Raw genomic sequence first — 57,671 nt, forward strand, 5'->3', positions numbered from 1 at the left:
ATTGCAGCGTCAAGGTCGTCGACCGAATCGCGCTGCTGGAAGCAGTCAGCCTGCCTGGGGAGGACCCCTACTTGGTGCGGCCATGACACCGCAGGGCGAGAAGTTGTGTATTGCTCAATACGGTCGGCATGAGCTACAGCGACACCATGCTGGGCAATGGCCACAGTGTGTGCGGTGATGTCCGGGGTTGAAAGGGCGCCGGGCTCGGTAGCTCCTAGTTCGGGCCCGGCTGCGGAGGATTTCCCAGGGTCACATCTCCTCTAATTTGTCCGGCAGCCACCCCGTGGTTGGCTACGATGCTCACGTTCCCGTCGATGGCCAGCCCGTGCTTCCCTGCCGAGACCCCACCGGCTTCGCGCCGAACAGAGGCCACCAGTTCCCCCAGCTGCCCGGCCGCCTTCTCGCGTTCATCCTCGCCAAGGCTTTCTAGCAGGTCCTCGAATCGGTCCTGCCAAGATGCTTTAAGACCAGTTCGTACCTGCTCGGCCTCTTCAGGGCTAGCTCTGTCTAGCTCGGTCGCCGCGCGGTCTAAGCGTTCCAGAACTACCTGGGCGTCTTGGGCGCCCCTGAGGCCAAAGATGCTGACTACCTGCTTCCTGAACCCCGTCCACAGATCTGTACCGGCCGCCTGGGCCACTGCCGCGCCAGCCGCCGAGGCCAGCGCCATAAATGCCTCTGCCAACATGCCGTCCTCCTCGAATCCGCTTCACACGGACCCGGCGTGCCCTCAGCCTGATTGCAGGCTGCTTGCTCGCTGTGACCGAAGTTCCGGCGGCACGAACACGGTCATATCTCCACCATGCGCCAGCGGGCCAATATGTGCACCCTCACCCATCCGGCCGCTGAGGCCCAGCCCACCCAGGGCTGCTCTGCTACTAGCCTCCCGCGCCTGCCTGAGTCCGTCATCCTCGTCCTGCAAGTTTTTGCTTGCGGGACCGAGAGGGCCAGAGCGGACGGGCGTCAGGGTCGCTTCGTTCTCGCGGTTGCAACTGTTTGATTACGTGATGCTCATGGCGGTGGGTGACGGAGCAGCTCCTACTTCTTTCTCTTGATGGTCCGGGGCAAATGGTGGGTAAACCAGCAGCACTGGCACGTGTGGGTGGTGGAGCGGTTTTGGCCGGTGTCCTGTCCGGGCTGGGGTCGAGCATGATCGGGGGGCCGTAAGCTGTTGCGACTCGGTCAGGGCTCTTTGGGCCCGACCGCAATGTGGCCGAGTGGCCCCCCGTTCTTGCTCGACGCGGGTCCCAGTTCGGGCAGGTGGGTAAACCGCGGAGCCGCCCGCCCCAGCCCCGTCGGGCTGGTTCTGACCTCTGCCTTCCGCGCCTTCCTCTGCCCGTGCGGGGGTGGAAGTTTGGACCTGTCCGTCTCTGCCCCGGCCTTAGCTTTCCGCCCCTTGTGGGCGCGGCCGACGGCGGCGAAGCCCCAGCCGGGGCGAAGACAGGAGGCGGGGCGCGCGCCGGAGGACGGCCGGCGCCGCCGCGCCGCAGGCGCGGCACCCCAAACGTTGTGAGGCTACGTCTAGTAGTTCCAGGAGGCCGGGAATCTCGCCGGTGATCTCCGATCCCGCCGTGATGTGCCTTCCCCGTGGGCTCCGCCCGCCCCGCCCGCCGAGCGGAGCGAGGCGCCTTGAACCCGTAGAGAAGGTTTTTACGCATCCCCCTACCCGCCCTACCGACCGATGGCCGAAGGCGGTCTTGGCTCCCGCTCACTGGCGTGTTGAGCTGGAGCGTTGGGTGGTCGTTGCCTCGGGGGTGGGGATGGACGGCGAGTTCACTGTTCGGCGCTGGCGCCGGTACGGGTATGACCGGCTGTATGTGAACCGGCAGGGCGCTGAGCAAGCCGTCGGCTGGTACGACTTCGCCACCGGAAGGATCGAGGTCCCAGACGACCGGGATCGTGCTGAAGTGGTGCGAGTGCTGACTCCGCGTCTGGCCGGTCTGGCGCCGGAGGTCAAGATGCCCCCACCGGCCATACTGGAGCCACCGTTGGCCGCGGAGGGCGACAGTACGGACCTGGCGCTCAACAAGCCCGGGGATGCCTTACGGCGGAAGATCGCCGAAGAAGAGCCGTCCTGGTGGAAGCGCCGCTTTGCTTACTGGCTCAGTCGGGAGACGACGTCGGCGCATTCGTGGGCGGTCGGGTTGCGGGGTGAACGGCTCGTCGGTGGCCGACTCAACCGGCTCCGTCGGGACGGCTGGAAGGTGCTGCACTCGGTTCAGCCACCGAGCGGAGGTGCCGACATCGATCACCTGGTCATCGGCCTGCCCGGCGTGTTCGTCGTCAACACCAAGCATCACCGCGGCGCCGCGGTATGGCAGGGCGACCATGCCGTCACGGTGAACCGGGCCTCCACGCAGTACGTCCCAATCAGCCAGCGTGAGGGTGCTCGGGTCAGCCGACTCTTATCGGGACGGTGCGGCTTCCAGGTGCCCGTTCAACCCGTGATCGCCGTGCTCGGGGCAGCGTCGATCACGGTGACATCCGAGCTGGCTCCCGTGCTCCTCCTGGATGGGAAGGAGGCGGATCGGCGCCTCTCAGGCCGCACACCTCGGATGTCCGCCGAGCAGGTGGAGAGCGTCTTCACTGTCGCCCGGGACAGTCGGACTTGGGTGCGGTGAGGCTCGGCTTGCGGCGGCCACCAGGGTGCGACCGTCGTGGGCGCGGATGTGGGGAGCCTGGTCTTCAAGCGCGTCGGTGATTCGGACCGCGTACACCTCGCCCATGGACGCGCGCACCTCGTCCGGTGTTAGCCAGTCGACCGCGGTCGACTCCTCCGAGAGCTGCTCTTGCCCGCCCTCCGGTCGGCACCGGAAGACTAGGGCGACGATGCCCCGGGTCATGTTCTTGTAGACACCGGTGAGCCGCTCGACCCGAACCCTGATGCCGGTCTCTTCGAAGATCTCGGGCGGCAGCAAGGAGGACACGCCGGAACGCCCGACCGCCTCGGTCGCTGAGGTGTATGCGGTCGCCAACCGGATTCCCGGCCGCTATCGGGCCCTGGTGCTGGTCGCTGCCCTGTGCGGGCTGCGGTGGGGTGAGCTGATCGGACTCACCCGCCGGGACGTGGACTCGGACGCCGGCACGATCCGGGTCCGCCGCTCGATCGCCGAGCTGCCCAACGGGGAGCGGGTCGCCAAGCTGCCCAAGACCGCCGCCGGGGTTCGGACCGTGGCCGTGCCCGAGGTGATCCTCGGCGAGGTGCGTCGACACCTGGAGGTCTACGCCGAGCACGGCCCGGACGGGATGGTCTTCGTCGGCTCGAAGGGCGTCATGCCGCGCCGTAACCACTTCAATCGGCTCTGGCACAGGGCGTGCGCCGGGGCGGGCGTCACCGGTCTGCGCTTCCACGATCTCCGGCACACCGGGAACACCCTCGCCGCCTCGACCGGTGCCAGCACTCGGGAACTCATGGCGAGGATGGGTCACAGCACCGCCCGGGCCGCGCTGATCTACCAGCACGCCACCGCCGAGCGGGAGCGCTCGATCGCCCGGGCCGTGAGCGATCTGGTGCAGAGGGTCCGGCCCCAGGCTGATCAGGAAGGCTGACCGACCGATGGGAGGACCTGGGTGTGGCGAGGACCGCCGCGCCCAGATCCTCCTGTTTGCAGGGATGGCCGAGCTTGGCCGCAGTTGACCGTTCGGTGTTCACGAGGTTCCGCCAATACCGGCAGGTGGCGGTACGACCGCTGGTACGTTCCATCCGTGATCAGTCAGGTCGTTACTCTCGTGGGCGTCCTGGTGGGTGCCCTCACCTCGTATTTCGCCACAACCGCGGCTGAACGGGCGCGGCATCGTCGGTCGATGAGCACGAGATGGGACGAGCGGAAGCTCGACACCTACGTCGAGTACGCGGCTGTGGTGAAGGAAGTCCATCGCGCGGCCAAGGCCGCCTTCGCGGCGCGCGCGAACCTCGATGATCTTCCTGCTCTGCTCGCTGAGATGAACGAGGCGGAGAACCGGCGGTCGGTGCTCTTCGAGAGGCTGGTGCTGCTGGCCGAGCCGGCTGCCATCACTGCCGCGAATGCGGTCAACGCCAAGCTCTGGGCCGGCCTCCACCTCGCGCGTGCACAGCAGGGGAGTGACAGCGACTGGGATCCGGTGGGTCAAGGTCTGATCGAAGCCCTGAGCGAGCTTCACAGGCAAGCACGAGTCGATCTCGGGATAGCGGGCGACTTCCGTCCGGCGGCCTAGCTCGGGGCCTCGGTCGATCCGATCGGGCACGCAACGGGCACGGCGACCTGAAAATCCCTCAGACGACAAAGGCCCCAGCTCCGCGATCATGTCACTGAGCTGGGGCCTTTGCGTTGGAGCGGGCGACGGGAATCGAACCCGCGTGGCCAGTTTGGAAGACTGGGGCTCTACCATTGAGCTACGCCCGCGTACGTGCGTTGACGGCACGTGGCCCCTCGGCCGGTGCGGGCCTCGGGGACGGGGGCCAGCCTACCTGGTCGGGTCGGCCGAATGCACACTGCTTTCGCTCCGGTGCCCGCTGATATTACGGCGAGGGGGCCCGGACCGGCGTGTACTCTCTCTTTCGGCACTACGGGGTGTGGCGCAGTTTGGTAGCGCGTCCGCTTTGGGAGCGGAAGGCCGTCGGTTCGAATCCGGTCACCCCGACGCTTTCGGCAGGGTCTCGTCAGGCGGGCGGGGCCCTGTTGCTTTCGTGGTACCGGTAGGATGGGCCGATGGCGGTAGTACCTGTGGCATGCACACAGGCGGCAGCCGCCCGAGGGCGAGGAGTCACGCTCACCGTCCACCCCCGTACGGGAGATGCAGCCCCAATCGCCCATCGCCCGTCTCGCCCGACCGACCGGCCGTTCCGGCCGTGGACGTCTGGCGGAGACAACCTGACCGCAAGCCCATAGGAGACCAAACCGTGAAGAGCGCCGTCGAGACTCTGAACCCGACCCGGGTTCGACTCACCGTCGAGGTGCCCTTCGAGGAGCTCAAGCCCAGCCTCGACGCGGCGTACAAGAAGATCAACCAGCAGGTCACGGTTCCGGGCTTCCGCAAGGGCAAGATCCCGGCTCGCGTCATCGACCAGCGCTTCGGCCGTGCCGCGGTGCTGGAGGAGGCCGTCAACGACGCCCTGCCGCGCTTCTACACGCAGGCCGTCGACGAGGGCAAGATCGAGGTCCTCGGCCAGCCCGAGATCACCGACATCGAGGGTGTGGAGCGGATCGCCGACGGCGGCGACCTGAAGTTCACCGCCGAGGTGGACGTCCGCCCCGAGATCGCCCTGCCGGACTTCTCGGAGATCTCGGTCACCGTCGACGCCGTCTCGGTCGCCGACGAGGACGTCGAGAAGTCGCTGGAGCAGCTCCGCGAGCGCTTCTCCTCCGTGAAGGACGTCGAGCGCGCCGCTGCCGCCGGCGACGTCGTGGTCGTGGACCTCGAGGCCAAGGTCGACGGCGAGGTGCCGGAGGACGGCACCGCCACCGGCGTGAGCTACGAGATCGGCTCCGGCCGCCTGCTGGACGGCATCGACGACGCCGTGATCGGCCTGTCCGCCGGTGAGTCCAAGACCTTCACCACCGAGCTCAAGGGCGGCACCCAGGCCGGCAAGAGCTCCGAGGTCACCGTCACCGTGACCGCCGTCCAGGAGAAGGAGCTCCCCGAGCTCGACGACGAGTTCGCCCAGCTGGCGAGCGAGTTCGACACCCTGGACGAGCTGAAGGACGACTCCCGCAAGCGCCTGGAGCGCATGAAGGAGTTCGACCAGGCCACCCAGGCCCAGGAGAAGGTCCTGGACGAGCTGCTGACCCGGGTCGAGATGGACTACCCGGAGAAGCTCCTCAAGGACGAGGTCGAGACCCGCAAGCACAACCTCGAGCACCACCAGCTCGAGCCGATGGGCATGAACCTCGAGACCTACCTCGCCACCCAGGACAAGTCCGTCGAGGACTACGAGAAGGAGACCGAGGAGCAGGCGAAGAAGGGCATCAAGACCCAGTTCGTCCTGGACGAGATCGTCGCGAAGGAGGAGCTCAACGTCAGCCAGGAGGAGCTGACCGAGCACCTCATCCGTCGCGCCGCCGGCTCGGGCCTCACCCCGGACCAGTTCGCCCAGCAGATCGTCCAGGGCGGCCAGGTTCCGCTGCTGGTCGGCGAGGTCGCCCGCGGCAAGGCGCTGGCCCTGGTCGTCGAGGCCGCCACCGTCACCGACAGCAACGGTGAGGCCGTCTCCTTCGAGGACGACGAGGACGAGACCGAGGCCACCGACGCCGTCGAGACCGTCGAGGTCGAGGACGAGGCCACCGAGGCCTGATCCTCACACAGCCGTACGACCCCGGCCCGGACACCCCAGGTGTCCGGGCCGGGGTCGTGTCGTCCGGGTTTCCCGCCCGCTGCTCCCGGTCCGCGCCCGCTGCCGCCGGTCTGCCCCCGCTGTTCCCGGTCCGCGCCCGCCGTTCCCGGTCCGCCCGGGCCGGTCTCCCGTATTTCCCCGCACACCCTGCGCTCACAGCGAACAGTTCTGCGTGGGGGATTCTGAGCCGCGGCCTGCGCGTTAGGGTCGGTGGACAGCGACACACACGCAGATCGACTGAGCAGGTGGCTAAGTGACGTTCCCGCAGATGCAGATGGATGGCCTGACGGCGCCGCGCGCCGCCGCCGGTGACGTGCTCGGCGGCCTGGGCGACCAGGTCTACAACCGGCTGCTCAACGAGCGCATCATCTTCCTCGGCCAGCAGGTCGACGACGACATCGCCAACAAGATCACCGCGCAGCTCCTCCTCCTGGCCGCGGACCCGGAGAAGGACATCTTCCTGTACATCAACTCCCCGGGCGGCTCGATCTCGGCGGGCATGGCGATCTACGACACCATGCAGTACATCAAGAACGACGTGGTGACCATCGCGATGGGCATGGCGGCCTCCATGGGCCAGTTCCTGCTCACCGCCGGCGCCAAGGGCAAGCGCTTCTCGCTGCCCAACGCCAACATCCTGATGCACCAGCCCTCCGCCGGTCTGGGCGGTTCCGCCTCCGACATCCGGATCCAGGCCGAGCAGCTGCTGCGCACCAAGAAGCGCATGTCCGAGCTGATCGCCTTCCACAGCGGCCAGAGCTTCGACCAGATCACCGCTGACTCCGACCGCGACCGCTGGTTCACCCCGGAGGAGGCCAAGGCGTACGGCCTCATCGACGAGATCATGCACAGCGCCGCGGACGTCCCCGGCGGCGGCGGCACCGGCGCAGGCTTCACCGCCTGACGGCCGGCCCCAGACTTCCAGACCGCACGCTTCGGAGGACCGAACACCCCATGAACACTCCTTACACGCCGCGCGGCGAGTTCCAGGGCCCCCGTGCCGAGGGCCGCTACATCGTGCCACGCTTCGTCGAGCGCACCTCCCAGGGCATCCGCGAGTACGACCCGTACGCGAAGCTGTTCGAGGAGCGCATCATCTTCCTCGGCTCACAGGTCGACGACGTCTCGGCCAACGACATCATGGCCCAGCTGCTGTGCCTGGAGTCGATGGACCCGGACCGCGAGATCCAGATGTACATCAACTCGCCCGGCGGCTCGTTCACGGCGCTCACGGCCATCTACGACACCATGCAGTACGTGAAGCCGGACATCACCACCGTCTGCATGGGCCAGGCGGCCTCCGCCGCGGCCGTGCTGCTGGCGGCCGGCACCCCCGGCAAGCGCATGGCGCTGCCGAACGCCCGCATCCTGATCCACCAGCCGTACACCGAGACCGGCCGCGGCCAGGTGTCCGACCTGGAGATCCAGGCCAAGGAGATCTTCCGGATGCGCGAGCAGCTGGAGGAGATGCTGGCCAAGCACTCCAACAAGCCGGTCGAGACGGTGCGCGACGACATCGAGCGCGACAAGATCCTGACCGCCGAGGAGGCGCTGGAGTACGGGCTGATCGACCAGATCATCTCGACCCGCAAGTCCTCGCTGACGGGCTGAGCCCTTCGCGGCTTCGGGGGCGGGGCCGTGCGCGGCTGTCGGATCCTCACGAACCACCGGTGCGGGAGCGCCGGACGGGGCGGGGGCGCACGACAGTGACGTACGCCCCGCCCCGATCCGTTCCGGTCGAGGCGGCCGGACGGGCACAATGCAGTATGGGCGCATGCCCGTGAGACGGCTTCTGTTCGGTATCAATTCGCCCAGGGCGTAGGGCAGAGCTGTCGAAGTCGGCGGAATCACCGGCTCGGCAGAGTACCGTCGGATAGCGAGACCGACCGCCGACGGCGCAGCCGGTCCACAGCACCAGGCCCCGGAGAGCTGCGGGGCCCCTGGCGAAGGGGAAGCACCTCGTGGCACGCATCGGAGACGGTGGCGACCTGCTCAAGTGCTCGTTCTGCGGCAAGTCGCAGAAGCAGGTGAAGAAGCTGATCGCCGGGCCTGGCGTCTACATCTGCGACGAGTGCATCGACCTCTGCAACGAGATCATCGAGGAGGAGCTCGCCGAGTCCTCGGAGGTCCGTTTCGAGGAGCTGCCGAAGCCGCGCGAGATCTACGAGTTCCTCGACCAGTACGTGGTGGGCCAGGACCTCGCGAAGAAGGCGCTGTCCGTCGCGGTCTACAACCACTACAAGCGCGTCCAGGCCGGCGAGAACGGCCGGGCCGGCAACGGCCGCGAGGACGCCATCGAGCTGGCGAAGTCGAACATCCTGCTGCTCGGCCCGACGGGTTCCGGCAAGACGCTGCTGGCGCAGACGCTGGCCCGGATGCTGAACGTGCCGTTCGCCATCGCGGACGCCACCGCGCTGACCGAGGCCGGCTACGTCGGCGAGGACGTCGAGAACATCCTGCTCAAGCTGATCCAGGCGGCGGACTACGACGTCAAGAAGGCCGAGACCGGGATCATCTACATCGACGAGATCGACAAGGTCGCCCGCAAGAGCGAGAACCCGTCGATCACCCGTGACGTCTCCGGCGAGGGCGTGCAGCAGGCGCTGCTGAAGATCCTGGAGGGCACCACCGCCTCGGTGCCGCCGCAGGGCGGGCGCAAGCACCCGCACCAGGAGTTCATCCAGATCGACACCACCAACGTGCTGTTCATCGTGGGCGGTGCGTTCGCTGGCCTGGAGCGGATCATCGAGGGCCGGGCCGGCGCCAAGGGCATCGGCTTCGGCGCGACCATCCGCTCCAAGCGGGAGTCGGACGCGAGCGACCACTTCCGCCAGGTCATGCCGGAGGACCTCGTCAAGTTCGGCATGATCCCCGAGTTCATCGGCCGTCTGCCCGTCATCACCAGCGTGCACAACCTGGACCGCGAGGCGCTGCTGCAGATCCTCACCGAGCCGAAGAACGCGCTGGTCAAGCAGTACCGCAAGCTCTTCGAGCTGGACGGCGTGGAGCTGGAGTTCACCCGGGACGCGCTGGAGGCCATCGCCGACCAGGCGATCCTGCGCGGCACCGGCGCCCGCGGTCTGCGCGCGATCATGGAGGAGGTGCTGATGTCCGTGATGTACGAGGTGCCCTCGCGCCAGGACGTCGCCCGCGTGGTGGTGAGCGGGGACGTCGTCTCCAAGCACGCCATCCCGACCCTCGTGCCGCGTGACATGATCAAGCGCGAGCGCCGGGAGAAGAGCGCCTGACGCTCCCCCGACGAGACACGGCGAAGGCCCTGCACCCGGAAGCGGTGCAGGGCCTTCGCCGTACCCGGCCCCGGCGGGACCGGGCGGGTGCTACTTGGGCACCTCGGCGACCTGCCGCAGCGCACGGGCGGCGGCCGCGGCGACGTCCAGGTCCACGGCGGAGTCCTGGTCGACCTCACCGGTGAGCACGGCGACGAAGGTGGAGCCGTCCGCCCAGGCGCACAGGCTGTCGTCCTCGGTCGGGGCGTGCATGACCTCGCAGCTCAGCCGGCCGCCGAGCGGGCCCGGGTCGAAGTCCCGGCGACCGCTGAAGGTGGTGCCCTGGCTGCTCGCGCCCTTCTCGAAGTTGGTGTAGAAGTCGTCGACCTGGCTGTTGGGGGAGAGCACCGTGCCGTAGCCGCCGAAGACCGCGACCACCTTGTGCCGGTCGGTGTACACGGTGCTGACCGGGGTCGGCGACCAGGCGTTGTCGCCCTTGCCGAGCGAGTCGTCGAGCCCGGACTCCAGCTTCCGCGCGAGCGGGTTGGAGTCCTCCCGCGGCAGCCCCTGGAAGGTCCCGGGCAGCGAGATCCGGTAGTTGTTGGTCTTTGAGGTCACGTCATAGACGAAGTAGCCGGCGAGGCCGCCGCCGAGCAGGATGGCGCCGCCGACGCAGCCGAGCACCACCCACAGCGTCTTGCGGGACTTCGGCGGCTGCGCGACGACCCCGCCGCCCCACGGCTGCTGGGCCGGAACCCCGTAGCCCGGCTGCCCGTACGGTGACGCGGGCTGCTGCTGCGGATAGCCGTAGCCGGGCTGCGGCGGCGGGCCGAAACCGGGCTGGGCGGGCGGCGGGGGAGGGGCCCCGTACGGCTGGGGGGACGGCGGCGGGCCGCCGTAAGGATTCTGTTCGGACACCGGAGGTCCTTTCGACGGGGGTCGGCCCTGCTGCTTCCCGGCCGGCCGGTGCCGGCCGACCGGTCGCGGCCGGCTGCTGCCGGCCGGAGCCACCGGCCGGCGGCCTCGCCGGCGGCGACGGCTACTTCTTGACTTCGACCGCGCCGCGGACGGCGGCGGCCTTCACCGCGGCCTCGGCGGGCGTGATCGGCGCCTTCCCGGTGAAGCTCAGGTCGGCGAAGACCACCTCGGCGGCCGTCCAGCGGTCCGCCCAGAAGCAGACGGTGTTGCCGGCGGCGGTCTTGGTGGCGTTGGTGGTGAGCACCCCGCACTTGAGCTTGGCGCCGGGCGCGCCCGCGGCGCCCGCCGGGTACTCGGTGGGCCGGGTCTTCCAGGTGCTGGTGACGGTCGTGCCGGCGAAGGTCTTCGGCTTGACGGCCTCGGTCTCGAGGGCGAGCAGCACCAGCTCGGGGGTGGCCACCGAGCCGTAGCAGCCGATGACCTGCACCATGTCCGTCTGGGTCTTGGTGTAGCTGCCGGCGACGGCGGTGCCGTCCGAGCAGGCCGGCTTCTGGCCGTCCGGGCCGGGCGTGGCCGGCGCGGAGGTGGCCTTCTGCTGGGTGTGGCCGTCCGGCAGGGACATCGGCAGTTCGAGCTTGTACGCGGCCGAGGCGACCGTGCCGCCACCACCCGTGCTGCCGGTGCCGCCGCTGGTGCCGCCGCCGCCGTCACTGCCGGCCAGGCCCCACACCGCGAGACCGCCGCCGATCAGCACCACGGCGCCGATCACCAGGCCGACCACCAGGCCGGTGTTGCTCTTCGGCGGGGTCGGCGGCGGGTAGCCGCCCGGCGTGCCGTACGGCTGCGGCTGGCCCGGCACCGGCGCCTGCGGGTAACCGCCGGGCTGGGCGCCGTACGGCGGGGCCGGCGGCTGCTGCTGCGGGTAGCCGTAGGACGGCGGCTGCGGCGCGCCGTACGCCGGCGGCTGCGGGGCGCCCCCGTACTGCGGCGGCTGGCCGTACGGCTGCTGCGGCTGCCCCTGCGGATACTGCTGACCCTGGCCGTACATCGAAAATCGATCTCCCCCGCCACGGCGTTCCGCGGCCTGAACTTGGCGTACTCCTCGTCAGTGCCCGCACGGTCGCCCGCGCGAGTATCCGGGCACGCTACCGCACGGCCGTCCGCACCCGCCGGGGTGGTCCGGGCGGCGGGCGGCGACGGCCGTCCCCCTCGCCCCCCTCCTACCCGGGGAACGGCCGGGCCACCCGCCGACGCCGCGCGCACGCCCCGCCGGTGCGCCGTGCGGACCGGCGCGAAATCCGCCATTCGGTATATCCGGGACCGTTCTTGATAGTCCGTTCGGCGGTATTTCATCGTGTGCGTCCGACGTTCGCCCGATGATTCCCGAGGACCGTTTGCCCTGCACATTCTCTCCGTTTGTGCGTGCGCGCGTTCCACCGGTGTTCGGAGTTGGGATGTGTACGGTGTGCAGACGTCCCCATTCGGGTGTGCGACTGACGGGAGGGCACGTCATGGCGGCGACCAGGGAGTTGGCCGACGAACTGCCGCAGCACGAGGTCGAGACGGTGAAGGCCCGGGCGGCGTCCCTGCTGCTGGCGTTCCGGCACGGGAACCAGCTCTCCTTCGACGCCCAGTTGGACCGGCTGCTCGCCGACCACGTGGAGCGCGAAGTGACCACCCTGCTGGTGTGGATCGCGGCCGAGGCCGTCCGCAAGGCGTACGCGCCCGAGGCCGCCGACCGGGTGCTGCGCTCGCTCGCCCGGCGCGCCCCCGCCGACACCTCCGGGGTGCTGCTCGACGAGGACGCCGCCGACCCCGCCCGGCTGGTCGAGGCCGTAGACGACGGCGACGTCGCGGCCGTCCGCGCGCTGGTCGCGGCCACCCCCGACACCACCTACCTGCTCGGCGGGCTGCTGCAGGCCGTCGCGATGATGCTGCCGCTGCTGCCGGAGGGGGAGGGCGCGGAGATCGCGGCCGAGCTGCGCCGCCGCCACGGCGGCCGGGCCGCCCATGTGCCGGAGGCCCGGCACGGCTGAACCGGCCACCGCCCGGGCGGGCGGAACCGCACGCCCACGGACGAGTTGTGGCATGCACGCTACTAGGCAGATTGTCAGCAAGGCCCCTACCGTCGAGTACCGCAACGCATCCGCAACTCGACCGAGGAGCCGGCATGCAACGACGCCCCCACCCGCGCAGATTCGCCGCCGCCACCCTCGCGGCGGCCCTGCTGGCCGTATTCGCCCCCACCGCGTCCCCCACCGCAGCAGCGGCCGCCGGAGAAGCCCCCATTGCCGCCGTCGACCACTGCGGCGGGAAATGCCTCGACATCCTGCCGCCCGGCGAGAACGGCAATGCCACCCTCGCCGAGATCCTGCTCAACAAGGTCTTCGGCTCCCGCCCCGCCCACACCGACGACCAGCTCGGCCCCTACGCCAACCTCGCCGGCGCCTACCCGCAACTGACCGAGGCCCAGCTGCGCAGCTTCTTCAACGACGCCTCCTTCGGCGTCCCCGCCGACCAGGTCGCCTCCACCGCCCGCCCGCGCAGCGACGTCGCCATCGTCCGCGACAAGGCCACCGGCGTCCCGCACATCACCGGCACCACCCGCTACGGCACCGAGTTCGGCGCCGGCTACGCCGCGGCCCAGGACCGGCTCTGGGTGATGGACCTCTTCCGGCACGTCGGCCGCGGCCAGCTCTCCGGCTTCGCCGGCGGCGCGGCCGCCAACCGGCAGCTGGAGCAGAGCTTCTGGCAGGCCGCCCCGTACACCGAGGACGAGCTCCAGCGCCAGATCGACGCCATCGCGAACGAGGGCGACCGCGCCCGGCAGGCCCTCGCCGACGCCGGCGCCTACCTCGACGGCATCAACCAGTACGTCCGCGAGTCCTACGACGGCCGGTACTTCCCCGGCGAGTACGACCTCACCGGCCACATCGACGCCATGACCAACGCCGGCGGCATCGAGCCCTTCAAGCTCACCGACCTGGTCGCCCTCGCCTCCGTGGTCGGCGCCCTGTTCGGCTCCGGCGGCGGCGGGGAACTCGCCTCCGCCCAGGTCAAGCTGGCAGCCGAGGCCCGCTACGGCAGCGCCGAGGGCGACCGGCTCTGGTCCTCGCTCCGCGAGGCCGACGACCCCGAGGCCGTCCTCACCCTGCACGACGGCCAGCGCTTCCCGTACGCCCTGCCGCCCGACGCCCCGCAGGGCACCGCGCTGCCCGACCCGGGCTCGGTCGTCCCCGAGAAGATGATCTACGACGCCGCCGGCACCGGCACGCAGAACACCACCGCGGCCCCCGGCCTGCTGCCCGGCAACCTGCTCACCGCCAAGCACGGCATGTCCAACGCCCTGCTGGTCTCCGGCGCCCGCACCGACGACGGCCACCCCGTCGCCGTGTTCGGCCCGCAGACCGGCTACTTCGCCCCGCAACTGCTCATGCTGGAGGAGATCCAGGGCCCCGGCATCAGCGCCCGCGGCGCCGCCTTCGCCGGGCTGAGCTTCTACGTCCAGCTCGGCCGCGGCCAGGACTACGCCTGGAGCGCCACCTCCGCCGGGCAGGACATCACCGACACCTACGCCGTCCCGCTCTGCACCACCGACGGCAGCCCGGTCGGCCCCACGGCCGACCACTACCGGTGGCACGGCCAGTGCCTGCCGATGGAACGGCTGGAACGGAAGAACTCCTGGAAGCCCACCACCGCCGACTCCACCGCGGCCGGCTCCTACACCCTGGTGATGAACCGCACGAACTACGGCCTGGTCACCGCCCGCGGCACGGTCGGCGGCACCCCCGTCGCCTTCACCTCGCTGCGCTCCACCTACCGTCACGAGGCCGACTCCATCATCGGCTTCCAGATGCTCAACGACCCCGGCGCGGTGCACGACGCCGCGAGCTTCCAGCAGGCCGCGCAGAACATCAACTACACCTTCAACTGGTTCTACGCCGACTCCCGGGACATCGCCTACTACAACTCCGGCACCAACCCGGTGCGCGCCCCCGGCGTCGACGGCGGCCTGCCCGTCCGCGCCGAGCCCGCCTACGAGTGGCGCGACTTCGACCCCGCCGCGAACACCGCCCGGTACACGCCGCCCGCCGAGCACCCGAACTCCGTCGACCAGGACTACTACGTCTCCTGGAACAACAAGCAGGCCGCCGGCTTCGCCGCCGCGGGCTTCGGCAACGGCTCCGTGCACCGCGGCAACCTGCTCGACGACCGGGTGAAGGCGCTGATCGCCGGCGGCGGGAAGGCGAGCCGGGTCTCCCTCACCAAGGCCATGGAGTCCGCCGCCCTCGCCGACCTGCGCGCCGAGGACGTGCTGCCCGAACTGCTCCGCGTCCTGCGCAGCGCCCCCGTCACCGACCCGGCCCTCGCCACCGCCGTGCAGAAGCTGGAGACCTGGCGGGCGGCCGGCGGGCAGCGCCGCGAGACCTCCCCTGGCAGCCACGCCTACGCCGACGCCGATGCGATCCGCACCCTGGACGCCTGGTGGCCGCTGCTCGCCGACGCGGTCTTCCGGCCCGGCCTCGGCGACCCCCTCTTCGCCGCCCTGACCGGCGCCGTCCAGATCAACGAATCGCCCTCGGGCGGGCAGACCGGCCCCACCGGCGGCACCGCCAGCGCCAACGAGTCCATCCCGCACAAGGGCTCGGCCTTCCAGTACGGCTGGTGGAGCTACGTCGACAAGGACCTGCGGAGCGTCCTCGGCGACCCGGTGGCCGGGCCGCTCGCCCGACCGTTCTGCGGCGGCGGCGACCTCGCGGCCTGCCGCACCGCGCTGCTCGACAGCCTGAAGAAGGCCGTCGCGCAGACCCCGGCGCAGGTCTACCCGGCCGACCCGGACTGCTCGGCCGGCGACCAGTGGTGCGCCGACTCGATCGTCCAGCGGCCGCTCGGCGGCGTCACCGACCCCAAGTCCACCTGGCAGAACCGCCCCACCTACCAGCAGGTCGTGCAGTTCCCGGCGCACCGCTGAGCACCCCGGCGCACGGCTCCCCGCCCCCGCCCCACCGGGCCGGGGAGCCTGCGCCGGACCGGCCCCGGGCGCTACGTAGACTGGGCCCGTGAGCGACAAGGCCGAGCAGAACCCGTACACCACCCGCCCCTCCGACGCCGGGGCGACCGGCCCCGAGGCCGAGCTGCGGGCCGTGGAGACCGAACTGTCCGGCCGCTGGCCGGAGAACAAGCTGGAGCCCTCGCTCGACCGCATCGCGGCGCTGATGGACATCCTCGGCCAGCCGCAGCGCTCCTACCCGTCGATCCACATCACCGGCACCAACGGCAAGACCTCCACCGCCCGGATGATCGAGCAGCTGCTCGGCACCTTCGAGCTGCGCACCGGCCGCTACACCAGCCCGCACGTGGAGTCCGTCACCGAGCGGATCAGCCTGGACGGCGTTCCGATCAGCAGCGAGAAGTTCGTCGAGACCTACCGGGACATCGAGCCCTACGTGCGGATGGTCGACGAGACGCAGCCGGTCGCGATGTCCTTCTTCGAGGTGCTGACCGGCATGGCGTACGCGGCCTTCGCCGACGCCCCGGTGGACGTCGCCGTGGTCGAGGTCGGCATGGGCGGCTCCTGGGACGCCACCAACGTCATCGACGCCGCCGTCGCCGTGATCACCCCGATCGGCCTGGACCACACCGACAAGCTCGGCGGCACGACCGGCGAGATCGCGGTGGAGAAGTCCGGCATCATCAAGCCCGGCGCGCTCGCCGTCGTCGCCCAGCAGCAGCTGGACGCCGCGCAGACCATCCTCAAGCGGGCCGTCGAGGTGGACGCCACCGTCGCCCGCGAGGGCATGGAGTTCGGCGTGATCCGCCGCGAGGTCGCGATCGGCGGCCAGCTCGTCACCCTTCGCGGCCTCGGCGGCGCCGAGTACGAGGACGTGTTCATCCCGCTGCACGGCGCCCACCAGGCGCACAACGCCGCCCTCGCGCTGGCCGCCGTCGAGGCGTTCTTCGGCGTCGGTGCGGCCGCCGGCGGCCAGCTCGACACCGAGAAGGTCCGCCGGGCGTTCTCCGGCGTGTCCTCGCCGGGCCGTCTGGAGATCGTCCGCCGCAGCCCCACCGTCATCCTCGACGCCGCGCACAACCCGCACGGCGCCGAGGCCGCCGTCGCCGCGATCGGCGAGGCCTTCGGCTTCACCAAGCTGGTCGGCGTGATCGGCACCAGCGGCGACAAGGACGTCTCCGGCCTGCTGGAGGTCTTCGAGCCGATCCTCGCGGAGGTCGTGATCACCCAGAACTCCACCCACCGGGCGATGCCCGTCGACGAGCTGGCCGCGCTCGCCGTGGAGGTCTTCGGCGAGGACCGCGTGCAGGTCGAGCCGCGGCTGGACGACGCGATCGACGCGGCCGTCACCCTCGCCGAGGAGGAGGACCTCGGCGGCGCCGGCGTCCTGGTCACCGGCTCGGTCATCACGGTGGGCGAGGCACGCCTGCTGTTCGGAAGGAAGTAGCACCCGATGCGGACCCTCTGCTCCTCGACCCTCATCGGCGAGGCCCTGCTCATCATGTTCGCCGGCCTGGTCGCCATGCCGCTGTCGGACGTGCCGACCGGCACGATCTGGGCCGTCAGCGGCACCGCCATGGTGCTGTGCGTGCTGCTCTGCGGCATGATCGAGCGCCCCGGCGCGGTGGCGGTCGGCTGGGCGCTGCAGATCGGCCTGATCGCCAGCGGCCTGGTGCTGCCGGCCATGTTCGGGCTCGGTGCCGTCTTCGCCGCCCTGTGGTGGTGCTCGGTGCACTACGGCCGCAAGGTCGACGCCGTCAGGGCCGCCCGGGCCGAAGCCGCCTCGCAGACCGCCTGAACCCCCGCTGAGCGGCAGGTTCGCGCAGGCCGGCCGCGGCCGCAGGGTAGTGTCTGCGGTGGCCGAACCCACCGTGCCGAACCCGATCCCCAGGAGCTGCACCGTGTCCCAGCGCACTCTCGTCCTGCTCAAGCCCGACGCCGTCCAGCGCGGCCTGGCCGGCGAGATCATCAGCCGCATCGAGCGCAAGGCGAACTGGCGGCTCGCCGCCCTCGAACTGCGCACCTTCGACCGGGCGACGCTGGAGCAGCACTACGCGGAGCACGTCGGCCGCCCGTTCTACGAGCCGCTGCTGGAGTTCATGACCTCCGGCCCGTCGATCGCGCTGATCGTCGAGGGCGAGAACGTCATCCCCGGCATCCGCGCGCTGGCCGGCGCCACCGACCCGCTGCAGGCCGGCCCCGGCACGATCCGCGGCGACTACGCCACCATCACCCGCGAGAACCTGATCCACGCCTCGGACTCGGAGGCCTCCGCCGAGCGCGAGATCAAGATCTTCTTCCCCGCCCACGCCTGACCCCCGCAGGCCCCGCGAGGACCTCGCACAGGACCGGCACGCGACCGGCACAGGTCTGACATACGCCCAGGTCGGGCCGGGCGCAACCGCCCTGGCCCGACCAGGTGCAATCCTCGGAACCCGCCCCGAAAAGGCGGAACCCCGAGTGCCGACACGGCGTCCCAATCCCGGGAAGAGCACATCGGCCGCCGGAGAATGGCCAGCATGCCGCACCTCGTCGTACGCGGTGAACGGGCCTGGCTACGATGGACGCAACTCATGGGCCCGGTACGGCTGCTCAGCTGATGTCAGCCCTGTCGTGGGCTCGCGCGATCGGCCCACTCCCCGCACATGCACACCGAGCTCGGGAAGGCACTGCACACCCCATGGCCAACAATCTGTCGTTCATCGGCCGTGACATGGCGATCGACCTCGGCACTGCCAACACGCTGGTGTACGTCAGGGGCAAGGGGATCGTCCTCAACGAGCCGTCGGTCGTCGCCGTGAACACCAACACCGGCGGCATCCTCGCGGTCGGCGCCGAGGCGAAGAAGATGATCGGGCGCACGCCCGGCAACATCGTCGCCATCCGCCCGCTCAAGGACGGCGTGATCGCCGACTTCGAGATCACCGAGCGGATGCTCCGCTACTTCATCCTCAAGATCCACCGCCGCCGCTACCTCGCCCGCCCGCGCGTCGTGGTCTGCGTCCCCTCCGGCATCACCGGGGTCGAGCGCCGCGCCGTCATCGAGGCCAGCGCCCAGGCCGGCGCGCGCCAGGTGCACATCATCGAGGAGCCGATGGCCGCGGCGATCGGCGCCGGCCTGCCGGTGCACGAGCCCACCGGCAACATGGTCGTCGACATCGGCGGCGGCACCACCGAGGTCGCCGTCATCTCCCTCGGAGGGATCGTCACCGCGCAGTCCCTGCGGGTCGCCGGCGACGAACTGGACAACGCCATCGTCCAGCACATCAAGAAGGAGTACAGCCTCCTCCTCGGCGAGCGCAGCGCCGAGCAGATCAAGATGTCGATCGGCTCCGCCTTCGCGCTCGAAGGCGAGAAGGACGAGCACGCCGAGATCCGCGGCCGCGACCTCGTCAGCGGCCTGCCCAAGACCGTCGTCATCTCCGCCGCCGAGGTCCGCGAGGCCATCGACGAGCCGGTGAACTCCATCATCGACTCGGTCAAGACCACGCTCGACCAGTGCCCGCCCGAGCTCGCCGGCGACGTCATGGACCGCGGCATCGTGCTCACCGGCGGCGGCGCCCTGCTGCGCGGCCTCGACGAGCGGCTCCGCCGGGAGACCGGCATGCCCATCCACATCGCGGAGAACCCGCTGGACTCGGTCGCCCTCGGCGCCGGCAAGTGCGTCGAGGAGTTCGAGGCGCTCCAGCAGGTCCTGGACGCCCAGCCGCGCCGCTGACCCCCGCGGGGGCCGCACGGCGCACACGGCGTCACATCTCCAACTGAACAACCGGTACCAGGGAACGAAGGGGCGCTCCAGCACCGTGAGGGACACACGAGAGAGCCGACTACTGCTCATCCTGCTGGTCGCGGTCGCCTTCGCCCTGATCACCGTCGACATCAAGGGCGGCGAGGACTCCCCGCTCGGCGGGGCCCGCCGGGCGGCCGCCGGCCTGCTCGGCCCGGTCGAGCGCGGCGCCTCCGGCCTCGTCGACCCGGTCGCCGGCACCATCCGCGCCGTCCGGGACGCCTCGACCCACCAGCAGCGCCTCGACCAGATCACCCGGGAGAACACCGAGCTGCGCCAGCGGCTCGCCTCCTCCGACACCGCGGCCGGCCGCACCAAGCAGCTCGACGACCTGCTCCGGACGGCCGGCAACGGCGGATACACCATCAAGGCCGCCCAGGTCATCGCGATCGGCGCCGCCCAGGGCTTCTCCTGGACGATCACCATCGACGCCGGCAGCGACGACGGCCTCACCCGCGACATGACCGTCATCAACGGACAGGGCCTGGTCGGCCGGGTCACCACCGTCGCCCCGACCACCGCCACCGTGCTGCTCGCCTCCGACCCCGGCTTCACCGCCGGCACCCGGCTGGAGGGCAGCGACGAGATCGGCTTCGCCGCGGGCCAGGGCAGCAGCCCGATGCGGGTCCAGCTGCTCAACGGCCGTGCCCAGGTCAAGGCCGGCGACCGGGTCGTCACCTTCGGCTCGCAGAGCGGCCGCCCGTTCGTCCCCGGCGTTCCCGTCGGCCGGGTCGTCGAGGTCCAGGCCACCCCCGGCGAGCTCACCAAGACGATCCTGGTCGAGCCCTACGTCCAGTTCACCCGCCTCGACCTGGTCGGCGTCGTCGTCGTGCCGCCGCGCAGCGACCCGCGCGACGGCGTCCTGCCGCCCAAGCCGTCCGCCGCCGCGGCGAACCCGCCGGCCGCCGCCCCCGCGCAGCCGACCGCCGCCTCCACACCCGCAGGGGGGAACTGACCGTGCGTCCGAACCGCATCCTGCTCTCCGCCGTCCTGCTGCTGCTCGGCCTGGTCGTCCAGGTCAGCGTGCTCGGCCGGCTCCAGCTGCCCGGGGCCACCCCCGACCTGCTGATGCTCGTCGTCGTCGGCCTCGCCCTGGTGTACGGCCCGACCGGCGGCTGCCTCGCCGGCTTCGCCGCCGGCCTGCTCACCGACGTCGCCCCGCCCTCCGACCACGCCATCGGCCGGTACGCGCTGGTGCTCTGCCTGGTCGGCTACGCCGCCGGCCTGCTGCGCCCCGAGGCCGGCCGGCAGCGCTCCGCGCTCAGTGCCCTGATGGTGGTCGCCGTCGCGGCCGTCGTCTCCACCGGCCTGTACGCCTCCGTCGGCGCCCTGGTCGGCGACACCGCCGCCCGCCACGTCGGCCTCGCCGGCCTGGTCTTCAGCGCCCTGCTGTACGACGTGCTGCTCGCGCCGTTCGTGGTGCCCGCCGTCATGCTGCTCGCCCGCCGGTTCGAGCGCGGCGTCTCCGGCGCCGAGACCGAGGACCCGGGCGGGTCCGGCCTCGGCAGCCTGGCCCGCTACAAGACCACCCGGGAGTCCTCGCCGATGCCGACGAGCCAGCGCAAGAAGCGGTCGCTCGGCCTCGCCCGCCGTCCCTGACGCCCCGCAGAACCCCAGGAGGAGTCCCCCCAGTGAGCAACATCCCGGAGACCGGACGCACCCAACGGGTGACGATCCGTCTGGTGGTGCTGCAGATCCTGGTGCTGTCGCTGCTCGCCACCCTCGGCGGGCGGCTGTGGTACCTGCAGATCCGGACCGGCAGCCAGTACGCCGCCCAGGCGCAAGGGAACCACATCCGGGAGGTCGTGGAGCCCGCCGTCCGCGGCGAGATCCTCGACGCCTCCGGGCGGGTGCTCGTCGGCAACGAGACCAAGCTCGTCGTCTCCGTCAGCCGTACCTCCCTGCTCCAGCAGAAGGACCGCGGCAAGGCCGTGCTGACCCGCCTCGCCGGCGTCCTCGGGCTGCAGCCCAAGGACGTCCAGGACAAGGTGCGGCTCTGCGACGCCAAGACGCCCAAGCCCTGCTGGAACGGCTCGCCCTACCAGCCGATCCCGGTCACCCAGCAGGCCACCACCCAGCAGGCCATGCAGATCATGGAGCGCCGCGAGGACTTCCCCGGCGTCACCGCCCAGCCCACCGCCGTCCGCCGCTACACCGGCGTCGAGGGCGCCAGCGCCGCCCAGGTGCTCGGCTACCTCTCCCCGGTGACCGACGACGAGGTCACCAGGACCGCCGACAAGTCCGGCCGCGAACGCCGCCTGCCGAGCGACCAGATCGGCCGCGCCGGCCTGGAGTCCGTCTACGACGACGACCTGCGCGGCACCACCGGCGTCGACAAGCTGGAGGTCGACAACCTCGGCAAGGTCATCGGCAGCGCCGGCACCGTCCCCGCGCAGTCCGGCAACAACCTCGTCACCAGCATCGACGCCCGGGTCCAGAAGGTCGTCGAGGACCAGCTGGCGCAGGCCATGACCGACGCCCGCAAGGTCTACGACAAGGAGACCCACAAGAACTACGAGGCGGACTCCGGCGCGGCCCTCGTCATGGACGTGCACACCGGCCGGATCATCGCCATGGCCAGCGCCCCCACCTTCGACCCCAACCTGTGGGTCGGCGGCATCACCGCCAAGGACTACCAGGCGCTGACCGACAAGGGCTCCAACTACCCGCTGATCAACCGGGCCATCCAGGGCCTCTCCGCCCCCGGCTCCACCTTCAAGGTCATCTCCACGACCGCCGCCGTCCAGGCCGGCTACTCCCTCGACGGCCACTACCCGTGCCCGCCGAGCATGACCATCGGCGGCCGCGAGTTCAAGAACTTCGAGGGCGAGAGCTTCGGCGACATCTCGCTGGAGAAGGCCCTGGAGATCTCCTGCGACACCGTCTTCTACTACCTGTCCTACGACCAGTGGCTGAAGGACGGCGGCATCAAGCCGAAGAAGCCCGCCGCCGACTGGTTCACCAAGACCGCCCACCAGTACGGCCTCGGCGCCAAGACCGGCGTCGACCTCCCCAGCGAGGTCGCCGGCCGGGTCCCCGACCGCCAGTGGAAGCAGTCCTTCTACGACGCCAACAAGGACGCCTGGTGCGCCCAGGCGGCCAAGGGCGGCCACGAGTACGCCGACGAGATCGCCCGCGAGAACTGCCAGGACGGCAACGTCATGCGCGCCGGTGACGCCGTCAACTTCGCCATCGGCCAGGGCGACACCCTCGTCACCCCGCTCCAGATGGCCCGGATCTACTCCGCGCTCGCCAACGGCGGCACCCTCTACCGGCCCACCATCGGCAAGGCGATCATGAGCCCGGACGGCAAGCTCGTCCGCGACATCGCCCCCCACGAGGACGGCAAGATCCCCGCCCAGGGCAAGCTGCTCGACTACATCGACCAGGCCACCGCGGGCGTCGTCACCAGCGGCACCGCCGCCTGGAAGTTCGTCGGCGCCGGCTGGCCCCAGGGCAAGATCGAACTGCACGCCAAGACCGGCACCGCGGAGGTCGCCGGCAAGCAGACCACCTCGTGGCTGACCACCTACAGCGGCGACTACGCGGTCGTCATGACGATAAGCCAGGGCGGCACCGGCTCCGGTGGTTCCGGCGACTCGGTGCGACGCATCTACCAGGCGCTCTACGGCGTCGACGACAAGGGCGCCATCGACAACGGCAAGGCCCTGCTGCCCAAGCCGCAGAGCGAACTGCCCAAGTTCAACCCCGACGGCACCGCCATCATCAAGCAGGCCTCCTACGACGCCCCCGGCGACCGTGCCTTCCTCGACCCGGCGCCCGCCACCGGCACCGGCGCCCCGGCCCTCCTCGCGCTCGCCGCGCTGGAGCCCGCCCGTGCCACCGGAAGGAGCCGCGGATGACCTCCTACGGCTCGTACCGCACCGTCCGGCTCGCCCCGCAGCGCGGCTCCATCGCCCGGGCCCTGGCCAAGGACTCGCCGCTGCGCCGGATGGACTGGATCATGATCCTCTCCGCCCTGGCGCTCTCCCTGGGCAGCTCGCTGCTCGTCTGGTCCGCCACCCGCGGCCGCGACAGCCTCACCCACGGCGACCCGCAGTACTTCCTCTTCCGGCACCTCACCAACACCCTGGTCGGCGTGGTGCTCTGCGCGGTGACGGTCGGGATAGGGACACGGCGGCTGCGCACCGCGGTGCCGTTCGTCTACGTCGGCGTCCTGCTGCTGCTCGGCGCCACCCTCACCCCGCTCGGCTCCACCATCAACGGAGCGCACTCCTGGATCCAGTTCGGCGGCGGCTTCTCGCTGCAGCCCGCCGAGTTCGCCAAGCTCTCCATCGTGATGAGCATGGCCGTGGTGCTCTCCGCCCGGGTCGACGCCGGCGAACGGGAGTTCCCCTCCTCGCGCAGCGTCGTCCAGTCCCTGGCGATCGCCGCGGTGCCGATGGGCGTCATCATGCTGATGCCCGACCTCGGCTCGGTCATGGTGATGGGCATCGTCATCATGGGCGTCCTGCTCGCCTCCGGCGCCGCCCGCCGCTGGGTCTTCGGCCTCATCGGGGCCGGCACCGTCGGCGCGCTGGTCATCTGGAAGCTCGGCGTGCTGAGCAAGTACCAGATCGACCGCTTCGCCGCCTTCGCCAACCCCTCGCTCGACCCGGCCGGCGTCGGCTACAACACCGCCCAGGCCCGGATCGCCATCGGCTCCGGCGGACTCACCGGCATGGGCCTGTTCCACGGCTTCCAGACCACCGGCCAGTTCGTCCCCGAGCAGCAGACCGACTTCGTGTTCAGCGTGGCCGGCGAGGAACTCGGCTTCGTCGGCGGCCTCGGCCTGATCGCCCTGCTCGGCGTCATCCTCTGGCGGGCCTGCAAGATCGCCCGCCAGGCCACCGACCTCTACGGCACCGTCCTCGCCGCCGGCGTCATCACCTGGATCGCCTTCCAGGCCTTCGAGAACATCGGCATGAACCTCGGCATCATGCCGGTCGCCGGCATCCCCCTGCCGTTCGTCTCCTACGGAGGCTCCTCGATGTTCGCCGTCTGGGTCGCCATCGGACTGCTCCAGTCCGTCCGCTCCCAGCGGCCGATAGGGATCTGACCGGGCGGCCGACGCCGCCCACCGGACCGGCGCCCCGACGGCCACCGCCGTCGCGGGCGCCGACCCGTTCCACGGGCCGCGGAGCCGGTGCGTCCCGGCCGGGAAGGACGGGCGGCCGGGTCCGGTAACCTTGAGGGTCGTCCCCGTCCACGACCCAAAGGGCTCACCGCATGCCAGTCGAATCGGTCTTCCCACGCCTGGAGGCACTCCTCCCGCACGTCCAGAAGCCGATCCAGTACGTCGGCGGCGAGCTCAACTCGACCGTCAAGGACTGGGACGCCTGCGACGTGCGCTGGGCCCTCATGTACCCCGACGCCTACGAGGTCGGCCTGCCCAACCAGGGCGTCATGATCCTGTACGAGGTGCTCAACGAGCGCGAGGGCGTGCTCGCCGAGCGCACCTACAGCGTCTGGCCCGACCTGGAGGCGCTGATGCGGGAGCACGGCGTCCCGCAGTTCACCGTCGACGCGCACCGCCCGGTGAAGGACTTCGACCTCTTCGGCCTCTCCTTCTCCACCGAGCTCGGCTACACCAACATGCTGACCGCGCTCGACCTCGCCGGCATCCCGCTGGAGTCCAAGGACCGCGGCCTCGACGACCCGATCGTGCTCGCCGGCGGCCACGCCGCCTTCAACCCCGAGCCGATCGCCGACTTCCTCGACTGCGCCGTCGTCGGCGACGGCGAGCAGGCCGTCCTCGACATGACCGAGATCGTCCGCGCCTGGAAGGCCGAGGGCCGCCCCGGCGGCCGCGACGAGGTGCTGCTGCGGCTCGCGAAGACCGGCGGCGTGTACGTGCCGCGCTTCTACGACGTCGAGTACCTCCCGGACGGCCGGATCGGCCGCGTCGTGCCGAACCGCCCCGGCGTGCCGTGGCGGGTCTCCAAGCACACCGTCATGGACCTCGACGAGTGGCCCTACCCCAAGCAGCCGCTCGTCCCCCTCGCCGAGACCGTCCACGAGCGGATGTCGGTCGAGATCTTCCGCGGCTGCACCCGCGGCTGCCGCTTCTGCCAGGCCGGCATGATCACGCGCCCCGTGCGGGAGCGAAGCATCACCGGCATCGGCGAGATGGTCGACCGCGGCCTCAAGGCCACCGGCTTCGAGGAGGTCGGCCTGCTCTCGCTGTCCAGCGCCGACCACTCCGAGATCGCCGACGTCACCAAGGGCCTCGCCGACCGCTACGCCGAGGACAAGATCGGCCTGTCGCTGCCGTCCACCCGCGTGGACGCCTTCAACATCGACCTGGCCAACGAGCTCTCCCGCAACGGCCGCCGCTCCGGTCTGACCTTCGCCCCCGAGGGCGGCAGCGAGCGGATCCGCAAGGTGATCAACAAGATGGTGTCCGAGGAGGACCTCATCAACACGGTCGCCACCGCGTACGGCAACGGCTGGCGCCAGGTGAAGCTGTACTTCATGTGCGGCCTGCCCACCGAGACCGACGAGGACGTCCTGCAGATCGGCGAGATGGCGAAGAACGTCATCGCCAAGGGCCGCGAGGTCACCGGCGGCAACGACATCCGCTGCACCGTCTCCATCGGCGGCTTCGTGCCCAAGCCGCACACACCCTTCCAGTGGGCCCCGCAGCTCTCCGCCGAGGACACCGACGCCCGCCTCGCCAAGCTGCGCGACTCGATCCGACACGACCGCAAGTTCGGCAAGAACATCGGTTTCCGCTACCACGACGGCAAGCCCGGCATCGTCGAGGGTCTGCTCTCCCGTGGCGACCGCCGGATCGGCGCCGTCATCCGCGCCGTCTACGACGACGGCGGCCGCTTCGACGGCTGGCGCGAGCACTTCTCCTACGACCGCTGGATGGCCTGCGCCGACAAGGGCCTCGCCGGCACCGGCGTCGACGTCGACTGGTACACCACCCGCGAGCGCAGCTACGAGGAGGTCCTGCCCTGGGACCACCTGGACAGCGGCCTCGACAAGGACTGGCTCTGGGAGGACTGGCAGGACGCCCTCGAAGAGGTCGAGGTCGAGGACTGCCGCTGGACCCCGTGCTTCGACTGCGGCGTGTGCCCCCAGATGGACACGCACATCCAGGTCGGCCCCACCGGCAAGAAGCTGCTGCCGCTGAGCGTCGTCAACAAGTAGCGGGCCCGTGTGCCGTCGGCCCCGTCCTCGGACGGGGCCGACGGCCTTTTCGTCGGCGGCGACGGGCCGTCCGTCCGTCGGACGCGGTCGTGTACTTTTCTCTCCTCGTACGGAAACGCGGACAGGAGACGGATGGCCGGGGAGAGACCCGCCGAGGGGTGCCTGGTGGCGTTCGTGCGGGTGCCGACGCGGGTGTTCGCGCTGCTGGTGGTGGTGCCGCTGCGCTTCCTGTGGGAGGTGCTGCTGGCCGCCGTGCTGCGGCCCTGCGGGCGGGCGCTCGGGTGGGTCGTGCTGCAGGTCTGCCGCCTCCTGTACTGGACGCTGGTGTGGCCGCCCGTCCGGCTGTACCGGTACCTGCTCGTGCCGTGCGGGCGCGGGCTGGCGTGGCTGGGCAGGGAGGTGCTGGCACCGGCCGGGAGGGCCGTGCTGGCGGCGCTGCGCCGGTGCGGCCGCGTGCTGGTCGTGCTGCCGCTGCACTGGCTGGGCCGCAACGTCCTGCTGCCGCTGGGCCGCGGGTCGCTGGTGCTCGGCCGCTACCTCGTGGTCGTCCCCCTCGCGGCGCTGTGGCGGTACGTGCTGGCGCCGTGCGGCCGCGGAGCGCGGTGGCTGCTGTCGGTCCTGGCCCGCGGGACGGGACGGGTGCTGCACGTCCTGGTGGCGGTGCCGCTGGAGTGGCTGTGGCGGGTGCTGCTGTACCCGGTGCTCCGCGAGGTGGCGAAGGCCGTCGTCGCGGCCTGGCGGATCGGCGGACGGATCTGGCGCTTCCTGGTGGCGCGGCCCTGCCGGTGGGTCCGCCGCGAGGTGTGGTGGCCCGCGAAGGCGGAGATCGCACGGGTGCTGCAGGAGGTCCGTCGGGCCCTGGTGGGGTGACCCGGTCCGGGCGGCGGGCCCGGGCGCGTACCCTTGTCCTGACAAACAACCGGCCGGTACGGCCGGACGGGACACCGATCTAAGGACTGAGCAGCCCTGGCACGCCGCACGCCCGACGGTCCGCCGCCCGCGCCGACGGTGCAGCGCATCCGTCTCCGCTACACCAAGCGCGGCCGTCTGCGCTTCACCAGCCACCGGGACTTCCAGCGGGCGTTCGAGCGCGCGCTCCGCCGCTCGGCCGTTCCCATGGCGTACTCCGCCGGCTTCACCCCGCACCCCAAGGTCTCCTACGCCAACGCCGCACCGACCGGCGTCGCCAGCGAGGCGGAGTACCTGGAGATCGGCCTCGCCGAGGCCCGGGACCCGGAGGAGCTCCGCGCCCAGCTCGACGGTTCGCTGCCGGCCGGCCTGGACGTCGTGGACGCCGTCGAGGTCCGCACCGCCAACTTCGTCGAGCGCCTGGAGGCCTCCGAGTGGCAGCTGCGCCTGGCCGGCGTCGACCGGGAGGAGGCGGCCCGCGCGGTCGCCGCGTTCCTGGCCGAGGAGGCCGTCGAGGTGCAGCGCACGACCAAGAACGGCGTCCGCGTGTTCGACGCCCGTGGGGCCGTCGCGTCGCTGCAGGTGCTCCCGTCGCAGGTCGGCGATGGTAACAACACTGGCACAGAGCGTGCCGACGATGTTCGTCAGGGCTCACTCTGTGCGATACTGCGGCTGGTAGTACGACACGCCACACCCGCCGTACGACCCGACGACGTTTTGTCCGGTCTCCGTGCGACGGCCGACCTGGCGCCGCCGGTCCCCGCTGAGGTGACCAGGCTGGCGCAGGGGCCGCTCGACGAGGAGACCGGCACGGTGACCGACCCGCTGGCGCTCGATCGCGCCGCGGCCCCGGCAGGCCGATAGCGGCCGCAGGGCCGCGCGCCTCTGCCGACCGCCGAGTGGGCAGGGAGCCAGGGCTCACCACCGGGCCGTGGCTCCCCGGTCCCCGCGGCTTCCCAGGGGAGCGAGCGTCGTCGCACGCAGCCGGGCCCCGCGGCCCGACCTGGACAACGAGAAGACTGGTCAGACCAGAAGACTTTCGGTATCCCGCACCGTGCGGGACGCCGAGCGAGACTACGAGCTCCTGTGCGGCCTCGCGTCCGCACGGCGGCACCGTGGAAGCCGGCACGCCATCACCGTGGCCCGCCGTGAACCAGGTGTCGAGCCGTGCCCGGATGCGGAGCCCGGGGGCCTGACGGGAGATCCACCCGCATGCTCGAGAACACCGAACCGCAGTCCGCTGCGGAACCGGCCGACACCCCTGCCGACGGCGGTGCCGCGGCCCCGCCGCGCCGCCGTCGCCGGGCGGTCTCCCGCCCGGCCGGCGCCCCGGAGGGCGCCGCCGCCGAGACGGCCGAGACCGTGCTGCCCGCCGAGCCGCAGCAGGAGGCGGCCCCGGCCGCCGCTGCTCCGGTCGCCGAGGAGCCCGCCGCCGAGAAGCCGGCCCGGCCGCGCCGCACCCGCAAGCGCGCCGAGGCCCCGGCCGGCGCCCCCGAGGCCACCTCGATCGTGGTGACCGGGCCCGCCGGGACCGCCGAGGAGACCGCGGCCGAGCCCGTGGCCGCTCCGGTCGCCGAGGAGCCCGCCGCCGAGAAGCCGGCCCGGACCCGCCGCACCCGCAAGCGCGCCGAGGCCCCCGCCGGCCCGCCGGCCGCCGACGAGCCCGCCGCCGCGGAGGCTCCGCCCGCCGAGGAGCCCGTGGCCGCCGCCGCGGGGCCGGTGGCCGAGCCCGCCGCCGAGGAGGCCCCGGCCGCGCCCGCCCGCCGCGCCCGCCGCCGCCGCGTGGTCGAGCAGACGCCGGTCGTCGCCGAGGAGCCGGCCGCCGAGGAGCCAGCCGCCGAGGAGCCCGCCGCCGAGGCCGAGCCGGTCGAGGAGGAGCCCGAGGCCGCCGAGGAGGCCGCCGCCGAGGCCGAGACGCCCGCCGCGGAGGCCCCCGCCGCCGAGCCCGAGCCGGAGACCTCGCACCGGGTGCGCCGCCGGGCCGTCCGCCCGTCCACCGCGCTCTTCCAGGCCCCGGTCTTCCAGGAGCCCGCGCCCTACGTCGTGCCGGTCGCGCCCGCCGCCTCCGCCGCCTCCGCCCCCGCCGCACCGGCCGTCGCCGCGGACGAGGGCGCCGGCAGCACGGAAGAGGAGTACGAGTACAGCGGTGTCGGCCGCCGCCGCCGGGTCCGCACGCCCGTCCGGGTGCAGACCCCGGCCCGTGCGCAGGCCCCCGCCCGTGCGCAGGCCCCCGCCCGCGCCGAGGTCGCCCCCGCCGAGACGGAGGAGGCCCCCGAGGCCGCCGGCACCGGCCCCGAGCAGGAGGGCGAGTGGGAGGAGGACGGCCGTCCGTCCCGCCGCCGCCGTCGGGGCGGTCGTCGCCGTCGCCGCGGGGAGACCGAGGAGTCGGAGGCCGCCGTCGAGTCGGCACAGGCCGAGGACGACACCACCGCCGAGGACACCTCCGGCGAGGCCGAGCCGGAGGAGGACGAGGACGAGGACGAGCTCGCCGCCGGGCTGTCCTCCTCGCGTCGCCGTCGTCGCCGCCGTCGCCGCAGCGGCGAGGGCACCGCGGAGCAGGCCGAGACCACCGAGGACGGCGTCCGCACGGTGGTGAAGGTGCGCGAGCCGCGCCGCCGCTCCACCGAGCCGTCCTTCGACCCGGACGAGGTGCAGTCCATCAAGGGCTCCACCCGCCTGGAGGCGAAGAAGCAGCGCCGCCGCGAGGGCCGCGAGCTGGGCCGCCGCCGGGTGCCGATCATCACCGAGGCCGAGTTCCTGGCCCGCCGCGAGTCGGTCGAGCGCGTCATGGTGGTGCGCCAGAACGGCGAGCGCACCCAGATCGGCGTGCTCGAGGACGGCGTGCTGGTCGAGCACTACGTCAACAAGGAGCAGGCCACCAGCTACGTCGGCAACGTCTACCTGGGCAAGGTCCAGAACGTGCTGCCGTCCATGGAGGCCGCCTTCGTCGACATCGGCAAGGGCCGCAACGCGGTGCTCTACGCCGGCGAGGTCAACTTCGGTGCGCTGGGCGGCCACGGCGGCCCGCGCCGGATCGAGTCGGTCCTCAAGTCCGGCCAGTCCGTGCTGGTGCAGGTCTCCAAGGACCCGATCGGCCACAAGGGCGCCCGCCTGACCAGCCAGATCTCGCTGCCCGGCCGCTACCTGGTCTACGTGCCCGAGGGCTCGATGACCGGCATCAGCCGCAAGCTGCCCGAGAACGAGCGGGCCCGCCTGAAGCAGATCCTCAAGAAGATCGTCCCGGACGACGCCGGCGTCATCGTGCGCACCGCCGCCGAGGGCGCCAGCGAGGAGGAGCTGACCCGCGACGTCCAGCGGCTGCAGCAGCAGTGGGAGGACATCCAGAAGAAGGCCGCCACGGGCAACGCCCCGGTGCTGCTGTACGGCGAGCCGGACATGACCGTCCGGGTCGTCCGCGACATCTTCAACGAGGACTTCACCAAGGTCATCGTCAGCGGCGGCGACGCGTGGAACACCATCCACGACTACGTCTCCAACGTGGCCCCCGACCTCGCCGAGCGCCTGCAGCGCTGGACCTCGGACGTGGACGTCTTCGCGACCTACCGGATCGACGAGCAGCTGATGAAGGCGCTGGACCGCAAGGTCTGGCTGCCCAGCGGCGGTTCGCTGGTGATCGACCGGACCGAGGCGATGGTCGTCGTCGACGTCAACACCGGCAAGTTCGTCGGCCAGGGCGGCAACCTCGAGGAGACCGTCACCCGCAACAACATCGAGGCGGCCGAGGAGATCGTCCGCCAGCTGCGGCTGCGCGACCTCGGCGGCATCATCGTGATCGACTTCATCGACATGGTGCTGGAGTCCAACCGCGACCTGGTGCTGCGCCGCCTGCTGGAGTGCCTGGGCCGGGACCGGACCAAGCACCAGGTGGCCGAGGTGACCTCGCTGGGCCTGGTGCAGATGACCCGCAAGCGGGTCGGCCAGGGCCTGCTGGAGTCCTTCTCCGAGGCGTGCGTGCACTGCAACGGCCGCGGCGTCATCGTCCACATGGACCAGCCGCACAGCCACGGGGGTGGCGGCGGTGCCGCCCCGGCGGCCGGCGAGGCGGGCGGCGGCAAGCGCCGTCGGCGCGGCAAGGGCGGCGCCCAGGCCGAGCAGCCGGCCGAGGCCGCGGTCGCGACCGAGGCCCCGGAGGAGGCCCCCGAGGCCGTCGAGCTCCCCGACGCCGTCGACCTCGCCGAGGCCGTCGAGGAGATCGAGGTCGTCGACGTTCGGGCGGCCGAGCCGGCGGAGGCCGCTCCCGCGGCGGCCGTCGAGGCGCCGGCCGAGGCCGAGCCGGTCGCGGCTCCCGCGGGCCGTACCCGCCGCCGCGCGGTGCGCAAGGCGACGGCCCCGGCGGGTTCGCCGGCCGAGGCCGAGATCGTCGTGCTGCAGGCCCGGGCCGAGGCAGCCATGGAGGCCGCGCTGACCGCCGCCGAGCAGCAGGCCGTCGAGCCCGCCGCGGAGCCGGCCGTCGTCGAGGCCGCCGAGGCCGTCGTCGAAGCCGCGGAGGCCGTGGAGGCCGTCGTGGTGGCCGCGGAGGCCGTCGAGGCCGCCGTCGAGGCCGTGGAGGCACCCGTCGAGGAGGAGGCCGAGGAGGCCGCGCCGAAGAAGCGCGCCACCCGCAAGACCGCCGCCAAGAAGACGGTCGCCGCGAAGAAGACCACCGCGGCGAAGAAGACCACCGCCCGCAAGACCGCCACCAAGCGGACGAGCGCGGCGGCCAAGAAGGCCGCGGCCGCCGAAGGTGACGGCGCCGCCGAGTAACGCCCCGCGCCCGGGGCGGCCGACGTGCCGCCCCGGGCCGGTAGGGCCCGGTTTGCCCCCGAGCGGGCCGGTCCGTATTCTTGACCCTCGGCGTCTTACGCCATGCTCCCGAGCACATCACCTCCCGGATCCGTCCCGCGGTTCCGGGGGAGGCCCCTGTGTCCGTACCCAGGGGCTGGCATCGGTGAGTTCCGACCGAGTACAGAAAGCAGGTACCGCATGTACGCGATCGTTCGCGCAGGCGGCCGCCAGCACAAGGTCGCCGTCGGCGACGTGCTGGAGATCGACCGTATCGAGGCCAAGCCGGGTGACTCGGTCGAGCTCTCGACCGTCCTGGTCGTCGACGGTGACGCCGTCACCTCCGACCCGTGGGTGCTCGGTGGCGTCAAGGCGCACGCCGAGGTCGTCGAGGAGACCAAGGGCGACAAGATCGTCATCCTCCGCTACAAGAACAAGACGGGTTACCGCCGTCGTCAGGGTCACCGCCAGAAGTACACCGCGGTGCGCATCACGAGCATCGACTCCGTCAGCAAGTAAGGGGATAGCGAGATGGCACACAAGAAGGGCGCAAGCTCTACCCGCAACGGCCGTGACTCGAACGCCCAGCGCCTCGGCGTCAAGCGCTTCGGCGGCCAGGTCGTCTCGGCCGGCGAGATCCTCGTCCGCCAGCGCGGCACCCACTTCCACCCGGGTGCCGGTGTCGGTCGCGGTGGCGACGACACCCTGTTCGCGCTGACCGCCGGTGCCGTGCAGTTCGGCAACCGCCGCGGCCGCAAGGTCGTCAACATCGTGGCCGTCGAGGCCTGAGTCTGACCCCACGTCAGGACTCGTCGTGAAGGGTGGGCCGGAATGATCCGGTCCACCCTTCATGCTTTACCGCAGGACCCCATTTTTCGTCGTACTGGAGGCACACCCCATGACCACCTTCGTGGACCGCGTCGAGCTGCACGTCGCCGCGGGTAACGGGGGCCACGGCTGCGCCTCCGTGCACCGGGAGAAGTTCAAGCCGCTCGGCGGCCCCGACGGCGGCAACGGCGGCGAGGGCGGCAGCGTCATCCTCACCGTCGACAGCCAGATCACCACCCTGCTCGAGTACCACCACTCGCCCAAGCGCAAGGCCACCAACGGCAAGCCGGGCGCCGGCGGCAACCGCACCGGTGCCGACGGCCAGGACCTCGTCCTCGCGGTGCCGGACGGCACCGTGGTGCTCGACAAGAAGGGCAACGTGCTCGCCGACCTCGTCGGCCACGGCACCAGCTTCGTCGCCGCCGCCGGCGGCCGCGGCGGGCTCGGCAACGCCGCCCTCGCCTCCGCCCGCCGCAAGGCCCCCGGCTTCGCCCTGCTCGGCGAGCCCGGCGAGGCCCGCGACATCGTGATGGAGCTCAAGTCCGTCGCCGACGTCGCCCTGGTGGGGTACCCGAGCGCCGGCAAGTCCTCCCTGATCTCGGTGCTCTCCGCCGCCAAGCCGAAGATCGCGGACTACCCCTTCACCACCCTGATCCCCAACCTCGGCGTGGTCACCGCGGGCTCCACGGTCTACACGATCGCCGACGTCCCCGGCCTGATCCCGGGCGCCAGCCAGGGCAAGGGCCTGGGCCTGGAGTTCCTGCGCCACGTCGAGCGCTGCGAGGTGCTGGTGCACGTCCTCGACTGCGCCACCCTGGAGCCGGGCCGCGACCCGCTCACCGACCTGGAGACCATCGAGGAGGAGCTCGCCCAGTACGGCGGCCTGGAGGAGCGGCCGCGCCTGGTCGCCCTCAACAAGGTGGACGTGCCGGACGGCCAGGACATCGCGGACCTCACCCGCGCCTCGCTGGAGGAGCGCGGCTACCGCGTCTTCGAGGTCTCCGCGCTCGCCCACAAGGGCCTGCGCGAGCTGAGCTTCGCCCTCGCCCAGATCGTCGCCGAGGCGCGCGCCGCCAAGCCGGTCGAGGAGTCCACCCGGATCGTGCTGCGGCCGAAGGCCGTGGACGACGCGGGCTTCACCATCACCGAGGAGGACGGCGCCTACCGCATCCGCGGCGTCAAGCCCGAGCGGTGGGTCCGCCAGACCGACTTCAGCAACGACGAGGCCGTCGGCTACCTCGCCGACCGCCTGGCCCGCCTCGGCGTCGAGCAGGAGCTCTGGAAGGTCGGCGCGCACGAGGGCGACACCGTCGTCATCGGCGCCGAGGACGACGCGGTCGTCTTCGACTGGGAGCCGACCATGGCCTCCGGCGCCGAGATGCTCGGCCGCCGCGGCGAGGACCACCGGTTCGAGACGCAGCGGCCCGCCGTCGACCGCCGCCGCGAGCGCCAGCGCGGCCGGGACGCCGCCGAGGAGGAGTTCCGCGCGTTCGAGGCGCTCTCCTCCGGCCGCCAGGCCATCGAGGGCGACGACGAGGACTACTGAGTCCCGGCGTCCACCAGCTGAAAACCCCGACGGGCCCGCTGCGCGGATCGCGTAGATTGCGACCGAGCAGCGGGCTCGATCCAGCACGACCGGAGGACACTGATGACGGGTCAGACACTGCGGCAGGACGTCCTCGCCGCGCGGCGGATCGTCGTGAAGGTCGGCTCGTCCTCCTTGACCACCGCGGCCGGCGGCCTGGACGCCGACCGGGTCGACGCGCTCGTGGACGCGCTCGCCAAGGTCCGCTCCCGTCCGGACGCCCCCGACGTCGTCCTGGTCTCCTCCGGTGCCATCGCGGCCGGCCTCGCCCCGCTCGGCCTCGCCAAGCGCCCCTCCGACCTGGCCCGCCAGCAGGCCGCCGCCAGCGTCGGCCAGGGCCTGCTGGTCGCCCGCTACACCGCCTCCTTCGCCCGGTACGGGATCCGGGTCGGCCAGGTGCTGCTGACCGCCGAGGACGCCAGTCGCCGGTCGCACTACCGCAACGCCTACCGCACCCTCGACCAGCTGCTCGCGATGGGCGCGATGCCGGTCGTCAACGAGAACGACACCGTCGCCACCGCCGAAATCAGGTTCGGTGACAACGACCGGCTGGCCGCGCTGGTCGCCCACCTCGTCCGCGCCGACCTGCTGGTGCTGCTCTCCGACGTGGACGCCCTGTACGACGGCAACCCGGCCAGGCCCGGCACCACCCGGATCGACACCGTGCGCGGCCCGCACGACCTCGACGGCGTCGAGGTCGGCAGCGTCGGCAAGGCCGGTGTCGGCACCGGCGGCATGGTCACCAAGGTCGAGGCCGCCCGGATCGCCACCGGCGCCGGCATCCCCGTCGTGCTGACCGCCGCCAGCCACGCCGCCGAGGCGCTGGCCGGCCGGCCCGTCGGCACGCTCTTCCTGCGCACCGGCAGCCGCTCCGCCGACCGGCTCCTGTGGCTCGAACACGCCTCCACCCCGCGCGGCGCGCTCCACCTCGACGCCGGTGCCGTCGACGCCGTCGTCCTCGGCGGGAAGTCCCTGCTCCCGGCCGGTGTGACCAAGGTCGACGGCGACTTCACCGCGGGTGATCCCGTCGACCTTCTTGGCGAAAACGGCCACATCGTCGCCCGCGGACTGGTCAACTTTGATGCGAGGGAGCTGCCCCGTCTGCTCGGCCGGTCCACGCGGGAGCTGGCCCAGGAGCTCGGTGCCGCGTACGAGCGCGAGGTCGTCCACCGCGACGACCTGGTCGTCCTGCGCGGCTGACGGGGCCACCGGGGGCCGGCCCAGCGGGCGGCGCCCGGGGCAGGGGACGTCGCCGAACAGGAGGCCGCCGATGGCAAGCAGGCGCCCGGGAACACTGCCCGGGGAGACGTCCGCGCGGCGGCTCACCAGCATCGCGGGGGGCCGCGCCGGCGGCGACCCGCCCGGCGAACCCCCGCAGGCCGTCAGCGAGTTGCACCCGAACGGCGAGCACGACGGCGAGGCGGAGGAGCACGGCAGGCTCTGGCACGTGGTGCTGTCGGTGGCCGGCCGGGCCACCCCGATCACCGAACTCCGGGCCGCCCTGGAGCAGCTGGCCCACGACCACGCCTTCTTCCTCACCGCCCGCTACGCCGCCGACCACGCCGAGATCCGGTACTGGGAGCAGGCCCGCGACCTGCACGACGCCGCCGCCATCGCACTGCGGCTGTGGGGCGAGCACAAGGCGTCCGCGAACTTACCGCCGTGGGAGATCGTCGGCCTGGAGGTCGTCGACCGCACCACCTACCACCAGCGGGTGGCCGAGGGGTTCGGCGACCCGTCGCCGCACCTCGGCGGTGTGCACCCGTACTGACCTGCCGCGCCGCGGCCCGCGTCTCAGCCGACGAAATGCGGGCCGGGGCGGCGGCCCCGAGTCGCTACCCTTCAGGCATGACCAGCGACCACGCCACCACCGACAGCCCCGTCCTCGCCGTCGCGCGCCGAGCCCGTGAGGCGGCCGCCGCGCTCGCCCCGCTCCCGCGCAGCGCCAAGGACGCCGCGCTGCTGGCGATCGCGGACGCGCTGGTCGCCCGGAGCGCCGAGATCACCGCCGCCAACGCCGAGGACGTCGCCCGCGCCCGCGAGGCTGGCACCCCCGAGTCCACCGTCGACCGGCTCCGCCTCGACGACCAGCGGATCGCCGCGATCGCCTCGGACGTCCGCGACGTGGTCGGCCTGCCCGACCCGGTCGGCGAGGTGGTGCGCGGCTACACGCTGCCCAACGGCCTCGACGTCCGGCAGGTCCGGGTGCCGCTCGGCGTGGTCGGCATCATCTACGAGGCCCGCCCCAACGTCACCGTGGACGCCGCCGCGCTCTGCCTGAAGTCCGGCAACGCCGTCCTGCTGCGCGGCTCCGCCTCCGCCTACCGCTCCAACACCGCCCTGGTCGCGGTGCTCCGCGACGCGGTCGCCTCGGTGGGCCTGCCCGCCGACGTGATCCAGCTGGTGCCCGGCGAGAGCCGGGACTCGGTGCAGGAGCTGATGCGCGCCCGCGGCCTGGTCGACGTGCTGATCCCGCGCGGCGGCGCCTCGCTGATCCGCACCGTGGTCGAGGGCTCCACCGTGCCCGTGATCGAGACCGGCACCGGCAACTGCCACGTCTACGTCGACGCCCGGACGGACCTGGCGATGGCCGTCGGCATCCTGCTCAACTCCAAGGCCCAGCGGGTCAGCGTCTGCAACTCCGCCGAGACCCTGCTCGTCCACCAGGACGTCGCCGACGCCTTCCTGCCGCTCGCCCTGGAGGCGCTGGCCGGCGCCGGCGTCACCGTGCACGGCGACGACGCCGTGCTGAAGGCGGCCGAGGGCACCGGCGCGACCGCCGTCCCGGCCACCGACGAGGACTGGGCGGCCGAGTACCTCTCGTACGACATCGCGGCCGCCGTGGTGCCCTCCCTGGACGCCGCGGTCGAGCACATCCGCCGCTGGTCCTCCGGCCACACCGAGGCGATCGTCACCACCTCGCAGGCCGCCGCCCGGCGCTTCACCCAGCTGGTCGACTCCACGACCGTGGCGGTCAACGCGTCGACCCGGTTCACCGACGGGGGTGAGTTCGGCTTCGGCGCGGAGATCGGCATCTCCACCCAGAAGCTGCACGCCCGCGGCCCGATGGGTCTGCCCGAACTGACCTCCACCAAGTACATCGTCACTGGTGACGGCCACGTGCGGGGCGAGGCGCAGCAGACCGTCGGCTCCTGAGCCGACCGGCGCGCGCTCCGGGCGGTCGGGCCAACTGGCAGGAGGCCCAGACAAACCGCCCGCCCGGTAATACGCTGAATCCCGTGGCTGAGGATGTGGGGGGCTCTCCGTACCCCGACGGCGCCGACCACGGTGGTGCGGACGACGAGTTCGCCACCGTGGTCCTCGACGAGGCCTTCGTCCGGTCCGCGGCCGTGCACGAGCCGAGCGCCCTGGAGCGGCAGCTGGCCGCCGCCGAGGCCCGGTTCGAGCCGGACCCCGCAGGCCCGGTGCGGCCCCGGGACCTGACCGCACCGGAGATGGCCGGCACCGGCGACGTACTGCCGCTGGAGCTGCGACCGCACCCGCGCGGCCTGGACGACGACCGGTTGTACCCCGACCCGTGGTCCGGCACCGACCGGGCCCGGCGGCGGGCCCGGTGGTCCCGTTCGGTCGGCTGGGAGCCGCTGCGCCACGACGGGCGGCACGTCGCGCAGCAGCGCTGGCACCGGCCGGTCGCCTGGGTGCTGGCGGTGGTGATGGGCGTCGGCGTGGTGGCGGTCGCGGTGGCCGCGATCTACCGCGGCGCCGGCGGGGCGGGCGAGTCGCCGCGGCGTCCGGAGATGGGCACCAGCAGCACGCCGGGTTCGTCGCCGCCGGCCGCGCCGCTTCCCAGCGCCGTGGCTCTGCTGAGCGGCTGAGCGGGCCGGTGGCGCCGCCGCACCGGGACGCCGTACGGAGTTTGCCCGCGGCCGGTCGAAGCCTGGGCCGCCCGGTTCTACCCTGGTGCTATGGGTGACCCGCGCGAGCCTCCGGAGGGTGCGCCCGAGGGCGGTTCCGGCAGCGATGACGAGTTCCGGTCCGTCGTCTTCGACGAATCGTTCGTCCGGGCTGCCCGGATCCAGGAACTCTCGGCCCAGGAGCGGCTCGGCGGGACGTACCGGGCGACCCGGGCACGGGTCGGCCTCGGCCCGTTCGGCACGCTGCCGCGGCAGGCGGTGGCGCTGCTGCTGGTCGTGTTCCTCGCCTTCGCCGCGGCGGTGTACTTCGGCGTCAGTTCGCCGCACCGGCAGGCCGCGCCGCCGTCCGGCAACCAGCTGACCACCTCGCTGGTGGCGCTGAGCCCGACCGGGCCGGTGGCCGCGGTCGCCGACCCGGGGAAGCCGTTCGCGGCGCTGCCGGCCGGCTACGGGGAGGGGTCGACCGGGCTGGCGCTGCCCGCGGGCGCCGCGACCGCGCACTTCACCAGGTCCGACGTCAACCGGGCGCTCTCCGTGGTGCAGCGCTACCTCACCGCGTCCGCGCTGGCCCCGGCCACCCTCGTCCAGGGGGAGACGGCCGAGGTGCGGACCCTGATCACCCCGGGCGAGCAGGCGCAGTACGACGACAGCGTGAACAGCCCCCAGGACGACCAGCACCACGCCGCCACCGGCTGGCTGGTCCGGTTCGACCCGGGGAAGGTCGCGCTGGCCGACGACGGGGTGCGGACCTCCGGCACCGTGCGGGTCGGCGAGGCCGACAGCGGGACCCTGGAGATCACCACCGACCACACCTTCGTCTACGCCGTCCGCGCGGCCGGCACCTCGGACGGGCCGGTGAGCCTGTTCAGCGTCCGCCGGGAGCTGCGGTTCGCCTTCGACCGGCTGGACCTCAGCTCGGACCGGCTGCGGCTGGTCGACGCGGTGGTGCAGGCCGGGCCGGCCTCGTGCGGCGCCCCGATGAGCAGCTACCTGCAGCCGCTGCTCGCGGGCGGCACGGCGGCCGCACCGCAGGCCGTCGACCCGGGCGACCGCAGCCGGCCGGCCTGGCAGGTGTGCGGGGTGTTCGCACCGCCGACGGCGAAGCCGGCCGCCGGGCGGTGAGCCCGTACGGCCGGCCGGGGCACCCCGCCCGGTGTCAGCGGCGCCACCGGGGTGCCGTTGCCGCCGGTGTCACTCCCGGCCGTCGCCGTCCGTCGTGCCGCCGTTCGTGCCGCCGTTCGCGCCGTCGGAGCCGGCCGGGCCGCCGGAGCGGGCGCCCGCGAAGGTGTCCCGCAGCTTGCCGCCGACCGTGCCGACCCCGCCGGCCACGTCCCGCAGCAGACCCATCAGCGGGTCCTTGCTCTCCTTGACCGACTGCGAGTAGGAGTCCGCGGCGGCCTTCCACTGGGCGCCGACCGAGGTCTGCGGGTCGTCGCCGCGGCGCGGGTAGGCGCCGGCCAGGATCGAGTGGTACTCGTCGCTCTCCGCCCACTTCTTCAGCTTGGCGACCCGGACCACCGCGAACGGGTGGGTCTGCGGCAGCACCTGCAGCAGCTTGAGCACGCCGTCGCGCAGGTCGCCCGCGCGCTCGTACTCCTCGGCCTGCTCCAGGAAGGCGTCGACGTTCATCTCCGCCAGGTCGTGGCCGCCGGCCAGCTTCATCAGGCCGCGCATCGAGGCCTGCAGGTCCTGCCCGGCCAGCAGGCCGGCCCGGTCGCAGGAGAGCTCGGCCTTGCGGAACCACTCCTTGAGCGCGGTGATCACGCCCATGATGGCGAGGTTGCCCAGTGGCAGCCAGGCGATCCGGGCGGCGATGTTGGTGAGGATCAGCAGCATCGTCCGGTACACCGCGTGGCCGGACATGGCGTGCCCGACCTCGTGGCCGACCACGGCGCGCAGCTCCTCCTCGTCCAGCAGCTCCACCAGGCCGCTGGTCAGCACGATGATCGGCGTCTCCATGCCGATGCACATCGCGTTGACCGTCGGGTCCTGCGTGACGTAGAGGTCCGGCACCTTCTCCAGGTCCAGCACGTAGGCGGCGTCCCGCACCATGCCGTACAGCTCCGGGAACTGACGCTCGGAGGTCTTCACCGCGGTGGCCAGGAACATCAGCCGGACGCTGCGCTCCGACACCAGGCCGGCGAGCTTCTTGAGGACGTCGTCGAAGCCGCTCAGCCTGCGCAGCGCCACCAGCGCGGAACGGTCGGCCGGGTGCTCCCAGGCCCGGGTGGAGATCTCCGCGAAGCGCTGCCGGCGCCGGCTGGGCGTGTTGCCGCCGTCCTTGGAAAAGTCGGTCATGTGTGAGTACCTCCTGGTCGTCGCCGGCACCGGCCCCCGGCCGGCCCCCGCTGCTGTTGGCTCCAACGTCCGTGCTCGTGTACTCGTCCCCGGCGGACCACCGTACGCCCGGGGGGCGGTGGCGGGTGTCCGGAACGCCCCGGCTTACGCTGGTCGTCCGGAACGAGGTCCGGCACGAGGTCCGGACCGAGAGGAGCCCCCGATGTCCCCTGCCGCCCTGGCGCACCTGGCCGGACCGATCTCCAACGAGAACGGCCCCGGCCTGTTCCTGCGGATCATCCTGATCGGCTCCATCGTGGGCGTGGGCCTGCTGGCCTGGATCCTGGTCCGCGCGGGCCGCGACTGACCCGGCGCGCGGGCCGCGGCGGCCGCCCCGGCCGGGTCCGCACCTACGAGGGGTCAGACGCGGTGGGCCGCCGCGCGGTTGCGCCGGGCCCACCCGTACGATGAGGCCGCAGGCCGCACGGCCCGCACCCTCGTCCGCCCCCGAGCCGAAGGTCCTGCCGACCATGAGCACTGCTGCACTGCCCGCCCTGACCCAGCTCGCCGAGGGCGGCAACCACGAGAGCCTCAACCCGTACCTGACCGGTGGGTCCGCGCTGTTCATCCTGCTGCTGCTGCTCTTCCTGACCACCCGCTTCAACCGCGACCGCTGAGCCGGCCGCGCACCGCGGGGGAGCGCCTGCACAGAAGCTGCGCGCTCCCTCCCGCGGACCTCTCCGGGCGGCTTGCCGCCGCGTGACGGGCGTCGCGTAAGGTGTGGCGGCATGGGACAGCAGGCCGGGAGCACCGGGGCGCCGAGGGCGCGGAAGCGCCTCGGCGTGATGGGTGGCACCTTCGACCCGATCCATCACGGGCACCTGGTCGCCGCCAGTGAGGTGGCGAGCGCCTTCCACCTCGACGAGGTCGTGTTCGTGCCCACCGGGCAGCCGTGGCAGAAGTCCGACCGGCAGGTCACGCCGGCCGAGGACCGCTACCTGATGACGGTCATCGCCACCGCGGAGAACCCGCAGTTCTCGGTCAGCCGGATCGACATCGACCGCGAGGGCCCCACCTACACCGTCGACACCCTGCGCGACCTGCACGCCCTGCACCCGGACGCCGAGCTGTTCTTCATCACCGGCGCCGACGCGCTCGCGCAGATCATCTCCTGGCGCCACTCCGACGAGCTCTTCGAGCTCGCCCACTTCATCGGCTGCACCCGCCCGGGGCACACCCTCTCGGACGCCGGTCTCCCCGTCGGCGGGGTCTCCCTGGTCGAGGTGCCGGCGCTGGCCATCTCCTCCACGGACTGCCGCAACCGGGTCGCCAAGGGAGAGCCGGTCTGGTACCTCGTCCCGGACGGCGTGGTGCGTTACATCCACAAGCGGGCGCTCTACGCGCCGGCCCAGCCTTGATCCCGGGAGGGACGGCGTGACCGGAACCGCAGGCGGAGGGCCACAGGGCTACCAGCAGGACCCGTACGGCCGGGGCTACGACCCCTACGACCAGCAGGGCTGGACCCAGGAGCAGCAGCCGCAGCAGCAGGGCCAGCAGCAGTACGGCTACGACCCGTACGCCGGCTACCAGGACCAGCAGCCGCAGGCCTACCAGCAGGACCAGTACGGCGGCGCCCCCCAGCAGGGCCAGTACCCGCAGCAGGGGCAGTACCAGGACCCCTACCAGCAGGGCCAGTACGCGCAGCAGGGCCAGCAGGGCCAGCAGGGCCAGCAGGGGTACTACCAGCACCAGCACCAGCAGCAGCCGCAGCCGCAGGGCTGGGACCCGTACGCCGGCCAGGGCGGGCAGCAGGGCTGGGTTCAGGACCCGTACCAGCCGCAGCAGACGCCGGTGCCCCCGCAGCAGCAGTCCGGCCAGCAGCCCCCCGTCCAGCCCGCGCGGCGCCCTCCGGTCCAGCAGCCGCCGCTCCAGCAGGTCTCCCCGGCGACCGGCGCCGCCACGGCCGGCGGTGCGGCCGGTGCAGCCGGCGCGGCCGCCCGGGCCGCCGCCCCCGCCCGGCCCGCGCAGCCGTCGGAGCAGGTCGGCGGCAGCCGCCAGAACCGGCGGCCGGCCGCGGGCGGCGACAACTACGCCACCGGTGAGTTCACCTTCGTCGACGAGGAGGCGGAGGAGACCGAGGACGTCATCGACTGGCTGAAGTTCGCCGAGTCCCGCAGCGAGGTGCGTGCCGAGCGCCGCCGCCGGCTGCGGAACCGGCTGATAGGGCTGGCCGTGGCCGCCGCACTCGTCGCCGGCGGCGTCGGCGGCTGGATGTGGTGGACCGGCCGGGACACCGGGGCCTCCGCCGCGGCCGCCGCGGGCGGACGCCAGGTCAACGTCGTCCACCTGCGCGACCTGCAGGGCAAGGTCAGCACCGCACTGCTGGTCAACGACGCCTCCGGGCACAAGGGCACCGTGCTGCTCATCCCGGACACCCTGCGGCTGCCCAACGACTCGACCGTCACCACCGCCGCCAAGGGCCTGGACGACATAGGCCCCTCCGGCACCCGCGAGGGCCTCGCCACCGTGCTCGGCGCCCCCGTCGCCGGAACCTGGCGGCTGGACACCCCGTACCTGACGCTGCTGGTCGCGCAGCTCGGCGGCATCAAGGTCGACACCAACGCCGAGGTGAAGGCCGCCGACGGCAAGCTGCTCGCCTCCGCGGGCAAGGGTGTCAGCCTCAACGGCGTCGCCGCCGTCGCCTACGCGACGCTGCAGGCGCCCGGCGAGACGCGCGACGCCCAGCTGGCGAGGTTCGGGCAGGTCCTGGAGGCGGTGCTGCGGGCCATGCCGACCGACCTGGACGAGGCCACCGACGACGTGCACCGGATGAACGCCGTGCTCGACCCCTCGCTGCCGGAGAAGGCGCTGGCCGGCGTCCTCGCCCAGCTCGCCCAGCAGGGCAAGGACGGGCACCTCGGCACCCAGCTGCTCAAGGCCAAGCCGGACGGCACGCTCGACGAGGCCACCGCCGGTCGGCAGGTCAAGGACGTCCTCGGCGGCACGGTCAAGAATGCCGCCGCCAGCGGCAGCACCGCCCGGGTGTCGGTGCTCAACGCCTCCGGCCAGGACAAGGCCGACGAGTCCGCGTCGGTGCAGATCACCAACACCGGCATGGAGGTCGTGCCGAGCAGCGGCAAGGCCGGCGCCGTCCAGGCCGCCAGTGAGATCCGTTACACCGACGACGCCCGCGCCGAGGCGGCGAAGACGCTGGCCGGTGCGCTCGGGCTCAAGCCGGAGGCGGTCAAGAAGGTCACCGACCCGCAGAACGCCGACCTCGTCGTGGTCCTCGGCAAGGACTACAAGGGCCTGCCCGACCAGAAGGCGGACCAGAAGACGGCCGATCCGAAGGCGACCGGGCAGAAGCCCGCGCAGTAGCCGCGCAGCAGCCCGGTCCGCACCCCCCGTTCCGCGTCCGCCCCGGGCCCCCGGTCAAATCGATCGGGGGCCCGGGGCGTTCGTGAGATCCTGGAGGGGAAAACGCGTAGCCGAGCCGGAAGAACACCGTGACTGCCACTGACCGGAGCCAGGACCTTATCAACGTCGCCGCACAGGCGGCGGCGGACAAGCTGGCGCACGACATCATCGCCTTCGACGTCAGCGATGTGCTGTCGATCACCGACGCCTTCCTCATCGCCTCCGCGGCCAACGACCGCCAGGTCCGGTCGATCGCCGAGGAGATCGAGGACAAGCTCCGCGAGGAGCTCGACATCAAGCCCGTGCGCCGCGAGGGCGAGCGCGAGGGCCGCTGGATCCTCCTGGACTACCTGGACATCGTCGTGCACGTCCAGCACTCCGAGGAGCGCTCCTTCTACTCCCTCGACCGGCTCTGGAAGGACTGCCCCGAGCTGCCGCTGCCGGCCGACGCCCTGGCGACCCGCAACCGGCCCGAGGGCGCCCGCACCGACGCCGCGGGCAACGCGGTCGCCGAGGACGAGAGCTGAGCCGCGCCGCGCGGGGACCGCGCATCGTCTTCTGGCGCCACGGCCAGACCTCCTGGAACCTCGAATCGCGCTTCCAGGGCAGCACCGACATCCCGCTCACCGACCAGGGCATCTTCCAGGCCCAGCGGTCCGCCAGGCTGCTCGCCGGGCTGAAGCCCGACCTGCTGGTCTCCTCCGACCTGCAGCGCGCGGTCCGCACCGCGGCCGAGCTGGCCAAGGTGACGGGCCTGGAGGTGCACCAGGACGAGGGTCTGCGGGAGACGTACGCCGGCGAGTGGCAGGGCCTGACCAACGCCGAGATCCGGGCCCGCTACCCGGAGGAGTACGAGGCGTGGGCCCAGGGTCACCCCGTGCGGCGCGGCGGCGGCGAGCTGGCGTCCGAGGTCGCCGACCGCGCCGTCCCGGTGGTGCTGTCCGCGGTCGAGAAGCTGCCCGAGGAGGGCACGCTCGTCGTGGTGTCGCACGGCGGCACCATCCGCACCATGATCGGGCGGCTGCTCGGTCTGGAGCCGGTGCTCTGGGAGCGGTTCGGAGGCCTGTCGAACTGCTGCTGGTCGGTGCTCGGCCAGGGCGTGCGCGGCTGGCGGCTGCTGGAGCACAACGCCGGCACCCTGCCGCAGCCGGTCATCGGGGACGAGACCTGAGCCCGCTCCGGCGGGCGATTTCGCAGTTCGGGGCCTGACCGGCTAGAGTCTTCCTCGTTCGCAGCGAGGACGCCGACCGAGAGGGAGGCGGACGGAACGGACTGCGGGGCTATAGCTCAGTTGGTAGAGCGCTTGCATGGCATGCAAGAGGTCTGGGGTTCAATTCCCCATAGCTCCACTCCGCACCAGCGGCCCCAGGGCCGTCCGTGTCGCGGGGCTATAGCTCAGTTGGTAGAGCGCTTGCATGGCATGCAAGAGGTCTGGGGTTCAATTCCCCATAGCTCCACAGCAGTCCGAGAGGCCGCCGCCCGCAGGGGTGGCGGCCTCCGTCGTTCCCGGGGCCGCTGACGCCACCGGTCCTCAGGCGGCTCCGTGCGGGCACTCCGGCCGGACGCCGGGCGGTTCGGCCGCCATCCGCTCCAGCCGGAGCCGGTCCTCGGGTCCCTCCGGGGTGTAGACGACCAGGTAGACCTCCGGGCGGTCCGGGACGGTCAGGTACGAGGCGTGGACGTGCAGCACGCCGACCGCGGCGTGCCGGAAGACCTTGCGGGTCGTCCGCGGCGGCGCCACCTCCTGCCGGTCCCACAGCTCGCGGAAGCGGTCGCTGGCCGCCGACAGGTCCCGCACGTACGCCTCCCAGGCGGGCTCGCCCAGGTGCCGCCCGTACGCCGCCCGCAGCACCCCGACCATCCGGGGCAGCTCCTCGTCGCGGTTGAGGAACGGGTTGCAGCAGTCCGGCACGGTGAACGCGCACCACATGGTGTTGCGCGGCTCGCCGGGCCCGGCCGGCCTGGTCGCCCGGGGGAAGAGCGACTCGTACGCGGCGTTGTGCCGCAGCACGTCGAAACGGGTGTTGCAGACCGCCGCGGGCAGCGGGCCCAGCTGGTCGAGGATCGCCTGGGTGGCGCCGTCGAACTCCGGGTGGTCCGCCTCGGCCGGCGACGGCGGCCGCACCCCCGCGAGCCGGAACAGGTGGTCGCGCTCGGCGGCGTCCAGCCGCAGCGTGCGGGCCACCGCGGTCAGCACCTGCTCGGAGGCGTTGATCGGGCGGCCCTGCTCCAGCCACGTGTACCAGGTGACGCCGAGGCCGGCGAGCTGCGCCACCTCCTCCCGGCGCAGGCCCGGGGTGCGGCGGCGCAGGCCGGGCGGCAGGCCGACGTCCTCGGGCCGTACCCGGGCGCGGCAGGCGCGCAGGAACTTGGCGAGCTCTCCGCGCCGCAGGTCCCTGCGCGGCTCGGCGACGGTGTCCGGTTGAAGCACGGTCATGACCCCCATCGTGGCCGACCGCGGCCGCCGCCGACAGGTGCTGCCGGTACCAGGATCGGCAGGCTCTAACCACCAGTACCGGGCGGCCCCGACGATCCCGGTATGACGGACCTACGGACTCCCGATCCCACGCCCACCGCCCCTGCCGCCCCTGCTGTTCCTGTTCCTGTTCCTGCCCCGGTCGTTCCCGCGGCCGCTGCCGCCCGCAGGCCGGGCCCGGTGCTCGGCCTGCTGCTCGCCGGACAGTTCATGGCGCTGCTCGACGTCTCCGTGGTCAACGTGGCCGTGCCGAGCATCCGCACCGACCTGGGCGCCTCCGGCGCCGCCCTGCAGCTGGTCGTCGCCGGCTACACCGTCGCCTACGCCGTCCTGCTGATCACCGGCGCCCGGCTCGGCGCCCGCTTCGGCTACACCCGCACCTTCCGGTACGGGCTGGCGGCCTTCACCACGGCCTCGCTGGCCTGCGGACTGGCCCCCGCCACCGGCTGGCTGATCGGCTTCCGGGTCGTGCAGGGCGTCGGCGCCGCCGTGATGGTGCCGCAGGTGATGAGCGTGATCCAGCGGCTGTTCACCGGTGCCGCCCGGGTCCGGGCGCTCGGTCTGTACGCGGCGGTGCTGGCCGGCGGCCTCGCCGTCGGACAGGTGGTGGGCGGCCTGCTGGTCAGCGCCGATCTGTTCGGCACCGGCTGGCGACCGGTCTTCCTGGTCAACGTCCCGCTCGGCCTGGTGCTGCTCGCGGCCTCGGCCCGGCTGCTGCCGCCGCTCCCCGGCGACCGCGGCCGAGGCTTCGACCTGCCCGGCCTGCTGACCCTGGCGGCCGCCCTCGGCCTGCTGGTGGTGCCGCTGGTGCTCGGGCACGAACTCGGCTGGCCCGCCTGGGGCTGGGCGATGCTGGCCGGCAGCGCCGCGCTGTTCGCCGTCTTCGCGGCGGTGGAGCGGCGGGTGGCTGAACGCGGTGGCCGGCCGCTGATCGCCGGGCGGGTGCTTCGCGCGCCCGGGCTGCTGTCCGCGGCCGGGTCGATCTTCCTGATCATGGCCGGGTTCGCCGGGTTCATGTTCGCCCTGGCCCTGCACCAGCAGGCCGGACTCGGCAACAGCGCACTGCGGGCCGGCCTGCTGTCGGTGCCGGTCTCGGTGGGCTTCGGGGCGGCGAGCCTGCTCTGGCAGCGGCTGCCGCAGCGTCTGCACCTGGTGCTTCCGGTGCTCGGCCTGGCCGTGGTCGCCCCGGGCTACGTGCTCGTCGGGCTGCTGCTGGACGGGGGAGGGCCGGTCGGGCCGGCCGTGCAGGCGGTGCTCGCCGTGACCGGGGTGGCCGCGGGCTGCGCGTACAGTCCGCTGTTCGCGCGGGCGCTCGGGCGGGTGGACCCGGCGGACGCCGCGGACGCCAGCGGTGTGATGGTGACGGTGCTGCAGCTCGGCCAGGTGATCGGGGTGACGCTGCTGGGGACGGTCTTCCTCGGCGCCGTCTCCTACCCGGCGCCGGCCCGTGACTCCGGGCACGCCCTGCTGGTCACCACGGCGGTGATCGGCGCCGCGCTGGCCGCCGCGGCCGTGCTGGCGGCGCTGTCGGGGCGGACCGTACGGCCTGCGTGGGCGGGAGAGGCCGGCAGGACGGAGGACGTGTAGCGGCGGCCGGGGTGCGGCGGGTGAGCCGGGGCCGTCCTGGGTCCGGCCGTCGTGGCCGGGTGGACCGTCACGACCGGGGCCGAGGGGGCGTGCGGGGGGACCGGCGCCGGCCCGTCCTGCATCTGCCGGCCGTCGCGCGGCGGCCGGGGTGCGGCAGGACGGCCCGGCGCGGTGGTCCGGTGTCCGGGCCGGTCAGGCGGTGACCGGCAGGCGGCTCAGCAGCTCCCGGCCGTCCGCGCGGACGGTGGTGGCGAAGGTCAGCTTCAGCGACTGCTCCTCGCCCGCGACCGAGAGCTGCGTGGTGAGCAGCAGGCCGAAGGCGGCCTTGGCGGCCGGGGAGGCAGTGACGGCCTCGCGGGGGAGCGCCATGACCAGCTTCGCCGGCTTGCCGCTGAGCTGGTCCACCCCGAAGAAGAGCAGCCGCCGGTCGGTCAGGGCCAGGTACAGCGGACGAGGGGCGGCGATCGCCGTCACCGTACCGGCCGTCAGTACACCCACCACGGCGGTGGTGGCCAGGCGGCGGGCCGCGGACACCGTGCCGACCTTGGTGAGGGTGCCGAACTCGACCTGCTCGTCGGCGATCAGCAGCGGTGCGGCGGCCTTGAGCAGTTGGTCGCGGCGGCGGTTGTTCATGGTGCTCCTCGGTCTGCGGCCGTCCTGATGGCCGGTCATCGCTGGGCAGCCTAGGGAGGTTCCGTCACAAGCGGAGTCATGGATTCCGTAAATTCTTCGTCAAGTGACAGGCGACTTGCCCGGATCCGTACGGGTTCGCACCATCGGTCCCCGCGGCGGTTCCTCCGGCCACGCCCTACGATCGCCGCCCATGAGCACCGAACCGCTCTTCGACCCGGCCGCCGCGCTCCCCGAGGCCGGAACCGTCCGGAACGCCGCAGAGCGGGGCGACTGGCCCGCCGTCGCCGCGGTGTTCGCCGAATGCCGGGAGGAGTACGGCCTGCTCCTCCTCTCCGGGCAGGTCGCCGCCGTGCCCGGCGTGGAACACCTGCTGCGGCAGGTGCTCGGCAACCGCCCGGGTGACCCGCTCGCCACCGCGCTGCTCGCCGACCGGCTGATCCACGTCGGCTGGCAGGCCCGCACCTCCCGGCGTTCAGAGGACGTGACCCCCGAGGGCTGGCGCGAGTTCCGTGCCCGGCTCAACGAGGCCGAACAGCTGCTGATCGGAGCCGTCGCCCGGGACCGCGGCGACGCGCTCGCCTGGATGCTGCGGGTGACGATCTCCCGAGGGATCTCCCTGGGCATCAGCGAGACCCGCCGCCGGTACCGCGCCGTGGCTCGCGTCTCACCGCACCACTACGCCGGGCAGCGCAGCATGCTCCAGCAGCTGCTGCCCAAGTGGGGCGGCAGCTGGGAGGAGTCCCACGCCTTCGCCCGCGACTGCTTCCGCGCCGCACCGCCCGGCAGCCTCAACGGCGCCCTGCTGGCCATGTACCACGCGGAACGGGCCGGCTCCCTGGCAGGGGCCGAGCGGAACGCGTACGCCGCCCGCGCCGACGTCCGCCAGGAGCTCGCCCAGGCCGCCCACGGCTCCGTCCTGCACCCCGACTGCCGGATCCGCTTCGGCCGGATCGCCGCCCACAGCTCCTTCGCCCTGCTCGCCTCCCTCGGCGGCGACCGGGCCGCCGCCCGGACGCACTTCCAGGCCATGGGCCCGTACGGCAGCACCGAACCGTGGGACTGGTTCGACAACACCCCGGAGCGCACCTTCCGGGAACACCGCGACCGCGCCCTGAAAGGCTGAGCCGTGATCCACCGCTTCGAGGTCGACGGCGTACCGGCCCTGCACGCCCCGCGGCCCGGCCGCACCACCGCAGGCCTGGTCTTCCGGGTCGGCAGCGCCGACGAGACCCTGGCCCGCTCCGGCATCACCCACCTCGTCGAACACCTCGCCCTGCACCGCAGCGGCGTCCAGGTGCACCGCTTCAACGGCGCCACCGGGCAGCTGCACACGCACTTCCTGCTGGAGGGCGACGACCACGAGATCCGGGCCTTCCTGCAGAGCGTCTGCGAGTCGCTGACCGCCCTGCCGGTGGACCGCCTGGAGACCGAGAAGGCGATCCTGCGCACCGAGGAGGCAGGCCGCGGCACCGGCGCCGCCGAGGCGACCGGTCTCTGGCGGTACGGCGCCCAGGGCCACGGCCTGGTCAGCTACCCCGAGTGGGGCGTGCCCGGCGTCGATCCGCAGACCGTCCAGCACTGGGCCGACACCTGGTTCACCCGCGACAACGCCGCACTGTGGATCGCCGGCGAACGCGTCCCGGACGGCCTGCAGCTGCCGCTGCACCCCGGACGCCGGATGCCCCCGCCGCAGCCGACCTCCGCGCTGCCGGTGACCCCCGCGTACTTCGCCGCCGGACAGCGGCAGGTCCTGTTCGAGACCCTGCTGCCCCGGACCGCCGCCGCCGACCTCTACACCGCCTGCCTGGACCGCGAGTTGTTCCAGGACCTGCGGCAGGACGGCGGCCTCTCCTACACCGCGGGCGCCGACCACGCGGACCGCGGCGACGGCGTCCTCACCGTCACCGCCCTCGCCGACGCCCTGCCCGAGGAGCAGGACGCCGTGCTCGGCGGCTTCGTCGACGTGCTGGCCAGGCTCGCCGTGGCCGGCGTCGACCCGGACACCCTCGACGCCCTGCGCCGCCGCGCCGACGCCGCGCACACCGCCCCCGACGCGGACCCCGCCCGCCTGCCCGGCTGCGCCGCCGACCTGCTGCTCGACCTGCCCGTCCGCACCCGCGACGAGCTCCGCGCCGAACTCGCCGCCGTCACCGCCGAGGACGTCCGGACGACCGCTCAGCAGGCGCTCGGCAGCGGCCTGTTGCGGGTGCCCGCCGGACGCCGCGCCGACTGGGCCGGCTACACGGCGGCGCCACTCCACTCCACCGCCGCAGTCGAGGGCAGCCGCCACCGCTCCCGCGAGCCCGGCGGACCCGACCTCGTGATCGGCCGGGCCGGCGTCAGCCTCGTCCGGGAGGGCGAGGCCGCGACCGTCCGCTACGACGCCTGCGCCGCCTTCCTCGCGTGGCCGGACGGCGGGCGGCGGCTGATCGGGGCCGACGGCATCTGCGTGGAGATCGAACCCGCCTGCTTCGCCGTCGACGCCCACGCGCTCGCCTCCATCGATGCCGCGGTGCCGCACCAGGCGTACGTCCGGATGCCGCCGCGGACGGCGCCCGCCCGGCCGTCCAGGCCCGGGCCCGCCGCGGCACCGGCCGCCGCCGTCCGCTCGTCGCCGGCGCAGCTCGCCGTGAACATGGTGCTGATGCTGGTCGCCGGACTCTTCCTGCTGTTCGCCCTCGGCGGGGCCCTCGGGGCGGACGACGAGTCCCGGGGCGACCCGGTGTACTGGGGCGTGCTGGTGGTGGCCGCGGGCATCGCGGCGGCGCTGCTGCGCAGTGTGTGGCGGCGGAGCCGGCCGCGGCGGACCTGAGGCCGGGCGCCGCCGCGGGGTGCCGGCGGCGGAGGGTGCCGGCGGCCGTAGGGGTTGCCGGCGGGCGGGCCCGGTGCTGCCGGCAGGCGGGCCTGGCATGCTGCAGGGCTTGGTGCGGCTGTCTCGTGCCAGGTGTGGGGTGCAGGTGTGGGGTGCCCGGTGTGGGCTGCCCGGATGGGCGACCGCTGTCGGGAGGCCTTGCCGGGCGGGCGCTGAAACGGATTAGGGGAGCACCCCCGGGACCGTGTAAAGTGGTGCGTGTCGCCGGGGGAGATCACCGGGGGCCGCAGCAAGGGGCTATAGCTCAGTTGGTAGAGCGCTTGCATGGCATGCAAGAGGTCTGGGGTTCAATTCCCCATAGCTCCACAGTAGGTGAAGGGCCGTTTCCTGAGGGAACGGCCCTTCGTCGTTCCCCGGCAGGTGCGGACGTCTTCACCCGTCCACCCTCCCGGCCCGCTACGGTCGAGGCATGGCCGACCTGGTGCGCAAGCGGAACGAAGAGCTCGCCCGGATACTCCACCAACTCGGGTGGAGCCCCGAGCGGCTCGCCCGCGAGGTGAACGCCGTCCTGCCCGCCGGCCTGGCGATCAGTGCCACCGCACCGTACAAGTGGCGCGACCGCGGCATGGTGCCGCGCGCCCCGCACGACCAGACCGTCTGCGAGGTGCTCGGCCGCGCCGTCGGCATCGCCGTCACCTACGAACAGCTCTGGGGCCGCATGGGCAGCGGCCGCGGTGCCAAGATCCTCTCGCCGCGCCTGCTCACCGACCCGTGGACGGCCGACACCGCGCAGACCGCCCTCCGGGAGGCCGGGGCCGACGCCGCGCCCGTCCGGCTGACCGACCTCTTCCGCGGCGACGAGCTGGAACAGGCCGCCCGGCACTGGGCCTCCCCGCCGCCGGAGGTCACCGGCGGCGCCGGGGCCCTGCGCATCGCCCCCGAACAGCTCGCCGACCTCCGGCTCTCCTACGAGAGCAAACGGCGCCTCGAACGCGCCTACGGCGGCGGTCTCATCCGTGACCTCGCCAAGGCCGAACTCGCCATGGTCGGCAAGCTCCTGGAACTGGGCGCCTACGACGAGAAACTCGGCCGCGAACTCTACGGCGCCGCCGGACGGCTCGCCCGGCTCGTCGGCTGGGCCGACTACGACATGGGCAACGACGCCGCGGCACAACGCGCCTTCGTCGCCGCCCTGCGCGCCGCACACGTCTCCGGGGACCCGCGGCTCGGCGTGGGCGTGGTCGGCTGCCTGGCCGTGCAGGCGACGTACAACTCCGGCGGGCGCGGGCTGGACGCCGTGGCGATGCTCTCCACCGCGCTGCGCGCCGCGGACGAGGTGCTGACCCCCCGTGAACGGGCGCTGCAGCTCGGCCGGATCGCCCGCGCCCACGGCCGGAAGGGCGAGCAGATCAGTGCCGAGGCCGTGGCCGAGCGGGCCTTCCAGGCGCTGGAGGGGGTGGACGACCACGCGCACGAGCGGGCCGACCTCGCCGGCATGGTGGGGGAGATGCACCTCTTCCTCGGTGACTTCGAACGGGCCCAGCGGATGCTCGGCGAGGCGGTCGCCGCGCTGACCGCGGAGCGGGCCCGGACCAGGGCCCTGCTGATGGTCCGGCTCGCGGAGGCGTACCGGCGGACCGGTGAGCGCGAGGAGGCCGCCCGGATCGCCGACGAGGCGCGGCTGCTCGCCTCCGGCATGCAGTCCGCCCGGGTGGCGCGGGCCCTGCGTGCCTTCGACGCGGCCGTGCGGGAGGAGGTGCCGCTCGCGGGGTGAACGGGCGGCGCTGCGGGCGGCGCGTCCCCTCGTCGCGCTCGTCGTGTTCGTCGCGCTCGTCATGGTCGGCGCGCTCGTTGTGGTCGGCGCTGTGCGTGGTGCGTCCGGGCTCCTCGGCCGGCCCGGCCGGTGGCCCGCCGGCGGAATGCGCGGCGGAATGCACGGCGGGGCGTACGGGCCGTTGCGGTACCCTGACCCCATGCGAACCGTGCGCCTGCTCCTTAGCCGGCCGCGCTGACCAGGACCGGCCCGGGGCCGGAGTCGGCGTGGCGACCCCTCCTGCGAGGGGTTTTTTGCTTTTCGAGTACGTGCTGTTCCGAGTGTGTGCCGCTGGTTCGCCACTGATGACGACGGAGCCCGAAGGACCATGAGCGAGACGACGACCCCTGCTTCCGGCGCGGCCGAGGCCGCTTCCGAGCCCTTCCGCTACGGTGCCGCGCTGGCGGCCGAGATCGAGTCCCGCTGGCAGGACCTGTGGGAGAAGGAGGGGACGTTCAACGCCCCCAACCCGGTCGGTCCGCTGGCCGAGGGAGCGGGCGGCGACGTCGCCGCGAAGCCGCACAGCTTCATCATGGACATGTTCCCGTACCCGTCCGGTGCCGGCCTGCACGTCGGTCACCCGCTGGGCTACATCGCCACCGACGTGTACGCCCGCTACCAGCGGATGACCGGCCACAACGTGCTGCACACCCTGGGCTACGACGCGTTCGGCCTGCCCGCCGAGCAGCACGCCGTCGCCACCGGCCAGCACCCCCGGATCACCACCGAGGCGGCCATCGCCAACATGCGGCGCCAGCTGCGCCGGCTGGGCCTGGGCCACGACTCGCGGCGCTCCATCGCCACGATCGACCCGGACTACTACCGCTGGACGCAGTGGATCTTCCTGCAGATCTTCAACTCCTGGTACGACGAGGCGGCCGGCAAGGCCCGCCCGATCGCCGAGCTGGTCGCGCAGTTCGAGTCCGGCGAGCGCGAGGTGCCGGGCGGCCGCGCCTGGTCCGAGCTGTCCGCCGTCGAGCGCGACGAGGTGCTGGGCGAGTACCGGCTGGCCTACGCCAAGGAGGTGCCGGTCAACTGGTGCCCGGGCCTGGGCACCGTGCTGGCCAACGAGGAGGTCACCGCGGACGGCCGCTCCGAGCGCGGCAACTTCCCGGTGTTCAAGTCCAAGCTGCGCCAGTGGATGATGCGGATCACCGCGTACTCCGACCGTCTGATCGCCGACCTGGACATGCTGGACTGGCCCGAGGCGATCAAGCTGCAGCAGCGAAACTGGATCGGCCGCTCCGAGGGCGCCCGGGTCGACTTCGCCGCGCCCGGCGGCGAGGCGATCACCGTCTTCACCACGCGTCCGGACACCCTGTTCGGTGCCACCTACATGGTGCTGGCGCCCGAGCACGCCCTGGTCGACACGATCGTGCCCGCCGCCTGGCCCGCGGGCGTGGCCGACGACTGGACCGGCGGCCACGCCAGCCCGGCCGAGGCCGTCGCGGCCTACCGCGCCGAGGCCGCCGCCAAGTCCGACGTCGAGCGCCAGGTCGACGCCAAGATCAAGACCGGTGTGTTCACCGGCGCCTACGCGACCAACCCGGTCAGCGGCGAGCAGGTCCCGGTCTTCATCGCCGACTACGTGCTGATGGGCTACGGGACCGGCGCGATCATGGCCGTCCCGGCCCACGACCACCGCGACTTCGCCTTCGCCCGCGCCTTCGGCCTGCCGATGCGCTGCGTGGTCGAGCCCACCGACGGCCGCGGCGAGGACCCGCACACCTGGGACGACGCCTTCGACACCTACGACTCGGTGATCGTCAACTCGGCCCACGACGACCTGTCGCTGAACGGCCTGAGCGTCGTCGACGCCAAGACCGCCGTCACCGGCTGGCTGACCGGTCGCGGCATCGGCGAGGGCACCGTCAACTACCGTCTGCGCGACTGGCTGTTCAGCCGCCAGCGGTACTGGGGCGAGCCCTTCCCGATCGTCTACGACGAGGACGGCGCCATGCACGCGCTGCCCGAGTCGATGCTGCCGGTCGAGGTGCCCGAGGTCGAGGACTACTCGCCGCACACCTACGACCCGGACGACGCCGCCTCCACCCCGAAGACCCCGCTGTCCCGCAACGAGGCCTGGGTCGAGGTCGAGCTGGACCTGGGCGACGGCCCGAAGAAGTACCGCCGCGAGACCAACACCATGCCCAACTGGGCGGGCTCCTGCTGGTACGAGCTGCGCTACATCGACCCGGTCAACGCCGCGAAGGTCGTCGACCCGGCCAACGAGGCCTACTGGATGGGCCCCACCGCCGACAAGCCGGCCGGCGGCGTCGACCTGTACGTCGGCGGTGCCGAGCACGCGGTGCTGCACCTGCTGTACGCGCGCTTCTGGCACAAGGTGCTGTTCGACCTGGGCCACGTGTCCTCCGTCGAGCCGTTCCACAAGCTGTTCAACCAGGGCATGATCACCGCCGACGTCTACCGCGACGCGCGGGGCTTCCCGGTGCCCGCCGCCGAGGTCGAGGAGCGCGACGGCGCGTACTTCTGGGAGGGCGAGCCGGTCAAGCGCGAGGCCGGCAAGATGGGCAAGTCCCTGAAGAACGCCGTCGCCCCCGACGAGATCGCCGACGAGTACGGTGCGGACACCCTGCGCCTGTACGAGATGTCGATGGGCCCGCTGGACGTGTCCCGCCCGTGGGACACCCGCGCGGTCGTCGGGTCGTACCGCTTCCTGCAGCGGCTGTGGCGCAACGTCGTCTCCGAGACCACCGGCGAACTGGTCGTCACGGAGGAGGAGGCCGACGAGGCCACCCTGCGCGCCCTGCACAAGGCGATCGACGGCATCCGTGGGGACATGGCCGGCCTGCGCTTCAACACGGCCGTGGCCAAGGCGATCGAGCTGAACAACTTCCTGGTCAAGCGGGGCTCCACCCCGCGCAGCGTGGCCGAGCAGATCGTGCTGATGGTCGCCCCGCTGGCGCCGCACATCGCCGAGGAGCTGTGGCAGCGCCTGGGCCACCGCGAGTCGCTGGCCTTCGCCGACTACCCGGTCGCCGACCCGGCCTACGTCGTCGACGAGACCGTCACCTGCGTCGTCCAGATCAAGGGCAAGGTCAAGGCCCGCCTGGAGGTCGCACCGAGCATCAGCGACGCCGAGCTGGAGGCGCTGGCGCTGGCCGACCCGGCCGTGGTGGCCGCGCTGGGCGACGCCCAGGTGCGCAAGGTCATCGCGCGTGCGCCGAAGCTGGTGAACATCGTCACCGGCTGACGCCGACCGACCGCTCCCGGGCCGGGCACCCCACCAGGGGTGCCCGGCCCGAGCGTTTCCCGGCGGGCCCGCGGGGGCGGTGGTCGTCGGGACGCGGATCGGGATGCCAGTTGTTACGCGCACAGGGATGCCCGTAGGCAAGCGTGAAGGCACGTATGGAGGCACGTATGGAGGGATGCGTGGATCGACGTATGGATGCACGTAGACATGGATGTCCGGACGGATGCGTGCATCGGCGCGTGCCGGGATGCACGGAGGCACGCCTGTAGGGATGCGGGTCGGGATGCATGCAGGGATGCGGGTCGGGATGCATGCAGGGACCGGGGTGGCGGCTTCGATCGGGCTCGGTGACCGCAGGCAGACGGCGCGGGGTGTGTACCGGGTGCGCCTACGGCTCATTCCCCGGCAGTCGGCGGGACAGCTCCCTGCAGGCGGTCGGCCAGGGCGGCGATGTGCGCCACCAGCTCCGGCGGCTCGTGGACGGTGAACCGGTACCCCAGCAGGGCGAGGTGGACTGCCAGCCCGTCCAGTGAGTTGGAGCCCGCGCGCAGGGTGCAGTTCCGTTCGTCGATCGGCTCGACCATCGCGGACGTCGGCGTGGTCTTGGTGACGACCTCCTCGGCCGGCGCGTGGACCGTGCAGCGGGCCTGGTAGCGGTACTGACCGACGGCGACCTCCCAGGAGGTCCATCGGCGGATGTCCTGTTCCGGGGGCTCCCGCGGGACGAACCGCGGCCCGTGCGGCGGGCGCAGCGTGATCCGGTCGACACGGAAGTTCCGCCAGTCGGCCCGGGTCGTGTCCCAGGCCGCCAGGTACCAGCGGGTGCCGGAGTGCACCAGCCGGTGCGGTTCGGCGTCTCGGTGGCTCTCGCCGCCGTCGTGCGTGCGGTAGTCGAAGCGCAGCCGCTCGTGCGCCCGGCAGGCGGCGGCGATCGCGGTGAGCACCTCTGCCTGCACCACCGGCCCGTACCCCGGCATGGCCACTGTTGCGTCGGCCAGTGCGTCCACCCGGTGCCGCAGCCTGGAGGGCATGACCTGCTGCAGTTTCGCCAGGGC

47 protein-coding genes, 5 tRNA genes and 1 pseudogene (1 of these 53 only partly in view) are annotated in these 57,671 nt (G+C 72.5%); 44 read left to right on the forward strand and 9 right to left on the reverse strand.

What is annotated here, in order from left to right; translation table 11 throughout:
- Positions 1 to 214: 214 nt before the first annotated feature.
- On the reverse strand, positions 215 to 685 hold the full coding sequence (locus IE98_RS0119225; RefSeq protein WP_030270499.1) for a hypothetical protein: 471 nt from the start codon (positions 683 to 685) through the stop codon (positions 215 to 217).
- Positions 686 to 1,757: 1,072 nt separating this feature from the next.
- On the opposite strand from IE98_RS0119225, the gene IE98_RS42700 reads away from it, so the two are divergent.
- Positions 1,758 to 2,618: a nuclease-related domain-containing protein gene (locus IE98_RS42700; protein ID WP_030270500.1), complete on the forward strand. Its 861-nt coding sequence runs from the start codon at positions 1,758 to 1,760 to the stop codon at positions 2,616 to 2,618.
- Between the two features lie 12 nt (positions 2,619 to 2,630).
- On the opposite strand, the pseudogene IE98_RS50930 reads toward IE98_RS42700, so the two are convergent.
- Positions 2,631 to 2,903, reverse strand: a pseudogene (locus IE98_RS50930) (NUDIX domain-containing protein); the annotation flags it as partial.
- On the opposite strand from IE98_RS50930, the gene IE98_RS0119235 reads away from it, so the two are divergent.
- Together IE98_RS0119235 and IE98_RS0119240 are read left to right on the forward strand one after the other, a co-directional pair.
- Positions 2,881 to 3,546, forward strand: a complete 666-nt coding sequence (locus IE98_RS0119235) for a tyrosine-type recombinase/integrase (protein ID WP_052390695.1) — start codon at positions 2,881 to 2,883, stop codon at positions 3,544 to 3,546. The pseudogene IE98_RS50930 and the gene IE98_RS0119235 sit on opposite strands and share 23 nt — an antisense overlap.
- A 156-nt stretch (positions 3,547 to 3,702) precedes the next feature.
- Positions 3,703 to 4,191, forward strand: a complete 489-nt coding sequence (locus tag IE98_RS0119240; protein ID WP_030270502.1) for a hypothetical protein — start codon at positions 3,703 to 3,705, stop codon at positions 4,189 to 4,191.
- A gap of 114 nt (positions 4,192 to 4,305) precedes the next feature.
- Here the strand turns inward: IE98_RS0119240 and IE98_RS0119245 are convergent.
- Positions 4,306 to 4,379 (reverse strand) — tRNA-Gly (locus tag IE98_RS0119245).
- A 164-nt stretch (positions 4,380 to 4,543) separates the two neighbouring features.
- Between IE98_RS0119245 and IE98_RS0119250 the strand changes: the two genes are divergently transcribed.
- From IE98_RS0119250 to clpX, 5 genes are all read left to right on the forward strand, one after another.
- Positions 4,544 to 4,617: transfer RNA gene (locus tag IE98_RS0119250), tRNA-Pro, on the forward strand.
- Positions 4,618 to 4,876: 259 nt separating this feature from the next.
- On the forward strand, positions 4,877 to 6,268 hold the full coding sequence (gene tig, locus IE98_RS0119255; RefSeq protein ID WP_030270503.1) for a trigger factor: 1,392 nt from the start codon (positions 4,877 to 4,879) through the stop codon (positions 6,266 to 6,268).
- A 313-nt stretch (positions 6,269 to 6,581) separates the two neighbouring features.
- Positions 6,582 to 7,211 carry an ATP-dependent Clp protease proteolytic subunit gene (locus IE98_RS0119260; protein ID WP_052390707.1) on the forward strand — a complete coding sequence of 210 codons (630 nt, stop codon included), beginning with the start codon at positions 6,582 to 6,584 and terminating at the stop codon, positions 7,209 to 7,211.
- 50 nt (positions 7,212 to 7,261) lie between these two features.
- Positions 7,262 to 7,918, forward strand: coding sequence for an ATP-dependent Clp protease proteolytic subunit (locus IE98_RS0119265; RefSeq protein ID WP_030270507.1), 657 nt, complete (start codon positions 7,262 to 7,264; stop codon positions 7,916 to 7,918).
- A gap of 350 nt (positions 7,919 to 8,268) precedes the next feature.
- On the forward strand, positions 8,269 to 9,555 hold the full coding sequence (gene clpX / locus IE98_RS0119270) for an ATP-dependent Clp protease ATP-binding subunit ClpX (RefSeq protein WP_030270508.1): 1,287 nt from the start codon (positions 8,269 to 8,271) through the stop codon (positions 9,553 to 9,555).
- Positions 9,556 to 9,645: 90 nt separating this feature from the next.
- On the opposite strand, the gene IE98_RS0119275 is transcribed toward clpX, so the two are convergent.
- Both IE98_RS0119275 and IE98_RS44775 read right to left on the reverse strand, forming a co-directional pair.
- The gene (locus tag IE98_RS0119275; protein ID WP_030270509.1) at positions 9,646 to 10,452 is read right to left on the reverse strand and encodes a hypothetical protein; all 807 of its coding nucleotides are present in this window, start codon (positions 10,450 to 10,452) and stop codon (positions 9,646 to 9,648) included.
- A gap of 121 nt (positions 10,453 to 10,573) precedes the next feature.
- On the reverse strand, positions 10,574 to 11,500 hold the full coding sequence (locus IE98_RS44775; protein ID WP_030270510.1) for a hypothetical protein: 927 nt from the start codon (positions 11,498 to 11,500) through the stop codon (positions 10,574 to 10,576).
- A 463-nt stretch (positions 11,501 to 11,963) separates the two neighbouring features.
- Here IE98_RS44775 and IE98_RS0119285 point away from each other — a divergent pair, with 463 nt between their 5' ends.
- From IE98_RS0119285 to IE98_RS49240, 22 genes are all read left to right on the forward strand, one after another.
- Positions 11,964 to 12,488 carry a hypothetical protein gene (locus IE98_RS0119285; RefSeq protein ID WP_030270511.1) on the forward strand — a complete coding sequence of 175 codons (525 nt, stop codon included), beginning with the start codon at positions 11,964 to 11,966 and terminating at the stop codon, positions 12,486 to 12,488.
- 134 nt (positions 12,489 to 12,622) lie between these two features.
- Positions 12,623 to 15,424 (forward strand): penicillin acylase family protein, encoded by a 2,802-nt coding sequence (locus IE98_RS0119290; RefSeq protein ID WP_030270512.1) that lies wholly within the window; start codon positions 12,623 to 12,625, stop codon positions 15,422 to 15,424.
- A gap of 88 nt (positions 15,425 to 15,512) precedes the next feature.
- A complete protein-coding gene (gene folC, locus IE98_RS0119295) occupies positions 15,513 to 16,910 on the forward strand; it encodes a bifunctional tetrahydrofolate synthase/dihydrofolate synthase (RefSeq protein WP_030270513.1) in 1,398 nt (465 codons plus the stop codon).
- A gap of 6 nt (positions 16,911 to 16,916) precedes the next feature.
- Entirely contained in the window at positions 16,917 to 17,261 is a 345-nt protein-coding gene (locus tag IE98_RS0119300) for a DUF4233 domain-containing protein (protein WP_030270514.1), read from the forward strand.
- Positions 17,262 to 17,364: 103 nt separating this feature from the next.
- The gene (ndk, locus tag IE98_RS0119305) at positions 17,365 to 17,778 is read left to right on the forward strand and encodes a nucleoside-diphosphate kinase (protein ID WP_030270515.1); all 414 of its coding nucleotides are present in this window, start codon (positions 17,365 to 17,367) and stop codon (positions 17,776 to 17,778) included.
- Positions 17,779 to 18,155: 377 nt separating this feature from the next.
- A complete protein-coding gene (locus tag IE98_RS0119310) occupies positions 18,156 to 19,181 on the forward strand; it encodes a rod shape-determining protein (protein ID WP_030270516.1) in 1,026 nt (341 codons plus the stop codon).
- A gap of 85 nt (positions 19,182 to 19,266) precedes the next feature.
- Positions 19,267 to 20,205, forward strand: a complete 939-nt coding sequence (gene mreC / locus IE98_RS0119315; protein ID WP_030270518.1) for a rod shape-determining protein MreC — start codon at positions 19,267 to 19,269, stop codon at positions 20,203 to 20,205.
- A gap of 2 nt (positions 20,206 to 20,207) precedes the next feature.
- A complete protein-coding gene (gene mreD / locus IE98_RS42710; protein ID WP_043174577.1) occupies positions 20,208 to 20,849 on the forward strand; it encodes a rod shape-determining protein MreD in 642 nt (213 codons plus the stop codon).
- A 32-nt stretch (positions 20,850 to 20,881) separates the two neighbouring features.
- Entirely contained in the window at positions 20,882 to 23,113 is a 2,232-nt protein-coding gene (gene mrdA, locus IE98_RS0119325) for a penicillin-binding protein 2 (protein WP_030270522.1), read from the forward strand.
- Entirely contained in the window at positions 23,110 to 24,309 is a 1,200-nt protein-coding gene (locus IE98_RS0119330; protein ID WP_030270524.1) for an FtsW/RodA/SpoVE family cell cycle protein, read from the forward strand. The genes mrdA and IE98_RS0119330 overlap by 4 nt, the downstream gene beginning before the upstream one ends.
- Before the next feature lie 170 nt (positions 24,310 to 24,479).
- Positions 24,480 to 26,408: a TIGR03960 family B12-binding radical SAM protein gene (locus IE98_RS0119335; RefSeq protein ID WP_030270526.1), complete on the forward strand. Its 1,929-nt coding sequence runs from the start codon at positions 24,480 to 24,482 to the stop codon at positions 26,406 to 26,408.
- Between the two features lie 132 nt (positions 26,409 to 26,540).
- Positions 26,541 to 27,278, forward strand: coding sequence for a hypothetical protein (locus IE98_RS0119340; protein WP_052390696.1), 738 nt, complete (start codon positions 26,541 to 26,543; stop codon positions 27,276 to 27,278).
- Positions 27,279 to 27,416: 138 nt separating this feature from the next.
- A complete protein-coding gene (locus IE98_RS0119345; RefSeq protein ID WP_030270529.1) occupies positions 27,417 to 28,181 on the forward strand; it encodes a TIGR03936 family radical SAM-associated protein in 765 nt (254 codons plus the stop codon).
- A gap of 348 nt (positions 28,182 to 28,529) precedes the next feature.
- Positions 28,530 to 32,081 carry an Rne/Rng family ribonuclease gene (locus IE98_RS0119350; RefSeq protein ID WP_030270530.1) on the forward strand — a complete coding sequence of 1,184 codons (3,552 nt, stop codon included), beginning with the start codon at positions 28,530 to 28,532 and terminating at the stop codon, positions 32,079 to 32,081.
- A gap of 219 nt (positions 32,082 to 32,300) precedes the next feature.
- Positions 32,301 to 32,618 (forward strand): 50S ribosomal protein L21, encoded by a 318-nt coding sequence (gene rplU / locus IE98_RS0119355; RefSeq protein ID WP_030270532.1) that lies wholly within the window; start codon positions 32,301 to 32,303, stop codon positions 32,616 to 32,618.
- A 12-nt stretch (positions 32,619 to 32,630) separates the two neighbouring features.
- Entirely contained in the window at positions 32,631 to 32,888 is a 258-nt protein-coding gene (rpmA, locus tag IE98_RS0119360; RefSeq protein WP_030058248.1) for a 50S ribosomal protein L27, read from the forward strand.
- Positions 32,889 to 32,997: 109 nt separating this feature from the next.
- Positions 32,998 to 34,473, forward strand: a complete 1,476-nt coding sequence (obgE, locus tag IE98_RS0119365; RefSeq protein ID WP_030270534.1) for a GTPase ObgE — start codon at positions 32,998 to 33,000, stop codon at positions 34,471 to 34,473.
- Between the two features lie 102 nt (positions 34,474 to 34,575).
- Positions 34,576 to 35,712, forward strand: a complete 1,137-nt coding sequence (gene proB / locus IE98_RS0119370) for a glutamate 5-kinase (protein WP_030270536.1) — start codon at positions 34,576 to 34,578, stop codon at positions 35,710 to 35,712.
- Positions 35,713 to 35,782: 70 nt separating this feature from the next.
- Complete coding sequence (locus IE98_RS0119375; protein WP_030270538.1) at positions 35,783 to 36,283, forward strand: hypothetical protein; 501 nt, start codon at positions 35,783 to 35,785, stop codon at positions 36,281 to 36,283.
- Between the two features lie 77 nt (positions 36,284 to 36,360).
- Positions 36,361 to 37,668, forward strand: a complete 1,308-nt coding sequence (locus IE98_RS0119380; protein ID WP_030270540.1) for a glutamate-5-semialdehyde dehydrogenase — start codon at positions 36,361 to 36,363, stop codon at positions 37,666 to 37,668.
- An 83-nt stretch (positions 37,669 to 37,751) separates the two neighbouring features.
- The gene (locus tag IE98_RS0119385; RefSeq protein ID WP_030270542.1) at positions 37,752 to 38,348 is read left to right on the forward strand and encodes a hypothetical protein; all 597 of its coding nucleotides are present in this window, start codon (positions 37,752 to 37,754) and stop codon (positions 38,346 to 38,348) included.
- 90 nt (positions 38,349 to 38,438) lie between these two features.
- Positions 38,439 to 39,509: a hypothetical protein gene (locus tag IE98_RS49240; protein WP_030270544.1), complete on the forward strand. Its 1,071-nt coding sequence runs from the start codon at positions 38,439 to 38,441 to the stop codon at positions 39,507 to 39,509.
- 69 nt (positions 39,510 to 39,578) lie between these two features.
- Here the strand turns inward: IE98_RS49240 and IE98_RS0119395 are convergent, their stop codons facing one another.
- Positions 39,579 to 40,685, reverse strand: a complete 1,107-nt coding sequence (locus tag IE98_RS0119395) for a M48 family metallopeptidase (RefSeq protein WP_030270546.1) — start codon at positions 40,683 to 40,685, stop codon at positions 39,579 to 39,581.
- A 202-nt stretch (positions 40,686 to 40,887) separates the two neighbouring features.
- Between IE98_RS0119395 and IE98_RS50130 the strand changes: the two genes are divergently transcribed.
- The 8 genes from IE98_RS50130 (at position 40,888) to IE98_RS0119435 (ending at position 45,538) form a co-directional block, all read left to right on the forward strand.
- A complete protein-coding gene (locus tag IE98_RS50130; protein ID WP_199922935.1) occupies positions 40,888 to 41,031 on the forward strand; it encodes a hypothetical protein in 144 nt (47 codons plus the stop codon).
- Positions 41,032 to 41,194: 163 nt separating this feature from the next.
- A complete protein-coding gene (locus tag IE98_RS50135; RefSeq protein WP_199922936.1) occupies positions 41,195 to 41,341 on the forward strand; it encodes a hypothetical protein in 147 nt (48 codons plus the stop codon).
- Positions 41,342 to 41,452: 111 nt separating this feature from the next.
- Complete coding sequence (gene nadD / locus IE98_RS0119410; protein ID WP_030270548.1) at positions 41,453 to 42,082, forward strand: nicotinate-nucleotide adenylyltransferase; 630 nt, start codon at positions 41,453 to 41,455, stop codon at positions 42,080 to 42,082.
- A gap of 16 nt (positions 42,083 to 42,098) precedes the next feature.
- Positions 42,099 to 44,042, forward strand: a complete 1,944-nt coding sequence (locus tag IE98_RS0119415; protein WP_052390698.1) for a LytR C-terminal domain-containing protein — start codon at positions 42,099 to 42,101, stop codon at positions 44,040 to 44,042.
- Between the two features lie 128 nt (positions 44,043 to 44,170).
- Positions 44,171 to 44,608: a ribosome silencing factor gene (gene rsfS / locus IE98_RS0119420; RefSeq protein WP_030270552.1), complete on the forward strand. Its 438-nt coding sequence runs from the start codon at positions 44,171 to 44,173 to the stop codon at positions 44,606 to 44,608.
- Positions 44,605 to 45,252 carry a histidine phosphatase family protein gene (locus IE98_RS0119425; RefSeq protein ID WP_030270554.1) on the forward strand — a complete coding sequence of 216 codons (648 nt, stop codon included), beginning with the start codon at positions 44,605 to 44,607 and terminating at the stop codon, positions 45,250 to 45,252. The genes rsfS and IE98_RS0119425 overlap by 4 nt, the downstream gene beginning before the upstream one ends.
- A 105-nt stretch (positions 45,253 to 45,357) precedes the next feature.
- Positions 45,358 to 45,430: transfer RNA gene (locus tag IE98_RS0119430), tRNA-Ala, on the forward strand.
- A gap of 35 nt (positions 45,431 to 45,465) precedes the next feature.
- A tRNA-Ala gene (locus IE98_RS0119435) sits at positions 45,466 to 45,538 on the forward strand.
- 74 nt (positions 45,539 to 45,612) lie between these two features.
- On the opposite strand, the gene IE98_RS0119440 is transcribed toward IE98_RS0119435, so the two are convergent.
- A complete protein-coding gene (locus IE98_RS0119440; RefSeq protein WP_052390699.1) occupies positions 45,613 to 46,518 on the reverse strand; it encodes a helix-turn-helix transcriptional regulator in 906 nt (301 codons plus the stop codon).
- Between the two features lie 102 nt (positions 46,519 to 46,620).
- Here IE98_RS0119440 and IE98_RS0119445 point away from each other — a divergent pair, with 102 nt between their 5' ends.
- A complete protein-coding gene (locus IE98_RS0119445; RefSeq protein WP_420706203.1) occupies positions 46,621 to 48,144 on the forward strand; it encodes an MFS transporter in 1,524 nt (507 codons plus the stop codon).
- Between the two features lie 192 nt (positions 48,145 to 48,336).
- Here IE98_RS0119445 and IE98_RS0119450 read toward each other — a convergent pair whose 3' ends face one another.
- Positions 48,337 to 48,777: a hypothetical protein gene (locus IE98_RS0119450; RefSeq protein ID WP_030270559.1), complete on the reverse strand. Its 441-nt coding sequence runs from the start codon at positions 48,775 to 48,777 to the stop codon at positions 48,337 to 48,339.
- Between the two features lie 190 nt (positions 48,778 to 48,967).
- On the opposite strand from IE98_RS0119450, the gene IE98_RS0119455 reads away from it, so the two are divergent.
- From IE98_RS0119455 to leuS, 5 genes are all read left to right on the forward strand, one after another.
- A complete protein-coding gene (locus IE98_RS0119455) occupies positions 48,968 to 49,900 on the forward strand; it encodes a hypothetical protein (RefSeq protein ID WP_043174579.1) in 933 nt (310 codons plus the stop codon).
- A gap of 3 nt (positions 49,901 to 49,903) precedes the next feature.
- Positions 49,904 to 51,589, forward strand: a complete 1,686-nt coding sequence (locus IE98_RS0119460; RefSeq protein WP_030270562.1) for an insulinase family protein — start codon at positions 49,904 to 49,906, stop codon at positions 51,587 to 51,589.
- 293 nt (positions 51,590 to 51,882) lie between these two features.
- Positions 51,883 to 51,955 (forward strand) — tRNA-Ala (locus IE98_RS0119465).
- Between the two features lie 103 nt (positions 51,956 to 52,058).
- Entirely contained in the window at positions 52,059 to 53,363 is a 1,305-nt protein-coding gene (locus IE98_RS0119470; RefSeq protein WP_030270564.1) for a hypothetical protein, read from the forward strand.
- Between the two features lie 367 nt (positions 53,364 to 53,730).
- Complete coding sequence (gene leuS, locus IE98_RS0119475) at positions 53,731 to 56,616, forward strand: leucine--tRNA ligase (RefSeq protein ID WP_030270566.1); 2,886 nt, start codon at positions 53,731 to 53,733, stop codon at positions 56,614 to 56,616.
- A gap of 395 nt (positions 56,617 to 57,011) precedes the next feature.
- On the opposite strand, the gene IE98_RS0119480 is transcribed toward leuS, so the two are convergent.
- A protein-coding gene (locus tag IE98_RS0119480) for a helix-turn-helix transcriptional regulator (protein ID WP_030270568.1) crosses the window boundary here: on the reverse strand, positions 57,012 to 57,671 show its 3' portion. 309 nt of this gene lie beyond the right edge of the window; only the last 660 of its 969 coding nucleotides appear in the window; its start codon lies beyond the right edge, outside the window; its stop codon occupies positions 57,012 to 57,014.

It is taken from the genome of Streptomyces sp. NRRL B-24484 (assembly GCF_000717715.1).
GTDB lineage: Bacteria > Actinomycetota > Actinomycetes > Streptomycetales > Streptomycetaceae > Kitasatospora.

Coding starts and splice junctions, on each gene's coding strand:
- IE98_RS0119225 (WP_030270499.1), bottom strand. CDS start 685: ATGTTGGCAGAGGCATTTATGGCGCTGGCCTCGGCGGCTGGCGCGGCA.
- IE98_RS50130 (WP_199922935.1), top strand. CDS start 40,888: ATGTCCCCTGCCGCCCTGGCGCACCTGGCCGGACCGATCTCCAACGAG.
- obgE (WP_030270534.1), top strand. CDS start 32,998: ATGACCACCTTCGTGGACCGCGTCGAGCTGCACGTCGCCGCGGGTAAC.
- IE98_RS0119260 (WP_052390707.1), top strand. CDS start 6,582: ATGGATGGCCTGACGGCGCCGCGCGCCGCCGCCGGTGACGTGCTCGGC.
- IE98_RS0119395 (WP_030270546.1), bottom strand. CDS start 40,685: ATGACCGACTTTTCCAAGGACGGCGGCAACACGCCCAGCCGGCGCCGG.
- IE98_RS0119340 (WP_052390696.1), top strand. CDS start 26,541: ATGGCCGGGGAGAGACCCGCCGAGGGGTGCCTGGTGGCGTTCGTGCGG.
- IE98_RS0119330 (WP_030270524.1), top strand. CDS start 23,110: ATGACCTCCTACGGCTCGTACCGCACCGTCCGGCTCGCCCCGCAGCGC.
- IE98_RS0119455 (WP_043174579.1), top strand. CDS start 48,968: ATGAGCACCGAACCGCTCTTCGACCCGGCCGCCGCGCTCCCCGAGGCC.
- IE98_RS49240 (WP_030270544.1), top strand. CDS start 38,439: ATGGGTGACCCGCGCGAGCCTCCGGAGGGTGCGCCCGAGGGCGGTTCC.
- nadD (WP_030270548.1), top strand. CDS start 41,453: ATGGGACAGCAGGCCGGGAGCACCGGGGCGCCGAGGGCGCGGAAGCGC.
- IE98_RS0119450 (WP_030270559.1), bottom strand. CDS start 48,777: ATGAACAACCGCCGCCGCGACCAACTGCTCAAGGCCGCCGCACCGCTG.
- proB (WP_030270536.1), top strand. CDS start 34,576: ATGACGGGTCAGACACTGCGGCAGGACGTCCTCGCCGCGCGGCGGATC.
- IE98_RS0119445 (WP_420706203.1), top strand. CDS start 46,621: ATGACGGACCTACGGACTCCCGATCCCACGCCCACCGCCCCTGCCGCC.
- leuS (WP_030270566.1), top strand. CDS start 53,731: ATGAGCGAGACGACGACCCCTGCTTCCGGCGCGGCCGAGGCCGCTTCC.
- IE98_RS0119470 (WP_030270564.1), top strand. CDS start 52,059: ATGGCCGACCTGGTGCGCAAGCGGAACGAAGAGCTCGCCCGGATACTC.
- IE98_RS50135 (WP_199922936.1), top strand. CDS start 41,195: ATGAGCACTGCTGCACTGCCCGCCCTGACCCAGCTCGCCGAGGGCGGC.
- IE98_RS0119375 (WP_030270538.1), top strand. CDS start 35,783: ATGGCAAGCAGGCGCCCGGGAACACTGCCCGGGGAGACGTCCGCGCGG.
- IE98_RS0119380 (WP_030270540.1), top strand. CDS start 36,361: ATGACCAGCGACCACGCCACCACCGACAGCCCCGTCCTCGCCGTCGCG.
- IE98_RS0119235 (WP_052390695.1), top strand. CDS start 2,881: ATGCCGGTCTCTTCGAAGATCTCGGGCGGCAGCAAGGAGGACACGCCG.
- IE98_RS0119350 (WP_030270530.1), top strand. CDS start 28,530: ATGCTCGAGAACACCGAACCGCAGTCCGCTGCGGAACCGGCCGACACC.
- rpmA (WP_030058248.1), top strand. CDS start 32,631: ATGGCACACAAGAAGGGCGCAAGCTCTACCCGCAACGGCCGTGACTCG.
- IE98_RS0119290 (WP_030270512.1), top strand. CDS start 12,623: ATGCAACGACGCCCCCACCCGCGCAGATTCGCCGCCGCCACCCTCGCG.
- IE98_RS0119285 (WP_030270511.1), top strand. CDS start 11,964: ATGGCGGCGACCAGGGAGTTGGCCGACGAACTGCCGCAGCACGAGGTC.
- rplU (WP_030270532.1), top strand. CDS start 32,301: ATGTACGCGATCGTTCGCGCAGGCGGCCGCCAGCACAAGGTCGCCGTC.
- IE98_RS0119335 (WP_030270526.1), top strand. CDS start 24,480: ATGCCAGTCGAATCGGTCTTCCCACGCCTGGAGGCACTCCTCCCGCAC.
- IE98_RS0119300 (WP_030270514.1), top strand. CDS start 16,917: ATGCGGACCCTCTGCTCCTCGACCCTCATCGGCGAGGCCCTGCTCATC.
- IE98_RS44775 (WP_030270510.1), bottom strand. CDS start 11,500: ATGTACGGCCAGGGTCAGCAGTATCCGCAGGGGCAGCCGCAGCAGCCG.
- IE98_RS42700 (WP_030270500.1), top strand. CDS start 1,758: ATGGACGGCGAGTTCACTGTTCGGCGCTGGCGCCGGTACGGGTATGAC.
- IE98_RS0119440 (WP_052390699.1), bottom strand. CDS start 46,518: ATGACCGTGCTTCAACCGGACACCGTCGCCGAGCCGCGCAGGGACCTG.
- IE98_RS0119265 (WP_030270507.1), top strand. CDS start 7,262: ATGAACACTCCTTACACGCCGCGCGGCGAGTTCCAGGGCCCCCGTGCC.